The 57,014-nt window shown below is 70.0% G+C and carries 52 protein-coding genes and 1 pseudogene (1 of these 53 cut by a window edge); 26 read left to right on the forward strand and 27 right to left on the reverse strand.

Annotated features, from left to right (window positions below):
• Window positions 1-80: 80 nt before the first annotated feature.
• The 3 genes from KHP12_RS18490 (at window position 81) to KHP12_RS18500 (ending at window position 2,898) form a co-directional block, all read left to right on the forward strand.
• On the forward strand, window positions 81-1,463 hold the full coding sequence (locus tag KHP12_RS18490) for an L-serine ammonia-lyase (protein ID WP_086881469.1): 1,383 nt from the start codon (window positions 81-83) through the stop codon (window positions 1,461-1,463).
• An 89-nt stretch (window positions 1,464-1,552) separates the two neighbouring features.
• Window positions 1,553-2,134: a hemerythrin domain-containing protein gene (locus KHP12_RS18495; protein WP_086881470.1), complete on the forward strand. Its 582-nt coding sequence runs from the start codon at window positions 1,553-1,555 to the stop codon at window positions 2,132-2,134.
• 188 nt (window positions 2,135-2,322) lie between these two features.
• The gene (locus tag KHP12_RS18500; protein WP_086881471.1) at window positions 2,323-2,898 is read left to right on the forward strand and encodes a DsbA family protein; all 576 of its coding nucleotides are present in this window, start codon (window positions 2,323-2,325) and stop codon (window positions 2,896-2,898) included.
• Window positions 2,899-3,062: 164 nt separating this feature from the next.
• Here KHP12_RS18500 and KHP12_RS18505 read toward each other — a convergent pair whose 3' ends face one another.
• Together KHP12_RS18505 and KHP12_RS18510 are read right to left on the reverse strand one after the other, a co-directional pair.
• Entirely contained in the window at window positions 3,063-4,742 is a 1,680-nt protein-coding gene (locus tag KHP12_RS18505; RefSeq protein ID WP_211833181.1) for a DEAD/DEAH box helicase, read from the reverse strand.
• Between the two features lie 14 nt (window positions 4,743-4,756).
• Window positions 4,757-5,134: a DUF2267 domain-containing protein gene (locus tag KHP12_RS18510; protein ID WP_086884152.1), complete on the reverse strand. Its 378-nt coding sequence runs from the start codon at window positions 5,132-5,134 to the stop codon at window positions 4,757-4,759.
• Window positions 5,135-5,452: 318 nt separating this feature from the next.
• On the opposite strand from KHP12_RS18510, the pseudogene KHP12_RS18515 reads away from it, so the two are divergent.
• From KHP12_RS18515 to KHP12_RS18525, 3 genes and pseudogenes are all read left to right on the forward strand, one after another.
• A pseudogene (locus KHP12_RS18515) lies at window positions 5,453-5,858 on the forward strand (L-serine ammonia-lyase, iron-sulfur-dependent, subunit alpha); the annotation flags it as partial.
• 137 nt (window positions 5,859-5,995) lie between these two features.
• On the forward strand, window positions 5,996-6,553 hold the full coding sequence (locus KHP12_RS18520; RefSeq protein WP_086884151.1) for a carboxymuconolactone decarboxylase family protein: 558 nt from the start codon (window positions 5,996-5,998) through the stop codon (window positions 6,551-6,553).
• Entirely contained in the window at window positions 6,550-7,407 is an 858-nt protein-coding gene (locus tag KHP12_RS18525) for an RNA polymerase sigma-70 factor (RefSeq protein WP_086884150.1), read from the forward strand. The genes KHP12_RS18520 and KHP12_RS18525 overlap by 4 nt, the downstream gene beginning before the upstream one ends.
• Here the strand turns inward: KHP12_RS18525 and mca are convergent.
• Entirely contained in the window at window positions 7,349-8,269 is a 921-nt protein-coding gene (gene mca / locus KHP12_RS18530) for a mycothiol conjugate amidase Mca (RefSeq protein WP_246643604.1), read from the reverse strand. The two genes, KHP12_RS18525 and mca, sit on opposite strands and share 59 nt — an antisense overlap.
• Before the next feature lie 135 nt (window positions 8,270-8,404).
• On the opposite strand from mca, the gene KHP12_RS18535 reads away from it, so the two are divergent.
• Complete coding sequence (locus tag KHP12_RS18535) at window positions 8,405-9,031, forward strand: TetR/AcrR family transcriptional regulator (protein ID WP_210609911.1); 627 nt, start codon at window positions 8,405-8,407, stop codon at window positions 9,029-9,031.
• Between the two features lie 4 nt (window positions 9,032-9,035).
• Here KHP12_RS18535 and KHP12_RS18540 read toward each other — a convergent pair whose 3' ends face one another.
• Entirely contained in the window at window positions 9,036-9,602 is a 567-nt protein-coding gene (locus tag KHP12_RS18540) for a Uma2 family endonuclease (protein ID WP_211833183.1), read from the reverse strand.
• A gap of 286 nt (window positions 9,603-9,888) precedes the next feature.
• Here KHP12_RS18540 and KHP12_RS18545 point away from each other — a divergent pair, with 286 nt between their 5' ends.
• Window positions 9,889-15,093: an RHS repeat-associated core domain-containing protein gene (locus KHP12_RS18545; RefSeq protein WP_211833184.1), complete on the forward strand. Its 5,205-nt coding sequence runs from the start codon at window positions 9,889-9,891 to the stop codon at window positions 15,091-15,093.
• A gap of 5 nt (window positions 15,094-15,098) precedes the next feature.
• Window positions 15,099-15,479 (forward strand): hypothetical protein, encoded by a 381-nt coding sequence (locus KHP12_RS18550; protein ID WP_143678431.1) that lies wholly within the window; start codon window positions 15,099-15,101, stop codon window positions 15,477-15,479.
• Window positions 15,480-15,573: 94 nt separating this feature from the next.
• On the opposite strand, the gene KHP12_RS18555 is transcribed toward KHP12_RS18550, so the two are convergent.
• Both KHP12_RS18555 and KHP12_RS18560 read right to left on the reverse strand, forming a co-directional pair.
• Window positions 15,574-15,798 carry a DUF397 domain-containing protein gene (locus KHP12_RS18555; RefSeq protein WP_086885700.1) on the reverse strand — a complete coding sequence of 75 codons (225 nt, stop codon included), beginning with the start codon at window positions 15,796-15,798 and terminating at the stop codon, window positions 15,574-15,576.
• Complete coding sequence (locus KHP12_RS18560; protein WP_086885699.1) at window positions 15,795-16,619, reverse strand: helix-turn-helix domain-containing protein; 825 nt, start codon at window positions 16,617-16,619, stop codon at window positions 15,795-15,797. The genes KHP12_RS18555 and KHP12_RS18560 overlap by 4 nt, the downstream gene beginning before the upstream one ends.
• Before the next feature lie 366 nt (window positions 16,620-16,985).
• Here KHP12_RS18560 and KHP12_RS18565 point away from each other — a divergent pair, with 366 nt between their 5' ends.
• From KHP12_RS18565 to KHP12_RS18590, 6 genes are all read left to right on the forward strand, one after another.
• Window positions 16,986-17,147 carry a hypothetical protein gene (locus tag KHP12_RS18565; protein ID WP_167442768.1) on the forward strand — a complete coding sequence of 54 codons (162 nt, stop codon included), beginning with the start codon at window positions 16,986-16,988 and terminating at the stop codon, window positions 17,145-17,147.
• Complete coding sequence (locus tag KHP12_RS18570) at window positions 17,144-17,434, forward strand: hypothetical protein (RefSeq protein WP_086885698.1); 291 nt, start codon at window positions 17,144-17,146, stop codon at window positions 17,432-17,434. The genes KHP12_RS18565 and KHP12_RS18570 overlap by 4 nt, the downstream gene beginning before the upstream one ends.
• A 137-nt stretch (window positions 17,435-17,571) precedes the next feature.
• Entirely contained in the window at window positions 17,572-19,002 is a 1,431-nt protein-coding gene (locus tag KHP12_RS18575) for a hypothetical protein (protein ID WP_211833185.1), read from the forward strand.
• Window positions 19,003-19,019: 17 nt separating this feature from the next.
• Window positions 19,020-19,865: a YhjD/YihY/BrkB family envelope integrity protein gene (locus KHP12_RS18580; protein WP_086885696.1), complete on the forward strand. Its 846-nt coding sequence runs from the start codon at window positions 19,020-19,022 to the stop codon at window positions 19,863-19,865.
• 176 nt (window positions 19,866-20,041) lie between these two features.
• On the forward strand, window positions 20,042-20,692 hold the full coding sequence (locus tag KHP12_RS18585; RefSeq protein ID WP_246643135.1) for a glycoside hydrolase family 25 protein: 651 nt from the start codon (window positions 20,042-20,044) through the stop codon (window positions 20,690-20,692).
• A 53-nt stretch (window positions 20,693-20,745) separates the two neighbouring features.
• Window positions 20,746-21,054: a hypothetical protein gene (locus KHP12_RS18590; protein WP_020868286.1), complete on the forward strand. Its 309-nt coding sequence runs from the start codon at window positions 20,746-20,748 to the stop codon at window positions 21,052-21,054.
• A gap of 79 nt (window positions 21,055-21,133) precedes the next feature.
• Here KHP12_RS18590 and KHP12_RS18595 read toward each other — a convergent pair whose 3' ends face one another.
• From KHP12_RS18595 to KHP12_RS18615, 5 genes are all read right to left on the reverse strand, one after another.
• Complete coding sequence (locus tag KHP12_RS18595; protein ID WP_037960901.1) at window positions 21,134-21,364, reverse strand: EF-hand domain-containing protein; 231 nt, start codon at window positions 21,362-21,364, stop codon at window positions 21,134-21,136.
• Between the two features lie 106 nt (window positions 21,365-21,470).
• Entirely contained in the window at window positions 21,471-22,118 is a 648-nt protein-coding gene (locus KHP12_RS18600; RefSeq protein WP_086885694.1) for an N-acetylmuramoyl-L-alanine amidase, read from the reverse strand.
• A 445-nt stretch (window positions 22,119-22,563) separates the two neighbouring features.
• Window positions 22,564-23,067, reverse strand: a complete 504-nt coding sequence (locus KHP12_RS18605; protein WP_211833186.1) for an ATP-binding protein — start codon at window positions 23,065-23,067, stop codon at window positions 22,564-22,566.
• Between the two features lie 302 nt (window positions 23,068-23,369).
• The gene (locus tag KHP12_RS18610) at window positions 23,370-24,137 is read right to left on the reverse strand and encodes an enoyl-CoA hydratase/isomerase family protein (protein ID WP_210609907.1); all 768 of its coding nucleotides are present in this window, start codon (window positions 24,135-24,137) and stop codon (window positions 23,370-23,372) included.
• 104 nt (window positions 24,138-24,241) lie between these two features.
• The gene (locus tag KHP12_RS18615) at window positions 24,242-25,459 is read right to left on the reverse strand and encodes a L,D-transpeptidase (RefSeq protein ID WP_211833187.1); all 1,218 of its coding nucleotides are present in this window, start codon (window positions 25,457-25,459) and stop codon (window positions 24,242-24,244) included.
• Between the two features lie 326 nt (window positions 25,460-25,785).
• On the opposite strand from KHP12_RS18615, the gene glgX reads away from it, so the two are divergent.
• From glgX to KHP12_RS18630, 3 genes are read left to right on the forward strand one after another with little or no spacing between them, the layout of a single operon-like run.
• Window positions 25,786-28,134, forward strand: coding sequence for a glycogen debranching protein GlgX (gene glgX / locus KHP12_RS18620; RefSeq protein WP_210609903.1), 2,349 nt, complete (start codon window positions 25,786-25,788; stop codon window positions 28,132-28,134).
• Between the two features lie 34 nt (window positions 28,135-28,168).
• On the forward strand, window positions 28,169-30,025 hold the full coding sequence (locus KHP12_RS18625; RefSeq protein ID WP_086885605.1) for an ABC transporter ATP-binding protein: 1,857 nt from the start codon (window positions 28,169-28,171) through the stop codon (window positions 30,023-30,025).
• Window positions 30,022-31,893 (forward strand): ABC transporter ATP-binding protein, encoded by a 1,872-nt coding sequence (locus KHP12_RS18630; RefSeq protein ID WP_211833188.1) that lies wholly within the window; start codon window positions 30,022-30,024, stop codon window positions 31,891-31,893. Before KHP12_RS18625 ends, KHP12_RS18630 begins: the two co-directional genes overlap by 4 nt.
• Before the next feature lie 98 nt (window positions 31,894-31,991).
• Here KHP12_RS18630 and KHP12_RS18635 read toward each other — a convergent pair whose 3' ends face one another.
• The 4 genes from KHP12_RS18635 to KHP12_RS18650 all read right to left on the reverse strand — a co-directional run bounded on the left by KHP12_RS18635 (window position 31,992) and on the right by KHP12_RS18650 (window position 36,281).
• Window positions 31,992-32,660 (reverse strand): aspartate/glutamate racemase family protein, encoded by a 669-nt coding sequence (locus KHP12_RS18635; protein WP_211833189.1) that lies wholly within the window; start codon window positions 32,658-32,660, stop codon window positions 31,992-31,994.
• 81 nt (window positions 32,661-32,741) lie between these two features.
• A complete protein-coding gene (locus tag KHP12_RS18640) occupies window positions 32,742-33,518 on the reverse strand; it encodes an AroM family protein (RefSeq protein ID WP_246648622.1) in 777 nt (258 codons plus the stop codon).
• Window positions 33,519-33,526: 8 nt separating this feature from the next.
• Window positions 33,527-35,263 carry an OPT/YSL family transporter gene (locus KHP12_RS18645; protein ID WP_211833190.1) on the reverse strand — a complete coding sequence of 579 codons (1,737 nt, stop codon included), beginning with the start codon at window positions 35,261-35,263 and terminating at the stop codon, window positions 33,527-33,529.
• 55 nt (window positions 35,264-35,318) lie between these two features.
• On the reverse strand, window positions 35,319-36,281 hold the full coding sequence (locus KHP12_RS18650; protein ID WP_211833191.1) for a DUF1177 domain-containing protein: 963 nt from the start codon (window positions 36,279-36,281) through the stop codon (window positions 35,319-35,321).
• A 239-nt stretch (window positions 36,282-36,520) separates the two neighbouring features.
• On the opposite strand from KHP12_RS18650, the gene KHP12_RS18655 reads away from it, so the two are divergent.
• The 5 genes from KHP12_RS18655 (at window position 36,521) to KHP12_RS18675 (ending at window position 44,728) form a co-directional block, all read left to right on the forward strand.
• A complete protein-coding gene (locus KHP12_RS18655; protein ID WP_086884301.1) occupies window positions 36,521-37,333 on the forward strand; it encodes an IclR family transcriptional regulator in 813 nt (270 codons plus the stop codon).
• Window positions 37,334-37,471: 138 nt separating this feature from the next.
• Entirely contained in the window at window positions 37,472-38,203 is a 732-nt protein-coding gene (pepE, locus tag KHP12_RS18660; protein ID WP_086884300.1) for a dipeptidase PepE, read from the forward strand.
• A gap of 495 nt (window positions 38,204-38,698) precedes the next feature.
• Entirely contained in the window at window positions 38,699-40,948 is a 2,250-nt protein-coding gene (locus tag KHP12_RS18665; RefSeq protein ID WP_211834873.1) for a M4 family metallopeptidase, read from the forward strand.
• A gap of 326 nt (window positions 40,949-41,274) precedes the next feature.
• Window positions 41,275-42,912, forward strand: a complete 1,638-nt coding sequence (locus tag KHP12_RS18670; RefSeq protein ID WP_037964394.1) for a M4 family metallopeptidase — start codon at window positions 41,275-41,277, stop codon at window positions 42,910-42,912.
• Between the two features lie 145 nt (window positions 42,913-43,057).
• Complete coding sequence (locus KHP12_RS18675; RefSeq protein ID WP_086880937.1) at window positions 43,058-44,728, forward strand: M4 family metallopeptidase; 1,671 nt, start codon at window positions 43,058-43,060, stop codon at window positions 44,726-44,728.
• Between the two features lie 59 nt (window positions 44,729-44,787).
• Here the strand turns inward: KHP12_RS18675 and KHP12_RS18680 are convergent, their stop codons facing one another.
• Window positions 44,788-46,341 (reverse strand): phosphate ABC transporter substrate-binding protein, encoded by a 1,554-nt coding sequence (locus KHP12_RS18680; RefSeq protein WP_086880936.1) that lies wholly within the window; start codon window positions 46,339-46,341, stop codon window positions 44,788-44,790.
• A 192-nt stretch (window positions 46,342-46,533) separates the two neighbouring features.
• Window positions 46,534-46,746, reverse strand: a complete 213-nt coding sequence (locus KHP12_RS18685; RefSeq protein ID WP_086880935.1) for a hypothetical protein — start codon at window positions 46,744-46,746, stop codon at window positions 46,534-46,536.
• Window positions 46,747-46,947: 201 nt separating this feature from the next.
• Between KHP12_RS18685 and KHP12_RS18690 the strand changes: the two genes are divergently transcribed.
• Entirely contained in the window at window positions 46,948-47,478 is a 531-nt protein-coding gene (locus KHP12_RS18690) for a hypothetical protein (RefSeq protein WP_086880934.1), read from the forward strand.
• A gap of 726 nt (window positions 47,479-48,204) precedes the next feature.
• On the opposite strand, the gene KHP12_RS18695 is transcribed toward KHP12_RS18690, so the two are convergent.
• The 7 genes from KHP12_RS18695 to KHP12_RS18725 all read right to left on the reverse strand — a co-directional run bounded on the left by KHP12_RS18695 (window position 48,205) and on the right by KHP12_RS18725 (window position 51,895).
• The gene (locus KHP12_RS18695; protein WP_086880932.1) at window positions 48,205-48,516 is read right to left on the reverse strand and encodes a hypothetical protein; all 312 of its coding nucleotides are present in this window, start codon (window positions 48,514-48,516) and stop codon (window positions 48,205-48,207) included.
• 60 nt (window positions 48,517-48,576) lie between these two features.
• On the reverse strand, window positions 48,577-49,407 hold the full coding sequence (locus KHP12_RS18700) for a helix-turn-helix domain-containing protein (protein ID WP_086880931.1): 831 nt from the start codon (window positions 49,405-49,407) through the stop codon (window positions 48,577-48,579).
• The gene (locus KHP12_RS18705) at window positions 49,404-49,928 is read right to left on the reverse strand and encodes a DUF6879 family protein (protein WP_086880930.1); all 525 of its coding nucleotides are present in this window, start codon (window positions 49,926-49,928) and stop codon (window positions 49,404-49,406) included. The genes KHP12_RS18700 and KHP12_RS18705 overlap by 4 nt, the downstream gene beginning before the upstream one ends.
• Window positions 49,912-50,115, reverse strand: coding sequence for a hypothetical protein (locus KHP12_RS18710; RefSeq protein ID WP_037964362.1), 204 nt, complete (start codon window positions 50,113-50,115; stop codon window positions 49,912-49,914). The genes KHP12_RS18705 and KHP12_RS18710 overlap by 17 nt, the downstream gene beginning before the upstream one ends.
• 117 nt (window positions 50,116-50,232) lie before the next feature.
• On the reverse strand, window positions 50,233-50,748 hold the full coding sequence (locus KHP12_RS18715) for a DUF6879 family protein (RefSeq protein WP_086880929.1): 516 nt from the start codon (window positions 50,746-50,748) through the stop codon (window positions 50,233-50,235).
• Between the two features lie 81 nt (window positions 50,749-50,829).
• Complete coding sequence (locus KHP12_RS18720) at window positions 50,830-51,066, reverse strand: DUF397 domain-containing protein (protein ID WP_308016833.1); 237 nt, start codon at window positions 51,064-51,066, stop codon at window positions 50,830-50,832.
• On the reverse strand, window positions 51,044-51,895 hold the full coding sequence (locus KHP12_RS18725; protein ID WP_086880927.1) for a helix-turn-helix domain-containing protein: 852 nt from the start codon (window positions 51,893-51,895) through the stop codon (window positions 51,044-51,046). The genes KHP12_RS18720 and KHP12_RS18725 overlap by 23 nt, the downstream gene beginning before the upstream one ends.
• A 198-nt stretch (window positions 51,896-52,093) precedes the next feature.
• Between KHP12_RS18725 and KHP12_RS18730 the strand changes: the two genes are divergently transcribed.
• On the forward strand, window positions 52,094-52,423 hold the full coding sequence (locus KHP12_RS18730) for a hypothetical protein (RefSeq protein WP_086880926.1): 330 nt from the start codon (window positions 52,094-52,096) through the stop codon (window positions 52,421-52,423).
• Here the strand turns inward: KHP12_RS18730 and KHP12_RS18735 are convergent.
• The 3 genes from KHP12_RS18735 to glgP form a co-directional block, all read right to left on the reverse strand.
• Window positions 52,420-52,998, reverse strand: a complete 579-nt coding sequence (locus tag KHP12_RS18735) for a histidine phosphatase family protein (protein WP_086880939.1) — start codon at window positions 52,996-52,998, stop codon at window positions 52,420-52,422. The genes KHP12_RS18730 and KHP12_RS18735 overlap by 4 nt on opposite strands.
• A 79-nt stretch (window positions 52,999-53,077) precedes the next feature.
• Window positions 53,078-53,230 carry a hypothetical protein gene (locus KHP12_RS18740; RefSeq protein ID WP_167442434.1) on the reverse strand — a complete coding sequence of 51 codons (153 nt, stop codon included), beginning with the start codon at window positions 53,228-53,230 and terminating at the stop codon, window positions 53,078-53,080.
• A 265-nt stretch (window positions 53,231-53,495) separates the two neighbouring features.
• A complete protein-coding gene (gene glgP / locus KHP12_RS18745) occupies window positions 53,496-56,156 on the reverse strand; it encodes an alpha-glucan family phosphorylase (protein ID WP_210609897.1) in 2,661 nt (886 codons plus the stop codon).
• 139 nt (window positions 56,157-56,295) lie between these two features.
• Here glgP and KHP12_RS18750 point away from each other — a divergent pair, with 139 nt between their 5' ends.
• A protein-coding gene (locus KHP12_RS18750) for a rhamnogalacturonan lyase (RefSeq protein ID WP_372455205.1) crosses the window boundary here: on the forward strand, window positions 56,296-57,014 show its start. The gene runs 1,189 nt beyond the window's last position; 719 of the gene's 1,908 nt are visible here — the first part of the coding sequence; the start codon lies at window positions 56,296-56,298; its stop codon lies beyond the right edge, outside the window.

Genomic DNA, 57,014 nt, shown 5'->3' on the forward strand with positions numbered 1-57,014 from the left:
CCGCACCACCCCACGCACGGCCCGCACGCTTCCCCGGCGGGCACACGCTTCCCCCGGCGTGCAGACGAAGGAGTCCCCCGGTGGCCATTTCCGTATTCGACCTCTTCTCGATCGGCATCGGCCCGTCCAGTTCGCACACGGTCGGCCCGATGCGGGCCGCGCGGATGTTCGTCCGCCGGCTGAAGAACGAGGGTCTGCTGGCCCACACCGCGTCCGTCCGGGCCGAGCTCTTCGGCTCCCTGGGCGCCACCGGTCATGGCCACGGCACCCCGAAGGCCGTGCTGCTGGGCCTCGAGGGCAACTCCCCGCGCACCGTCGACGTCGATGCGGCCGACGGCGAGGTGGAGCGCATCCGCACCACCAAGCGGCTGCGGCTGCTCGGCGCCGAGATCGGTCCCGGCCACGAGATCGACTTCGACGACTCCTCCCAGCTGATCCTGCACCGCCGCCGCTCGCTGCCGTACCACGCCAACGGCATGACGCTGTGCGCGTACGACGCCGAGGGCCATCCGCTGTTGGAGAAGACGTACTACTCGGTCGGCGGCGGCTTCGTGGTGGACGAGGACGCGGTCGGCGAGGACCGCATCAAGCTCGACGACACCGTCCTCACCCACCCCTTCCGCACCGGTGACGAGCTGCTGCGGCTCTCCCAGGAGACGGGCCTGTCCATCTCGGCCCTGATGCTGGAGAACGAGAAGGCGTGGCGCACGGAACCGGAGATCCGCGCCGGGCTGCTGGAGATCTGGCAGGTCATGGAGGCGTGCGTGGCCCGCGGCATGTCCCAGGAGGGCATCCTGCCCGGCGGCCTCAAGGTCCGCCGCCGCGCCGCCACCGCCGCCCGCGCCCTGCGCTCCGAGGGCGACCCGGGCGCCCGCGCCATGGAGTGGATCACCCTCTACGCCATGGCGGTCAACGAGGAGAACGCGGCGGGCGGCCGCGTGGTCACCGCCCCCACCAACGGCGCGGCGGGCATCATCCCCGCCGTTCTGCACTACTACACCCGCTTCGTCCCGGGCGCCGATGAGGAGGGCGTCATCCGCTTCCTCCTCGCCGCGGGCGCCATCGGCATGCTCTTCAAGGAGAACGCCTCGATCTCCGGCGCCGAGGTCGGCTGCCAGGGCGAGGTGGGCTCCGCCTGCTCGATGGCCGCCGGTGGCCTCGCCGAGGTCCTCGGCGGCTCCGCGGAACAGGTGGAGAACGCCGCCGAGATCGGCATGGAGCACAACCTCGGCCTCACCTGCGACCCCGTCGGCGGCCTGGTCCAGATCCCCTGCATCGAGCGCAACGGCATGGCCTCGGTCAAGGCGGTCACCGCCGCGAGGATGGCCCTGCGCGGCGACGGCCGCCACCATGTCTCCCTCGACAAGGTCATCAAGACGATGAAGCAGACGGGCGCGGACATGAAGGTCAAGTACAAGGAGACGGCGCGGGGCGGGCTCGCGGTGAACGTCATCGAGTGCTGAGGAAACCCATCAGGTGGCACACCGGTTTCCGCCGCCCGATTCTGGTCACCCTATGAGCTGACATCCACCGAAATGCGGAGGACAGCGTCATGAGCACTGCGCAGACCGAACGTGCGGAGGCAGCGAAGCTGCCGAAGGGTGATGTGGTGGCCATTCTGCTCGAGCAGCACGCACGCATCCGTGAGCTGTTCTCGGATGTGAAGGGCGCCGAGGGCAAGCACAAGCAGCAGGCCTTTGACGAGTTGCGGGCCCTGCTGGCGGTGCATGAGACCGGCGAGGAGATGATTCTGCGCCCGGTCGCGAAGGAAACAGCCGGTGAGCAGGAGGCCAGCGCCCGCAACAACGAGGAGAAGGAAGCGAGCAAGGTTCTCGTCGAGCTCGAGAAGATGGACGTCTCGACTGCCGAATTCGACAGCAGGCTGGCCGGACTCGAGAAGGCGGTCATCGACCACGCCGAGCACGAGGAGCGGGAGGAGTTCCCCGCGATCCTGCGGGACTGCTCCGAGGACAAGCGCCGGAGCATGGGAACGAAGCTGCAGATGACGGAGAAGATCGCCCCGACGCACCCGCACCCGGGGGCGGCCGGGTCCCCCGCGGCTCAGTGGGTGGTGGGGCCGTTCGCCTCACTCGTCGACCGGACGAAGGACCTCCTGAAGAGCGCCGCCGACTGACCGTGGGCGGTGGACCGCGAGGTCGGCCGCATAACGGGCCGAGGGGCGGGTCGCCCGTCGCGACCCGCTCCGTCACGCCCCTCGGTATCCGTTGCGCGTTATGTACTGAAATGCGGGTACTCCGAGGGCGCTAAAGAGCGGGACATCCGCCGCCCCACCGCCGTTTTCCGGCAGCGAGGAGAACCCGCATGCAGCCGCAGACGCCACTCCCGGCTCGGGTGCCGGCTCACGCGCCCCAGGAAGGCGATGGCATCGCGGTCGGCAACGGCCCAGTGATCATCGACGCGTATATCGACTTCCAGTGCCCCTTCTGCCGGATGTTCGAGAAGTCATCGGGGCCGCTGCTCGATGCCATGGTCACCGAGGGGCAGGTGACGTTGGTCTATCACCCGATGGCCTTCCTGGACGCCATGTCGACCAGCCGGTACTCCACCCGCGCCTCGGCCGCCTCGGGCTGCGCCTCCGACGGCGGGGCATTCATGGAGTACCTCTACACACTCTTCGACAACCAGCCGCCGGAGGGCGGGCCCGGGCTCAGTGATGAGGAGCTGATCGCGCTCGGCCTGCGGGTCGGGCTGAACGACGCCTTCGCCGCGTGCGTGCGCGACGGTGTTCATCTGGACTGGCCTCCGTACGTCACCGCCAGGGCGGCCGAACGCGGGGTGAGCGCCACGCCGACCGTACTCGTCGAGGGTGCCGCCGTAAGGCCCCACCCGGGCCTGATCAGGACCGCGGTGGCGGCCGCCCTCCACCACCCGGCGTGACCGGCGGACAGCGCGTGAGAGATGGTTACGCACGACGGTGAGGCTGAACGACACGGCGTACACCACGCGAAGAGGCTGCCGCGGTGGTCCTGAACCGAGAACGCACCGTACCTCACCAGCGCTTGAGCCCGTCCGAAGGTAACTCCCGGGTGCGGCGCCGCGGGTCAGCCCGCCCGGTCGCGCTCCCGCCGGACGATCGGCTTCCGGCCCTTGAGGGTGGTGCCGCGCAACGCCCGGATCACCTCATTGACCGCGGAGGCGGGGACCTCCACCAGGGAGAAGCGGTCGGCGATCTCGATCGAGCCGATGTCCCGCCCGCTCAGCCGGGACTCCCCGGCGATGGCGCCCACCAGATCCTGTGGCCGGATGCCCGCGCTGCGCCCGGCCCCGATGAACAAGCGCGTCATGCCCTCCGCGGGCGCCCTGGTTCCCCACGGGCCGCGGCCCGGTCCGCCGCGCCCCTCACGGTCCCCGCGTCCGCCGCGGAGGGCGACTTCGGGAATCTCCTCCTCGTCGACCGCCGCGCCCCCTGCCTCATGCGCCAGCTTGACCGCGGCCAGCGCCACATCCATCACGTCGAACTCGTCCGCGAGGGTCTCCACCACCACTCGGAAGCGGTCGAGATCGTCCTCGACGATGGACTCCTGCAGTGCCGCTCGGGTCAGTTCCAGCCGGCGGGCGCGCAGATCGGCGACGGTCGGCACCTTCTCCACGCGGATCTGCCGCCGGGTCGTCCGCTCGATCGCCTTGAGCATCCGATGTTCCCGGGGCTCGGCCAGCGTGATGGCGACGCCCTCCCGCCCGGCCCGCCCGACCCGGCCGATCCGGTGGACATAGGACTCCGGCGCGGAGGGCACGTCGTAGTTGACCACATGGGTGAGCTGCTCGATGTCCAGCCCGCGGGCGGCCACATCGGTGGCGACCAGCAGGTCCGCGGTGCCGCCGCGCACCCGACCCATGACCCGGTCCCGCTGTTCCTGGTTCATTCCGCCGTGCAGTGCCTCGGCGCGGTATCCACGTCCGTTGAGCGTTTCGGTGAGCTGATCGACCTGGTCCCGCGTCCGGCAGAAGACGATGGTGGCCCCCGGCGATTCCACGTCCAGCACCCGACCGAGCGCGGCGGGTTTCTGCGCCCGTGCCACGACGTATGCGGACTGCCGCACCTTGGGCGTCTCACCGAAGGCCGGCTTCTCCCGCTCGATCTGGATGCGTACCGGATCGCGCAGATGGCGCCGGGCCATGGCGTCGATGCGCGTCGGCATCGTCGCGGAGAAGAGCACGGTCTGGCGATCCGCCGGTGTGTCCTCGAGTATCGCGTCGATGTCCTCGGCGAAGCCCATGTCGAGCATTTCGTCGGCCTCGTCCAGCACCAGTGTCTCCAGGCTGTCGAGCCGCAGCGTCCCGCGTCCGATGTGGTCGAGCGCCCGGCCCGGTGTCGCCACGACCACGTCGACGCCGCGCTCCAGGGCGCGCAACTGCCGCCCGATGGGCTGCCCGCCGTAGACGGGCAGGACCCGGGTGCCCAGGTCGTGCCCGTAGCGATGGAGGGCCTCCGACGCCTGCATGGCCAGCTCACGGGTGGGCACCAGGACCAGGGCCGACGGCTTTGCCCCACCGCCGTCCTGGCTGATGCGCTGAAGCACCGGCAGGGCGAACGCGGCGGTTTTCCCGGTTCCCGTGGCGGCCTGGCCCAGCAGATCGCGGCCGTCCAGCAGCGGAGGGATGGCCTCGCGCTGGATCGGGGTCGGCTCCTCGTAGCCCAGCCCCGTGAGTGCCCGCAGCAACTCAGGGCGCAGCCGCAGATCGGCGAAGCCGATCTGTTCGGCGGTCGCGTCTGTTGTCATGGCCGCACGGCGGGTCAGGCCGGAGTGTGGATGAGTTCCTCGAACTCCTTCGGCAACTGCGACAGGACATGACGGAACTCACCGCCGCTGACCGCCTCCCGGACGGTGCTCAGCACCGCTGCCGCGCCTTCCCGGGCGACTTCCGGACTGGTCCGGGCCCGCGTGCTCACCCTGTTGACGAACTCGTCGAGCCCGAAGCCCTCCGCCTCCGGGGTCGGAGACACGAGAGACTCCTTGAGCGCCTTGGGCAGCTCCGAGGCAAGGTCGTCCGCCTCGCCCCTGGTGATCCGTTCGGCCAGGGTCGCCAGGGTGGCGTGGGTAAAGGCCTCCGCCTGCTCGCGCGGGAGGCCGGAGCGCTGGGAGACGGTGCTGATGAACGTCTCGTAGTCCATGAGAGGGCTGCCTCTCTTCGGTATTTCCACTTTCCGGGATTTCTGGTGTCCACCACCAAGGCTCTCCAGCATGGCGACCCCGGCGGCCCGCCGCGTGCGCACGCCAGATCCACATGCGCGCCCTGAGTCGACCCGCCATGCCGAAACGGTCGGCGACAACGGCGCCTTGCCACACGGAGGCACCTCCAGCTCGGTGTGCCCGTGCATCGGCGCGTAGCCGGGGCGGCGGTAGACGGCGGCGCTACCCCCTCGGCCACCGACCAGTACGTGCACGCCGGCGCCGCTGGTGACCGTGGAGACCATTCCTCCACGCCGCGGGCCATCGGCACGCTCTTCAAGGATAACGCGTCGATCTCCGGCGCCGAGGTCGGCTGGTCAGGGCGAGGTCGGCTCCGCCTGCTCCATGGCCGCCGGCGGCCTCGCCGAGGTCCTCGGCGGCTCAACCGAACCGGTGGAGAACGCCGCCGAGATCGGCATGGCACACAACCTCGGCCTCACCTGCGACCCCGTCGGCGGCCTGGTCCAGATCCCCTGCATCGAGCGCAACGGCATGGCCTCGGTCAAGGCGGTCACCGCCGCGAGGATGGCCCTGCGCGGCGACGGCCGCCACCATGTCTCCCTCGACAAGGTCATCAAGACGATGAAGCAGACGGGCGCCGATATGAAGGTCAAGTGCAAGGAGACGGCGTGGGACGGGCTCGCGGTGAACGTCATCGAGTGCTGAGGGCCCGGGAATCCGGCCCTTCGTAGCGCGCGTGCCCGCCGGATGTCACACTCCGGCGGGCTTATCTGTCGCACCTGTGAAAGCCATTGCCACCACAGCCATTGCCACCACAGGTGCGACACGATGGGGAGCCCGCCATGGCCCGTATCCCGCTCACCCCGCCCAGGACCCTGCTCAACCGCATCGGCGCCTGGTACTCCCGGCGCGCCTACGGCAAGGTGCTCGACCCCGGTCTGGCCGCCGGCCACAATCCGCGGGTGTTGCTCACCTACGTCCGGGCCGAGCGCGGCGCCGCCAAGTGGAACCGCCTCGACCCGGGCCTCAAGCACCTCGCGGTCATGGCCGCGACGGCCAGGATCAACTGCTCGTGGTGCATGGACTTCGGCCACTGGGAGGCCGGCAACCTCGGGCTCCCGATGGACAAGATCTCCAAGGTGCCGCGGTGGCGCGACCACCAGGACGCCTTCACCGATGTTGAGTTGCTCGTCCTGGACTACGCCGAGGCGATGACCGAGACCGAGCCCCGCGTGACCGACGAGCTCGCGGCCGCCCTGGTCGAGCGGCTCGGTGAGGCGGCGTTCGTCGAACTCACCGCCATGGTCGGCCTGGAGAACTACCGCTCGCGCGTCAACAGCGCCTTCGGCCTGACCAGCCAGGGCTTCTCGGACACCTGCGAGGTACCGTCGCGGGCGTGATCGACACGACCACCTTCGAAGAGCACCGGCGGATGCTGTTCGGCATCGCCTACCGCATGCTCGGCTCCGTCGCCGACGCCGAGGACGTGGTGCAGGACGCCTGGCTGCGCTGTAGTCAGGTGTCCACGCCGGTGCGCGACCCGGCGGGCTATCTGGTCCGTACGGTCACCAACCTCGCGCTCAACCGGCTCACCTCGGCCGCCGCCACCCGCGAGCAGTACGTCGGCCCCTGGCTGCCCGAGCCGCTGGTCACCCGGCCGGACATCGGCGAGGAGGCGGAGCTGGCCGAGTCGGTCTCGCTCGCCATGCTCGTCGTCCTGGAGAGCCTGTCGCCGCTGGAGCGGGCGGTCTTCGTGCTCAAGGAGGTCTTCGGCTTCTCCTTCCGGGAGATCGCCGGAATGCTGGACCGCGGCGAGGCGGCCGTACGGCAGGTGGGCAGCCGGGCCAGGGCCCATGTCCAGGCCCGCAAGCCGCGTTACGACGCCCCGGCGGAGGTGCGGCGGCAGGTCACCGAGGAGTTCCTGGCCGCGTGCCTCGGCGGCGACCTGAACCGGATGATGGAGCTGCTGGCCCCCGATGTGACGGCGTGGAGCGACGGCGGCGGCAAGGTGAAGGCCGCCCTCCGCCCGCAGCGGGGCGCGGACAAGGTCGCCCGTTTCCTCGCCGCCGTCATCGCCCAGCCGATGGACGACCCCCAGGCGCACGCGGTGGACGTCAACGGCCGGCCAGGGCTGCTGTTCACGGTCGCGGGCCGCCCGGACGCGGTCGTCTGTGCGGAGGTCGAGGACGGGCGCATCACGGAGATCCGCATCGTCCGCAACCCGGAGAAGCTGCGGCACCTGCCGCCGCCGTAGACCGCCGGGGGCGGCGCACACCGGCGAACAGGTCGTCCTCGGGAGTCGCGACATCGATGTCGGCATCGGTATCGACGGCGACGTGGGACCGGGCCAGGTGGTAGTCCTCGGTGGGCCAGACCTCGCGCTCGACGTCACGGTCATGAACCATGAACCCGGTGTCCGGGTCGATCTGCGTGGCATGCGCGAGCAGCGCCCGGTCTCTCGTCGCGAAGTACTCCGCGCACGGCACCCGCGTGGTGATCTCCAGCCCCGCCTCGGGCAGTTCGGCCAGCACCTCCCGCATGCCCGAGTCCATGCCCCGCGCGGTCATGGCGTCGTGCAGGGCCTGGAACCAGGGCCGCGACAAGCCGCCCTGGTAGTACAGCTTCAGCGGCCGCCAGGGCGCGCCCGCCTCGGGATGGCGGCCCGCCTCCCCCGCCGCGTCGAAGGCGGCGACCGTCACCTGGTGGGTCCTGATGTGGTCCGGGTGCGGATAGCCGCCGGTCTCGTCGTACGTGACGACCACATGCGGGCGGAAGCTCCGGATCAGCCCCACCAGCCGCCCGGCCGCCTCCTCCAGCGGCGCGAGCGCGAAGCAGCCCTCGGGCAGCGGCTCGCCCGGCCCCGGGAGCCCCGAGTCGACGAACCCCAGGAAGCGCTGGCGCACCCCCAGGATCCGGCGGGCCTCGGCCATCTCGTCCCGCCGGATCGCGGCGAGGTTCTCCCGCACACCGGGCCGGTCCATGGCGGGGTTGAGCACATCGCCACGCTCCCCTCCGGTGCAGGTGACCACGAGTACCTCCACCCCCTCGGCGGCGTACTTGGCGAGGGTGGCCGCGCCCTTGCTGGACTCGTCGTCGGGGTGGGCGTGCACACTCATCAAACGCAGGTTCAAACGCACTCCTCGGGAGGCTCGTGGCGGCTGAGTGGCCGAGTGGCTGACGAGCCGAAAACTAGTCCGAACCCAAACTTAGGTCAAGCACAATATTAGCCCCGTCCATGCGAGGATGGGGCCATGACAGCAGGACTGCGCGAGCTGAAGAAGCGGCAGACGCGCCAGATGATCTCCGACACCGCGACCCGGCTCTTCATGGAGCGCGGCTTCGAGGCAGTGACCATCGCCGAGATCGCGACGGCCGCCCAGGTGGCCAAGATGACGGTCACGAACTACTTCCCGCGCAAGGAAGACCTGGCCCTCGACTACCACGAGACCATCACCACCGCCCTGGCCCGGACGGTCGAGGACCGCCCGACCGGCGAATCCGCCCTGACCGCGCTGCGCCGCGCCTATCTGGCCGCGGTCGAACGTCACGACCCCGTCGTGGGCTTCTCCAGCCCGGAGTTCGCCCGCATGCTCGCCGACAGCCCCACCCTGACCGCGAGACTCCGCGAACTCCACGACCAACGCGAGGAAGCCCTGGCGGACGCGCTCACCACCGCCACGGCGGCCACCCCCGACGACCCCACCCCCCGAGCCGCCGCCGCCCTCCTCACCGCCGCCCACCGCACCCTGTTCCACCACGTCCAGACCCTCACCCGCGCGGGCCACCCCACCGAGGAAATCGCCACCGCGGCAACTCGCTCAGCCGAGAAGGTCTTCGATCTGCTGGAGCCGTCCCTGGGCGACTACGCGGTGCGCTGACCCGTCAGAGCTGCCCGAGATCGACCCGCACCGGAAACGGAGCCGCGACCTTCACCACACCGGTGAACACGTCTCCCTCCCGGTAGGTCCTGGTCGCGGGGTCGAGGACGTAGGTATAGACGAGCGGGACGCCGGTGGCCGCCTGCTCGATCCGCCAGTAGAAGGCGATGCCCGCCTTGGCGTACTGGTCCACCTTCACAATGCGGTCGGTGGTTTCCGAACCGGGCGACACGACCTCGGCGACCAGCAGCACATGCTCGGGACGGGTGGGCGTGACGTCGATCGTTTCCGCCCGGTACACGACGACGTCCGGACGACGATTGGTGAGCGGCACATCCTGAAGCCGGACATCGGAGTCCGTATCGGCGTTCCAGTCAGGACCCGCGGCGTCTTCCAGGGCGTTGGCCAGGATCCGAGCCAGTCGGTTGTGCCGCTTCGACGCGCTGGGGCTCACCGCGACCATCCCGTCCACGATCTCAATGCCCGCGCACTGCTCCTCGGACCAGGAGTCGTACTGCTCAGCCGTGATCTGCTCGTGCATCCACGCCGGAGCGACCATCTCGGCGGCCATGACTCACCTCCCTGAACCCGCGCGACGGGTGCGGCACGCTGCGCTCAGCGTACCGGGGCAGGCGCCCCCTGCTCGGGACTCACGGCCCCGGCGCAGGGACCCGTCTCGGCTGCGCCACTGGCGCTCATGGCGGCGGTGCTCCACCCGTGAGCGTCGGACGCGCGGACCCGCCGAGGGCCCGCACCGAGCGCGGATCCATGGACGACATGCCCATGAACTCCCTTGTACGTGACCGCTGTTCGACTTAGCGTGACGGATCACCGGCAACGTTGAGGGGGCACGGGGCGTGGCGTTCTGGATGGCTGCGGCGTCGGTATGGGCTGTGGTGCAGCTGCTGTTGCTGTCCTGGCCGGTGCGGACGGTGCGGTGGCCGACGGTGCTGCTCGCCTTCGGGGTGGGCGCTTACGGCTGCGGTGTGCTCTCGATGGTGCTGGAGCTCGTGGTGGCACGGCAGTTGGCCACCGCGCGGGGGACCTCGCTGTCGGCCGTCATGGATGAGGTGTCGTGGACGACGGCTCCGGTGGTGGAGGAGCTGATCAAGATCGCACCGCTCCTGGTCGCGGGGTGGGCGCTGCGCGGGCGGATGCAGTGGGGGCTGGCGGACTTCGTGGTGCTGGGCGGGGCCGCCGGGGCCGGGTTCGGCCTGCTGGAAAAGGCTCTGATGTACGCCGAGTCCGCGGATAAGGCCGTTCCCCTGGATGAGGGCGGCTGGCAGATCGCGAAGGGGCTGATCGACCACCCGTATGTCCCCGGCCTCGGTCAGATCCTCGGCAGCTGGTTTCCCTCACCGACCGGCACCGTCGAGGTCGGAGGGCCGGTACTCCCCTATGAGGCGCACATCTTCACCAGCGCGCTGGCCGGACTGGGGGTGGGCTTGCTGTGGTGCGGTGCCCTCGTGGTGACCCGGGTCGCGGCCCTGGTGCCGCTGGCCGCGGCGGTGGCGATCCACTGGGTGACCAATTACGCCGCGGTCCACCCGGGCGATGACACGGCGATGGAGTGGCGGGAGCGGCTGGCCGGGGAGTGGGGACTGTGGATCATCCTGGGGTGCCTCGCCGCCGCGTGGATCTGGGATCTGCGCCGGTCCCGCCTGGGGCGGCGGCGCGCGCCTGATGTCGTGCTGGCCGCCGAGCGCCAGGGCCGGACCGCCCTCGAAGCTCTCTGCGGGTATGCCCTGCTGCGCCTTCCGGCCACCTGGATCATCGCCCTCGGCTACGCCCGGCAGCGCCGAGCGCTGCTGTACGCCACGGCCCATCCCCGTACCCGCGCGGAGAAGCTGGAGCCGCTGCGCGAGTCGGTCGTCCAGCAGACCCACCGTATGGACGCCACCCACAGCCAGGAGGCATGGCGTGGCGTGACCTTGACGCAGCTGTGGCACCGGGCCCGGGAGCAGCGACCCCGCTGGCCGCGGCACGAGAAGGCGCTTCTGGTGCTCAGCCTGCTGCTGGCCGTCCCCTCCCTGCTGTATCTGGCGGTGGGCTCCTTCCCGTCCACGAGGGATGTACAGGAGTACTTCACCGGGGGCACCGGGCTGCGGATTCTGGTCGGCGCCGCCCTGGCCGGGCTGGCCCTGACCCTGTGGCGCCTGGTCTCCGCCGTACGCGGCTACCGGGCCGCGGGCGCGTCCCCGCTGGGCGAGGCCCTGGCCCTGGTCCAGTTCCGGATCGCCGTCTGCGCGGGCTCGCTCGTCGTCGGCGTCCTGCTGCTGTCCCGCTGGTCGGCCATCGCGGACGGCGAGGCCCCGCTCGCCGGTTACGACATCCTGGGCACCGACCGGTTCCTCCTGGACAAGCTGCTCGAGGTCGGCCTTCCCCTCCTCCTCACCCTCGCCATGTTCGCCATGCCCTACGCGCTGCCGCTGGAGCTCGCCATGGGCGGAGGGCTGGCGGAGACCCTGCTGATGGGCCTCGCCCCGCGCGCCCTGGCCCCGATCGCCTCGCGCGTCGGAGCCAGGCTGGCGGCGCGTGAGGCGACGCAGTGGGCGCGCGGCGCGCTCCGGAGCCGTGCCCGGGGGGCGTTCTCCCGTACCTGGGACCGGGTGCGGCACGGCCGTACCGATCCGGTGGATCTGGCGACCGGGCGGATGTTCCTGCCACAGACGGATGTGGCGCTGCCGGGCGTGCTGCCGCTGGTGTTCTCCCGCCGGGTGGACTCCGGATACCGCGGCGGGCGGTGGTTCGGTCCGACCTGGGCCTCGACGGCCGACCAGCGCCTGGAGTCCGACGAGCAGGGCGTGGTCTTCTTCACCGAGGACGGTCTGCTGCTGGCCTATCCGCATCCGGTGCCGGGCGGCGCCGCGGTCCTGCCCGCGGAGGGCCCGCGGTGGCCGCTGGCACGGACGGCGGACGGGGTTGCGTACACCCTCACCGACCCGGACGCCGGGCTCGTCCGCACCTTCACCCCGCACGACGACGGAGCGGTGGCGCTCCTGCGGGAGATCGCCGACCGCAACGGCAACCGCGTCACCTTCGTCCACGACGCCTCCGGCACACCCCTCGAGATCCTCCACAGCGGTGGCTACCGGCTGCGGCTGACCTCGGAGCACGAGCGGATCACCGGCCTGTACGTGGGGGACGTACGGGTGATGAGCTACGGCTACACCGACGGCCATCTCACCGAGGTCATAGGCTCCTCGGGCCTGCCGCTGCGTTTCGTCTACGACCCGGCCGGGCGGGTCACATCCTGGATCGACACCAACAACCGCTGGTACTCCTACGCCTACGACGAGCAGGACCGGGTCGTCGCCGAGGGCGGCGAGGGCGGCCACTACACCCTCCGGATCGGCTACGACGGGGTGGACCCAAACTTCCCCGGATGGAAGGTCACGACCCTGACCTCACCGGACGGTGCGGTCACCCGCTATCTCATCGACGAGGCGCACCAGGTCGTCGGGGAGATCGACGCGGCCGGCGCGGTCAGCCGCACGACGTACGACCAGGCCGGCCGTACGGTCGCCGAGACCGATCCGCTGGGCCGCACCACCGGCTTCCGCTACGACGAACACGGGCATCTCACGGCCGTCATCCGGCCGGACGGCAGCGAGATCGGCGCGGTGCCCGACGCCCAGGGCAACCCGCTGCGGATCACCGACCCGGGCGGCGCGGTGTGGCACCAGACCTTCGACGCGGCGGGCAACCGAACCACCCTCACCGACCCGCTCGCCGCCACCACCCGCTACCTCTACGACCCGCGCGGGGGTCTGCTCGCCGTCACCGATCCGCTGGGCGCGACCACCCGGGTGCGCTGCGACGGGGCCGGGCTCCCCGTCGAGATCACCGACCCGCTGGGAGCCACGACCTTCTACCAGCGGGACGCGTTCGGCCGCGTCGTGGCCGAGACGGACCCGCTGGGCGCGGTGACCCGCTACGACTGGAGCCCGGAGGGCAAGCTCCTGCGTCGCACCGGGCCGGACGGTTCGGCGGAGTCCTGGACGTACGACGGCGAGGGCAACTGCCTCTCTCACACCGACCCCATCGGTGGTACGACGGTGTACGAGTACACCCACTTCGACCTGCTGTCCGCCCGCACGGGCCCGGACGGGGTCCGCTACGAGTTCGAGCACGACGCGGCGCTGCGGCTGACGAAGGTCACCAACCCGCAGGGGCTGACCTGGCGTTACGCGTACGACCTGGCGGGCCGCCTGGTGACGGAGACGGACTTCGACGACCGGGAAGTGCGATACGCGTACGACGTGGCGGGCCATATCATCTCCCGTACCTCCCCTTTGGGCCGAACCGTCACATACGCGTACGACGTGCTCGGCCGACTGATACGCAAGGCGTCCGACGACCGCACCACAACCTTCACCTACGACCCCGCGGGGCTCCTGGCCTCAGCTGCCGACCCGGACGCGGAGGTCGTCTACCAACGTGACCTCCTGGGCCGGGTGACGTCCGAAATGGTGAACGGCCGCGTCCTGACGCACACCTACGACCCCCTGGGCCGCCGCGTCCGCCGCACCACACCCACCGGTGCCGTCACGACCTACGCCTATGACACGGCGGGCAACCGCACCGCCCTGACCGCAGGGAACCACACCCTCGCCTCGGCACACGACGCGGCGGGCCGCGAGACCACGCGCCGCATCGGCGACGCCCTCACCCTCACCCACGCCTGGGACCCGCTCGGCCGTCTGACCGCGCAGTCGCTGACCGGCGCATCCGGTGGCATCCACCACCGGACGTACGACTATCGAGCCGACGACCACCTCATCGCGGTGGACGACAGCCTGGCGGGCCGACGCACCTTCGAGCTCGACGTCGTGGGCCGGGTCACCGCCGTCCACGCCCACGGCTGGACCGAGAGCTACGCCTACGACGCGGCGGGCAACCAAACGCACGCGGCCTGGCCGAGCACGCAACCCGCCCAGGAGGCGACAGGCCCTCGCACCTATACCGGCACGCGCATCACCGGCGCGGGCTCGGTCCGCTACGAACACGACGAGGCGGGCCGCCTCACCCTCCGCCAAAAGACCCGCCTGTCCCGCAAGCCCGATACCTGGCGCTACACCTGGGACGCCGAAGACCGCCTGATATCGGCCACCACCCCCGACGGCACGGTCTGGCGCTACCTGTACGACCCCTTCGGCCGCCGCACCACCAAACAACGCCTCGCGGCCGACGCCGAAAGCGTCCTGGAGCAGACGGATTTCACCTGGGACGGCCCCACCCTGGTGGAACAAACCACCACTACCCCGGACTTCCCCCACCCGGTCACCCTCACCTGGGACCATGAGGGCCTTCACCCGGTGGCCCAGACCGAGCGCGTCACCGAAGCCACCACCCAACGCGAGATCGACGCCCGCTTCTTCGCGATCGTCACCGACCTGGTCGGCACCCCCACGGAACTCATCGACGATTCGGGCACCATCGCCTGGCACACCCGCTCCACCCTCTGGGGCACCACGACCTGGGCCGCCGACAGCACGGCGTACACCCCGCTCCGCTTCCCCGGCCAATACTTCGACCCGGAAACCGGCCTCCACTACAACCACCACCGCTACTACGACCCGGATTCCGCCCGCTACCTCACCCCCGACCCCCTGGGCCTCGCCCCAGCCCCCAACCCGGCGACCTATGTCCACAACCCCCACACCTGGACAGACCCCCTCGGGCTGGCTCCAAAATGCCTGAACGTACTGGGAAAGGAGGGTAAAGACACCAATGAAAACTTCATATCTGGATCGACGGAAGGACAACACCTAGCCGACGACTTGCGCCACGAATCAGCCACATCTCCCTTCAACGAAAACGGCTGGCTCACCCCGGGGGCAAGAGCGAAGTCGTATCGAATAATTCCCGGCGATCAGATCGGCAATCCCGAGGTGCGCAGGCTCATGACTTCAGACGGCAGCACGCTCAGCGACTGGGGCAAATACACAACCCTCACGCATCAATCACCTTACGGTGATTTCCAGGTTCACTACTATTACAATGCAGTCACGGGACGAATGCTGAACTATGACTACAAGGTCGTCCTGAACAGGAGGTAACCAAGATGCGCGTCAGGTTCACACCATCACGAACCGAAGACACCGTGATACTGCAAGGCATCGACCCCCTCAAAGAGGGAAGAGAATACATCGTCTTTGAAATTTTTACACCCTACGGTAGGAGTGCGCTTTTCCGGATCGAATTCGCGGAGAGCGAGGAGCCGGCGTTGTTCGACAGCAGGGTTTTCACCGTGACCTCAACCGACCTACCACCGACTTGGCGCTACACAAGTTACGAGACAGGGTCGTTCGCCTTGTGCCCAGAACCATGGAGCCGACCAGGGTTCTGGGAGTCCTACTACGATCACGACCCCTCTGCTCTAGAAGTTTACGAGTCAGAAAAGCAAAAAATCATCACCGCCTCACAGACGACCAAGGCGGACTGAACCACGAACCACCCCGAATTGATCCTAAAGAGACAAGCACGAGGATGCGATATAAGGACCGCGAGCAGGCGACGAGGCCACCCGGTGCGGCGCCTTAGTTGGCCGGGAACTCTCCGCTGCGCACGGCACTCGTGAACGAAGTCCACGCCTCCACGGGGAAGACGAGGGCGGGGCCTGCCGGGTGCTTGCTGTCGCGGACGGGGACGACACCGGCGGTGGTGGCTATGGAGGGCGCGAACTCCACGCACTGGCCTTCGTCGCCGCTGCTGTAGCTGGACTTGACCCATTCAGCACCGGACAGGTCGAGGGTGGTGTTCATCGTGTGTAGTCCTCCATCAGTCTGCGGATCACGGCCAGCGAATCGTCCGGCGACAAAGCCGAAGCCCTGATTCGGTCGTACCTGGCAGTCGCGAGCTCCACTTCTGCCGGTGAATCGATCGTCTGGCCTGCCATGGCTGTATCTGCGTACACAATGCTCGGTCCATCGTCGAACGTCAGAAGGGTGAAGCTTCCCGGCACCGGAGGTGCTCCGGCCGAGGACGGCAGCACCTGAAGTGTGATGTGCGGAGACTGTGCTTCGGCTAGGAGGTGGGCGAGTTGGGAGCGCATCACTTCCCTTCCTCCCACCTCAGTGCGTAGACACGCCTCACTCAGGACGCACCACAGCAACGGGGGGACATCCCGTTCCATCACCTCTCGTCGCTGCAATCGTCTGGCCACCCTTGCGTCGATCTGGTCGGCGGTATCCCGAGGATGTGCGGACCGGAACACCGCCCGCCCGTACTCGGGCGTTTGCAGCATGCCCATGATGAGCGTCGCCGAGTAGTCCAGGATGCTGGTCGCCTGCCGCTCCAACTGCACGTACGGCACGAACCAGTCCGGATAGCCGTGCTGGCTGGCCCGCCTCCGCAGGCGCGCGAATGTGCCCGGCGTGCCGAAGACCCGGTCGCACGCGTCGGCGAACTCGGGACTGGCCAAGCGCTCGCCCGCCTCCACCTTGGCCACATATTGCTGCCCGTAGTTGGCCTTCAAGCCCAACTCCCGCTGGCTCAGCTCCGCCTGTAACCGCCAGGTCCGTACCTCGGCTCCGAGGAACGCCGCCCCGCTGGACGGTTCCTGGCCTTCCTTGACCTCGCTCACCTGTGGTTCTCCCCTCACCCCAAGCCTCTTGGTGTGCCCCGATCCCTGTTGCGCGCAGCCCCGCAGGGCAACGCTGGGAGTACACAGAGTGATTAAAGCTCGCAAGACACATCCAGGTCAGGAAGAACCCCCCATGGTGTTTCCCTCCGAACACATCACCGAATCCACCCGACATCGCGTCGCGGACCGGGTCACCCGCGAGATGCGGGAAGTGGCGCGGCGACGTGGCTGGAGTTCGGCGGGCCCGGCCGAGCCACCGGTGGGAGGGACCCCGTACGTCCTCTTCTGCGGGGCGCTCCCCGAAGACCTCGCACGGCGCCAACAGCCGCCCACACCCACACCCGCATCCACACCGGAGAGTGACCGTTGAACGACACCTGCCCCACCTGCCGCCACTACGCGGCACTCCGCGAACAGGCCAAACGAGCCGGTGACCACAGCAAGGCCACCGACTACGAGGTACTGCGCCGACGCCACCCCGCCCACACCGTCCACATCCCCCGCCAGCCCGAAGGACGAGCCGTATGAACCACCAGCTCCAGCAGCCACAGCCCAGCACCCGTCCAGTGCCCGTCCCCGGCCAGATGGCGTACGACCCGGCCAGTGGCCGTACCGGCGTGCTGCAGGCGGTGCACAGCATCGCCGAATTGTGCTTCGACCACCGGATGAGCAGCGATCGCATCGCGTTCCTCCGGCCGGAGCGAGGCGGCGTCGAGTGGACGGCCGACGCCGGGGCCCTCCGTTTCCCGGCGGACGGGGAGGGCGGCGCACAACACCCGCACACCACCACGTCGGCTCCCGGCTCCCGACCGTGAATCGAAACGGCCCGTCGCCGCGTTTCCAGAACCTCGGACCGCGGATCGAGGAGATGCGCCGCCCGCCGGGCTGAGCAGCGCCCTGACGCCGCCACTGCCCGGTGGCGCTTCCCTCCGTCCCGCGCGAGGGAGGACCCATGGATCCGTCCGCCGACGCCTCCGGCCCCGTCGAGCCCCACCCGCTGAGCGGGAGCGAGCGACGGGAGTACGAGCGGCTGCGCGGGGCGGCGGCCGTACGCCACCGGCGGCTTCGCCACGCGGGCGCGTGTGTGCTGCTCGTCCTGGCGGTCCTGCTCTCCCCGCTCGCCGTCGTCGCCACCTGGCTGCACGAAGAGATCACCGACCCCCACCGGTATGTCCAGACCGTCGCCCCGATCGCCAGGAACCCCGGGGTCCAGTCCGCCGTCACCAACCGCCTCACCAAACGCGTGGTCGACCGGGTCGACGTGCCCGCCATCACCGCCCACCTCGCCAGGAACCTCGACAAGACCGGAGCCCCGTCCGTCGTCGTGGACGGCACCCGGATGCTCGGCGGGCCGCTGGAGAGCGCCCTCACCACCGCCGTGCAGCGTGTGGTCCACAAGGCGATCACCAGCGAGCAGTTCCCGTTGGTGTGGGACGCGGCCAACCGCCGCGCCCACGCCGCCGTCGTCAAGGTCCTCACCGGTGAGGGCACCAGCGCGGTCCAGGCCCGCGGGAACGCGATCGTCCTGGACATCGGCACCCTCGTCGACAACGTCAAACAGCGCCTCGTCCGGGCGGGCTACGAGAAGGCCGCCAAGATCCCGCACATCGACCGGCAGTTCACGCTGGTGCGGACGGACAAGCTGGACGAGGCACAAGGCGCGATGCGCCTCCTCGACGTCGTCGGCACCTGGTTGCCCGCCGTGACGATCGTGCTCGCCGCGCTCGCCGTGTGGACCTCCCCCGCACATCGGATCACGCTGCTGGCCGCCGGGGTCGGTACGGCGGTGATGATGATCGCGCTACTGGTCGGCCTGGCCGTGGTGCGCGGCGTCTACCTGGACTCCGTCCCGCCCACGACCCTGCCCCGGGGCCCGGCGGCCTTCATCTTCGACACGCTCGTACGCTTCCTGCGCGAAAGCACCCGCACCCTTCTCGTGGTCGCGATCGTCACCGCGCTCGCCGCGTATCTGTACGGCCCCGGGCGCGGGGCCCGCGTCGTGCGCTCGGCCGCGGCGCGCGGCACCGGCGCCATCGGCCGGGGCCTGGCCCGCGTCGGAGCCCGCACCGGGGGGTTCGGCCGCTGGCTGGACACCCATCGGGCCTGGACCACCGGCGTGGTGATCACGGGCGGCGCGCTGGCCCTGGTGCTGTGGAACCACCCCACTCCGGGCTCCGTCGGGCTCGTCCTCGGCATCGTCGTGGGGGTCCTGGCACTGCTCGGCATCCTCGCCGGGGCGTCCGGGCCTACGGCGAAGGGCCGGGCGGCGTCCGGGCCCACGGCGAGCGGCCCCACGGAGTCAGGCCCCGCAGCGGACGGCCCCGCAGCGAGCGGCCCCGCCCCCGACGGCCCCGCCGCCGGCGGCCGTCCCGGGCATCCCTGACGGCCGGGCGGTATGCCATGAGGGTGCCGCGGACGCTGTGGGAGCGCGTCACGACCGCGATCGGCGGCGGCCCGGCCGCCCGGTTCCTGGAACGGCTGGCGGCGGTGAACGTGCTGGAAGCCGCCACCCGGCTGGCGGCCCAGGCGTTCCTCACCGCCCTCCCCCTGCTGATGGCGGTGGCGGCCTTCGTCCCCGACGCGTTGCAGAACCTCCTGGCCGACTCCCTGCGCTCGGTGGTGGGCGTGCGCGGTGATGTGCTCGACGAGGTACGCCGTACGTTCACCACCCGGGGAACGGCGAAGAACACCTCGGGGGTCGTCGGACTGCTGGTCGCCCTGGTGTCCGCGACGGCGTTCAGCAGGGCGCTCCAGGCGATCTGCGAGCGGTGCTGGGGGCTGCCGAGGGCGGCGGTGCGCGTCACGGCGTGGCGCTGGCTGCTGTGGCTGCTCGTCTGGCTCGCGGTGCTCCTCGTCCAGGCGCCGGTGCGCAGGGGATTCGGCACCGGCATCGTCTCCGGGCTGGCGCTGTCCCTGCTGTCGGCCGTACTGCTGTGGTGGTGGACCCAGCATCTCCTGCTGAGCGGCCGCGTGACCTGGACACATCTGCTGCCGGGCGCCGTGCTCACCGGGGTGGGAACCGTCCTGCTGGGTTACCTCTCCCGGCTGCTCATGCCCGTGGCCATGGCCCGCAGCCTCGCCGACTTCGGCCCGCTCGGCCCCGTTTTCACCCTTCTGACCTGGCTGATCGCCCTCTTCCTCATCGCCGTGGCCGGTCTCGCGGCCGGACCGGCGGTGGCCTCGTCGGCCTGGTACGCACGGACCATCCGCCCGCCGCGGGGACGTCCAGGACGCAAGCGGACCTGACGGCCCGGCCCGGACCGGCCCGCCCCGCTTCGTGGAGCGGTGGTTCACGTCCCGCCCGTCTCCCTCGGTGTGGCGCCGAACGGCTGCGGATCGCGATCCCGTCCCAGTAGGGTCCTGCGTAGGAGAGGGGGAATAACACCCGTGTATTCACCCGTTCTTGACCCGAGGTAGGCGCCATGCTGCACGGCATCGACGTGAGTTCGCACCAGTCCACGTTCGACGCGGACGGGCTGGCCTTCGTCTTCATCAAGGCCACCGAAGGCCGGTCGTACATCAACCCGAAGCAGACCTCGCAGGCGTCCCGGGCGCGCAAGGCGGGATGCGTCGTCGGCTTCTACCACTTCCTGTGGCCGGGGAACATCGCGGCACAGGCGCGCTACTTCGTCGAGAAGTGCGCGTCCCAGAAGCACGATCTGCTCGCCGTGGACTGGGAGACCACCGGTTCCGGCACCCGCGCCGGCAACGCCGAGAAGGACCGGTTCATCCGCGAGGTCAAGAAGCTGCGGCCCACACACCGGGTGATGCTCTACTGCAACCGGAACTTCTGGCTCAACCACGACACCACGTCGTACGCGGGCGACGGCCTGTGGATAGCGGACTACGTGACGGCGGGCAAGCCGCGCATCAAGGCGAAGTGGCGGATCCACCAGTACACCGACCGCCCGATGGACAAGGACGTGGCGAACTTCTCCAGCAAGTCCGCGCTCCAGGCATGGGCCGACCCCAGCCGGGCAGCGCTCACCGCCGATGAGGAGACGGAGGACGTGGCGGACGCGGAGAACGTCGACGCGGCGGAGAACGCGGAGAACGCGGAGAACGGGGCCTGACCGGCCCCGGGCCCCTCGGGGCGTTGTCGGTGGGGGCGCCTACGCTGCCCGGTATGAGTTACGCAGACCTGCGCGAACTCCGCAGCGCGCTCACCACCGCGTCGGACATCGCCTTCTCGCTGGACGCCGCACCCTCCGGGCCGGAGACCGAGCTGCTCACCGACGCCCTGCGGCGGGCGCTCGCCGCGGCGGGATCGCTGACCGCCGAGCACGGTTCCACGGGCTGCCCGGAGCATCCGCGCGGGGCCGTCGATCCGCTGTACGGGGATCCGGACGACCCGCTGCCGCCCGGCTACGGCCGCTGTCTGCTGTGCAACGACCGCAGACGGCGGGCCGGCGCACAGCGGCGCGGCTGGCGCTGAACGCGCCGGCCGCGCCGTCGTCCGTACGGCCCGTGTCGCCGGTCTTCGGGCTGCTCAGCGGGTCCGCTCGCGGCCTGTTTCAGGCGGTCTTCTCTCCGCTCTTGTTCTGGGCCGCCCAGAACTCGTCGAAGGTGAGCAGACCGTCACCGTTGGAGTCGTGGGCGTTGATGACGGCCTGGGCGACGGGCTCCGTGACATACGGGTCCCCCAGCTGCGCCATCACGCTCTTGTACTCGGCCGCGGTGATCTGGCCGTCACCGTTGAGGTCATACCGCTCGAACGCCTTGCGCGCCGCCTCGATGTCCGCCACCTGTTCCGCCCCTTCCGTGCGTTTCCTGACCCGCACAGATTAGCGGTCGGCAGTGGCCGGTTCGTCTCGGCCGTGTCACGGCGCGCTCGGCGTTCGGTTCGCGGCCTCAGGCTCGGCGGTGTACCCGGCTCCCTCCGTTGACCAGCCTCATATAGCGGTCCCAGTCCCACAGCGGACCGGGGTCGGTGTGGTCGGTGCCGGGGACCTCCACATGGCCGATGATGTGGTCGCGGTTCTTGGGGATGCCGTAGCGGTCGCAGACGGCCGCGGTCAGGGCGGCGGACGAGGCGTACATCTCGTCCGTGAACCACTTGGGGTCGTCCACCCAGCCCTCGTGCTCGATGCCGATGCTGCGGTTGTTGTAGTCCTTGTTGCCCGCGTGCCAGGCGACGTCCTTCTCCCGGACGAACTGCCCGATGTAGCCGTCGGCCGAGGCGACCATGTAGTGGGCGGAGACCTGCTTGGCCGGGTCCTGGAAGATCTTCATCGCGTCCGGGAAGGTCTCCTGCGTCACATGGATGACGACGAAGTCGATCGGATACGAGGTCGGGCGGCTGGAGACGCGGTAGTTGGAGGTGGAGGCCGGGATCCAGTGGGTGGGGGGGTAGGCGGCCGCGCGGCGGCGGCGTCTGTCGTCGGCGTGGGCGGTGGTGGCCGTCGCCGCGGTGGCGGCGAGTCCGGTGGCGGCGGTGGCGAGATAGGCGCCCGAGCGGAGCAGGGCGCGCCGGGTGGGGGTGCGGCCGTGCGCTTCCATGGGGGTCTCCCGAATGTCGTAGCGGGGACGGGGTGACGCGTGGGGGTGTGACGCGCGTAGCGCGGTTCCATGGTGAGTCCTCGACAGGGCCATGCCAAGAACCGCCGCGCAAAGAAAGATTTCGTGTCACGGTCTGGACCACTGGAGTTTTGAAAGAATCAGGTCGGCAATAAAGGAGATTTGCCGCTCTACCCGCCATTAACAAGGCAAGTGTTACACCTCACCTTGGATTGGCTTGGAGGTGGTCTACCACCTCTGCGATAGTCGGGGCCGCGACCCCCATTGACCCGAGCGAGGTCGCTTCCCCCGAATGCCACGGCGAACACCCCTTTCGCGCCATGGCCGGGGATGGAAGGGGCCCCGGTGCCGTCGGCGCGCGACGACATCGGGGCCCCTTTCACGCTCTTTCACGCTCCGCGCGTGGTCCGTACCGGCGTACGCACCATCAGTTTTCGGCCACTCGCATCTCGAACCAGGTCGTCTTGCCGCACGGCAGCAGATCGACCCCCCACCGCTGGGAGAGCTGGTCGACCAGCATCAGCCCACGCCCGCTGGTGTCGAGCTCCCCCACCGGCATCAGACACGGCAGCCCCCGGGACGGGTCGCGGACCTCGACCCGGATCCAGCCGCGCCGCCGCAGCATCCGCAGCCCGAAGGTGCGGGCGCCGGTGTGCCGTACGGCGTTGCCGACGAGCTCGGAGACCAGCAGCACCGCGTGCTCGGCGAGCTGATGACCCAGCCCCCAGTCCCGCGCCACCACGAATTCGGCCATCCGGCGGGCGGTCCCCGCGGACTCGGGGCGGGAGGGCAGCCGCACCTCCTCGCACGCGGGGTTCCCGAAGAGGTCAAGCGCCCTGAGGGCCAGATCGTCCTCGACGGACGGCGCCCCCCGCACCGCAGCCGTACCAGTGCGCTGCTGCGGCTGCTCCATTCCCTCCAAGCCCGCCATGCCCCCCATCATGGCCGCCCAAAAGGCCATCCGGGGCGGAACCATGGGATTCCGACCACCGGAGCCCCAGGCTCCATACATCCGATCCGACATATGCCAAGGGCAGTTGGGGAACCGCAACGCCCCCCATCTGACCAGCGATGTCACCGCGCGTACGCGTGATCACCCAGCGTACCGGACCGGGTCAATCAAGGGCCGACCGTTGGCGAAGAAAATTCGCTCGCACGGGGCATACGCGGCTCCACGACCTCGGCCGGGGTGGCTTCACAAACCCGGCCGAGGCGATCGGAACCGGTCGGGTGTCAGCGGAACGTGGCCTTGCCCGGCCCGTCCTCGACAAAGCTGCGCATCCCGATCTCCCGGTCCTCGGTGGCGAACAGCCCGGCGAACCAGTTCCGTTCGATGGCGAGACCGCTGTCGAGGTCCGTCTCCAGCCCCCGGTCCACCGACTCCTTGGCCGCGCGCAGCGCGATCGCCGGGCCCTTGGCCAGCTTCGCCGCCCAGGCGTGGGCCTGCTCATAGACCTCCTCGGCCGGTACCACCCGGTCCACCAGGCCGATGGCGAGCGCCTCGTCGGCCTTGACCTGACGGCCCGTGAAGATGAGGTCCTTGGCCTTGGCCGGGCCGACCAGCCGGGCCAGCCGCTGGGTGCCGCCCGCGCCCGGGATCAGTCCGAGCAGGATCTCGGGCTGGCCGAGCTTGGCGTTCTCCGCGGCGATCCGGAAGTCGGCGCACAGCGCCAGCTCGCAGCCGCCACCGAGGGCGTAGCCGGTGACGGCGGCGACCACGGGCTTGGGGATCCGGGCCACGGCGGTGAAGGACTCCTGGAGGTCACCGGAGCGGGCCACCATCGCGGCGTAATCCATCTCCCGCATCTCCTTGATGTCCGCGCCGGCCGCGAACACCTTCTCACCACCCCAGATGACCACCGCGCGCACATCGTCGCGGCGGGTCACCTCGGCCGCGAGCTCCCGCAGCCGGTCCTGGGTGGCGATGTCGAGCGCGTTCATCGGGGGGCGGTCAAGGCGGAAGGTGGCAACGCCGTCGGCAACCTCGAGGTTCACAGTCATGAGCGCAGGTTAGCGCCCGCTAACACGGGAGCGGAGGGGCGGGGGCGGGTGCCGGGGAAGGGTGCCGGGGCGCCCCCGACCGGGCGCCCGGACACCTGCCGAGGTCACGCCTTCCACTTCTCCCAGGACATGTTCCAGCCATTGAGCCCGTTGTCCGGCTGGACGGTCTCGTCATGGGAGTTCTTCACGATGACCACATCGCCGAGGATCGACTTCCGGAAGAACCAGGCCGCCGGGGTGGAGGGATCCCCTCCGCCGCGCTGGTCGAACAGGCCCACACAGCCGTGGCTGACATTGGACGAACCGAACGTGGGCCGCCCCGCCCAGTAGTTGCCGTGGATGAAGGTGCCCGAGGTCGACAGCCGCATGGCGTGCGGCACGTCCTTGATGTCGTACTCCCCGTCGAAGCCGACCGTGGCGCCGTCCATCCGGGTCACCGGATGCTTCTCGCTGATCACCATCTTGCCGTTGTAGGTCTCATGGCCGGGCGCGCCCGAGGTGATGGGGATGGTCTTGATGGTCTTGCCGTCCCGCTTGACCGTCATCTTCTTGGACTTGGCGTCGACGACGGAGATCTGGCTGCGGCCGATGGTGAACGTCACGGACTTCCGCTGCTCGCCGTACACCCCCGGCCTGCCCTCGATCCCGTCGAGGTCCATGCGGAGCGTCACCTTGGTGCCGGGCTTCCAGTACTCCTCGGGGCGGAAGTCCAGCCGGTCGTTGCCGAACCAGTGGCCCTCGATCGGCACCGACGGCGAGGCGCTGACCTTTATCCCCTTCTCCACGTCCGCCGGGTGGGTGATACCGCGGGTGAAGTGGAGCGAGACCGGCATGCCGACGCCGACCGTCGTGCCGTCCTCCGGGGTGTAGATGCCCACGAAGGTGTTCTTGGGGCGGAGGGTGGTGAAGGTGGCGTGCCTGGCCGTGGTCAGACCGTGGGCGTCCTTGGCGACCGCGTCCACGGTGTAGGTGGTGTCCGAGCGGAGATGGGCGTCGGGCCGCCAGCTCTTCCCGCCCTGGGCGATCTTCCCCTCGACCGGGGTGCCCTTCGCGTCCTTGACCTTGACCGAGGACAGGGTGCCCTTCGCCGAGGTGACCTTCAGCGCGCCGCTGGTGTCCACCCCCTTGGCGCCGTCCTTGGGCGCGATGGTCACCACGGCGCGGGAGGTCCTGGGCCGGTCGCCCTTGCCGTCCTTGCCCTTCTCACCGCCGTCGGAGCCGCCGCCGCACGCGGCCACCGCCATCAGCAACACCCCGAGCAGCAGCGCGAGAAGCCCCTTGCGGCCGCCCCGCACCGCCCCCGGTATCCGCCGCACCGTCACAACAGCTCTCCCCTCCCCCAGGGCCGCGCCCCCGCGGCAACCCCGACACGCACAAGGCGCTCCTGGCGATAGGTAATCACACGCCGCCGACAGTGGGCTCCCCCCGATGGTCACGTTTCAGTCGCAGGCCAGAGGGGTCCCAGGATGATCGTCCGGTGGCGGTAGGGGAAAACGTGCGAGTCGGCGGGATTACGGGCAGAACAGGTGGGAGGGCGCAGGGCGGGCCGTGCGGGACGGGACACCGCGGGCCCACCGCCCGCCATGAGGTGCTGCCCGCCTCCCTCCCACGGGGCGGAGGCGGTTGGCCGCGAGCCGCGGAGGCCGATGTGTCCGGCGCAGCCGAGCAGGAGACGCGTACCGCCCAGTGGGAGACCCGCGACGGAACACCCGCACGACCCTCGGCGACGGCGGTGGGGCACCCCGTCGGCCACCGGCCCACGGCCGTCGCGCCGCGCCGCGGCCGGTCACCCGCCCCCGCGGCGGGCCCCGCCGTCCTGCCGGGCAGCCCGGAGCCGCTCGGCGCCCGCCCGTGCCGGGGCCCTGACGGGGCGTGGGGCACCAACTTCGCGCTGTGGGCGGGCGGTGCCGAGGCCGTCGAGCTCTGCCTGTTCGACGACGACGGACGCGAGCTCCGCTGCCCGCTCACCGAGCTCACCCACGAGGTCTGGCACGGCTTCGTCCCCGGAGTGCTGCCCGGCCGCCGCTACGGCTACCGCGTGCACGGCCGCTGGGACCCCTGGATGGGCGCCCGCTGGAATCCGGCGAAGCTGCTGCTGGATCCGTACGCCCGCGCCGTGGACGGGGACTTCGCGCTGCCCGCGGAGGTCTACGGACATGTGCGGGACTGGCCGCAGCAGCATGTGGCGGACACCGTACGGGACGATCGCGACTCCGCCCCGTACGTCCCCAAGGGCGTGGTCATCGGCGACGACGCGGCGGCCGGCGCGCCCGACGAGTGGACCGAGGACCGACGGCCCAAGACGCCCTGGGCCGAGTCGGTGATCTACGAGCTCCATGTGCGCGGCTTCACCATGCGCCACCCCGGGGTACCGCCCGAGCTGCGCGGCACCTACGCGGGGCTGGCGCATCCGGCGGCGATCGAGCATCTGACCCGGCTCGGAGTCACGGCGGTGGAGCTGCTGCCGGTGCATCAGTTCGCCCATGAGGACCATCTGCTGCGCCGGGGATTGCGCAACTACTGGGGCTACAACTCGATCGGCTACTTCGCGCCGCACGCCGGATACGCGGTCGGCGGCACCCGCGGCCAGCAGGTCGGGGAGTTCCGGCGGATGGTGCGCGCCCTGCACGCCGCCGGGATCGAGGTGATCCTCGACGTGGTCTACAACCACACCGCCGAGGCCAATGAGCTGGGCCCCACGCTCTCGCTGCGCGGTGTCGACAACCGCGGCTACTACCGGCTCCAGCAGGACCCCCGCCGCTACGCCGACTTCACCGGTTGCGGCAACACCCTCAACGTCCTCCAGCCGCAGGTGCTCCGCCTGATCACCGACTCGCTGCGCTACTGGGTCACCGAGATGGGCGTGGACGGCTTCCGCTTCGACCTGGCCAGCGCGCTCGCCCGCGCCGCGCACGGCGTGGACATGCTCTCGCCCTTCCTGGCCGTGATCGCGCAGGATCCCGTGCTGCGCCGGGTCAAGCTGATCGCGGAGCCCTGGGACGTGGGTTCCGGCGGCTATCAGGTGGGCGCCTTCCCGCCGCTGTGGGCGGAGTGGAACGACCGCTACCGCGACGCGGTGCGGGACTTCTGGCGCGGGGCGCTGCCCGACGCCCGCGAGCTGGGCTACCGGCTCTCCGGCTCCAGCGATCTGTACGAGCGCGGTGGCCGCCGCCCGTACGCCTCGGTCAACTTCATCACCGCGCACGACGGTTTCACCCTGCGCGACCTGGTCTCGTACGAGCGCAAGCACAACGAGGCCAACGGGGAGGGCAACCGCGACGGCTCCCCCGACAACCGCGCCTGGAACTGCGGCGCCGAGGGCGAGACCGACGACCCCGGCATCCGCGCGCTGCGCCGCCGTCAGCTGCGCAATCTGCTGGCCACCCTGCTGCTGTCCACCGGGGTGCCGATGCTGGTGGCGGGCGATGAGCTGGGCCGCACCCAGGGCGGCAACAACAACGCGTACTGCCAGGACAACGAGACCGGCTGGCTGGACTGGTCGCTGCTGGAGGACCCCGGCTGGCGCGCCCTCACCGAGCTCACCGCCCGGCTGATACGGCTGCGCCGGGCCCATCCGGTGCTGCGCCGCCCGGCCTTCTTCTCCGGTCTGGCCCGGCCCCCGGAGGGGCTGCGCGACCTGGCGTGGTTCACCCCGCACGGCACCGAGATGACCGAATCCGACTGGTACGCGCCGACGACCGCCCTCGGGGCCTATCTGTCGGGCCGCGAACTGCCGCAGCGCGATCCGCACGGCACCCCGGTCTCCGACGACAGCTTCCTGGCGCTGCTGCACGCGGGACCGCGGCCGGTCTCCTTCACCCTCCCCGGGCCGCCCTGGGCCCGGGGGTACGAGCTCCTGCTGGACACGACCCGCGAGGAGCAGGACGCGCCCCCGGGCACACGCCTCGCGGCGGGCGCGCCCATCGAGCTTCCGGAACGCTCGGTCCTGCTGCTGCGCGCCCTCACCTCCGTGGACCTACGCCAAAAAACCGAGTGAGCACTGTCAGTGGCGGACCGTAGTCTCCCCACTGATGGCTGTGACGAGTGAACCCCGCGCCCAGGAAGGCGGTGCCGCCCCGCGGCACCGCTCCGCCACGCGTTCGCTTCTGCGGCTGTGGCCATACGTGCGCCCGGTGCGGGCGCGGCTGTTCGGCGCGGCCGGGGTGGCGGTCGTCGCCTCCTGTATGGGGCTGGTCATCCCGCTGGTCCTCAAGTGGATGGTGGACGGGCCGGTGGCCCACCGGGACCCGGGCGGGGTCTGGCTGGGCGGTGCGCTGCTGCTCGCGCTCGGTACGGCCGAGGCCGCGCTCTTCGGGCTGCGGCGCTGGCTGGTGGGGCGGCCGCTGGCGTCCGTCGAGGCCGCGATGCGCGCCGATCTCTACCGCCATCTCCAGCGGCTGCCGGTCTCCTTCCACGACCGCTGGGCCTCCGGCCAGCTGCTGTCGCGGGCCACGACCGATCTGATGCTGCTGCGGATGTTCCTGGCCTTCCCGCTCACCTTCCTGGTGGTCAACGGGGTCACCATCCTGGCCGGGTTCGCCATTCTGCTGTCCCAGGAGTGGACGCTGGGCCTGGTCCTGATGGCCCCGGCGGTGCCGCTGATGATCCTCTGCTCGCTCTTCGAGACGCGGTACGCGACGGTGGCCCGTACCGTCCAGGACCAGACCGGCGATCTGACGACGGTCGTGGAGGAGGGCGTGCTGGGCGTCCGGATCGTCAAGGGCTTCGGCCGCCACCGCAGCCAGGCCCGCGCCTTCCGCGCCCTGTCCGAGCGGGTCCGCTCCACCGAGCTGCGCAAGGCGCGGCTGCTGGCCGCGATCTGGGCGCTGATCATGACCCTGCCGGAGCTGGCGATCGGCGCGGCGCTGGTGCTGGGCACGGTGCGGGTGGCCGACGGGGATCTGTCGGCGGGCACGCTGGTCGCCTTCCTCTCCACCGCCCTGACGCTGCGCTGGCCGGTGGAGTCCCTGGGCTTCCTCCTCGCCATGAGCCAGGACGCGGCCACGGCCACCGACCGCTATTTCGACGTCATGGACGCGGAACCGGCCGCGGCCGCCGACGACCGGCTTCGGGCCGCGCCTTCGCGGGAGCGCGACCAGGAACTGCCTGCGCGGGAGCGCGGCCAAGAGGGCGACGGCGGGCTGCGGTTCGAGGGGGTGGAGTTCGCCTACGCGGACGCGCCACCGGAGGAGCCACCCGTGCTGCGCGGGGTCGATCTCCACATCCGGCCCGGCGAGACCATGGCGCTGGTCGGGGCGACCGGTTCCGGGAAGACCACCCTTACCGCCCTCGTCCCCCGGCTCCACGAGGTCACGCGCGGCCGGATCACCCTCGACGGCCGGGACATCACCGCCCTCTCCCGGGATGAGCTGCGCGCCCTGGTGGCCGTCGCGTTCGAGGAGCCCACGCTGTTCTCCGCCACCGCCGGGGAGAACGTCCTCATGGGCGCCGCCGACGCGGGGACGGAGGAGCTGCTGCGGGCCCTGAAGGTGGCGCAGGCCGACTTCGTGCACGCCCTCCCGGAGGGCATCGACACCGAGGTCGGCGAGCAGGGGCTGAGCCTGTCCGGCGGTCAGCGGCAGCGGCTCGCGCTGGCGCGGGCCGTCGTGGGCCGCCCCCGGTTCCTGGTGCTCGACGATCCGCTGTCCGCCCTCGACGTACACACCGAAGCGCTGGTGGAGGCGGCGCTGCGGCGGGTGCTGGCGTCCACGACCGCGCTGGTCGTCGCCCACCGGCCGTCCACCGTGCTGCTCGCCGACCGGGTCGCTCTGCTGTCGGAGGGCCGGATCGCCGCCGTCGGCACCCATCAGCGGCTGCTGCGGGAGAGCGCGGAGTACCGCTCGCTGATGTCCGGGCAGGAAGCCGAGGAGGGGGAGAGAAGCCCATGACCACGGTCGAGGAGGAGCGGGAGAGCACCGACGACTGGGACGACGGGGACGCGGACGGGGGCCGTACGGCGTCGCCCGACGACCCGTTCGACCGCGATGTCCTGCCGGTGCCCAAGGGCGCGTCGCTCGCCCTGCTGCGCTCGCTGCTCTCCCCGCGCCGGGGGCGGGTGTGGCTGGCGACCGTTCTGCTGCTGCTCCAGCAGGCCGCCGTCCAGGCGGGTCCGCTGCTCGTGGCGTACACCATCGACCGCGCCGTGCCCGCCTTCCGGGACGGCGGCCACGGGCCGCTGATCGCGGTCGGCGCGGGCTATCTGGGCTGTGCGCTCGCCTCCGGGGCGCTCCAGTACGCGTTCATCCGCGCCTCCGCGCGGATCAGCCAGGACGTGCTGCTGGATCTGCGCGGCCGGATCTTCCGTCATGCCCAGGCGCTGAGCGTGGACTTCCATGAGCGGTACACCTCCGGCCGGCTGATCTCCCGCGCCACGACGGACGTCGAGTCGCTGCGCGAGCTGCTCATCGAGGGCCTGGAGGAGCTGCTCGGGGTCGCGCTCTCGGTGGTCTACATCTCCATCACGCTGCTGTATCTGGACTGGGGTCTCGGCGGGGCGGCCGTGCTCTCCTTCTGGCCGCTGTATCTGCTGATCCGCTCCTTCCAGCGGCGCTCCATGCGGGTGTACCGCAAGCGGTCGACGGCCATCGCGGCGGTGATCGTGACGTTCACCGAGACCATGAACGGCATCCGCCCCGTGCAGGCGTTCCGCCGCGAGCGCGCCAACGACGCGCGCTTCGGTGAGCAGAACCACCGCCACGAGCGCGCCAACGGGGACGCGATCCTGGAGATGGCCCGCTATGTGGTCAGCTCCCGGCTGGTGGCCAACGCGGCGGTGGCCGTCATCGTGCTCTGGGGCGCGTACCGGGTGGCCTCCGGTTCGCTCGCGCTCGGGGTGCTCGCCGCGGCCGCGCTGTATCTGCGCAGGCTGTACGACCCGATCGACCGGCTGGGGATGTTCCTCAACTCCTACCAGTCGGCGGCCGCCTCACTGGAGAAGATCGCCGGTCTGCTGGCCCAGCGGCCCTCGGTGCCCGAGCCCGCCGACCCCAAGCCGCTGCCGCCGCGCCCGGCGGAGGCCCCCGGCCGGGAGGTGGTCTTCGACGGGGTGCGCTTCGCCTATCGCACCGGCGGCGAGGTGCTCCCCCGCTTCGACCTCACGCTGCCCGCCGGGCAGACGGTCGCGGTGGTCGGGGCCACCGGCGCGGGCAAGTCCACCCTGGCCAAGCTGCTGGCCCGCTTCTACGACCCCAGCGACGGCCGGGTGCTGCTCGACGGGGTGGATCTGCGCGATCTGGCCATGCCCGAACTGCGGCGCGGTGTGGTCATGGTGACGCAGGAGGCGTTCCTGTTCTCCGGCACGGTCGCCGACAACATCGCCATCGGCCGCCCCGACGCCACCCGCGCCGAGATCGAGCAGGCGGCCAAGGCGATCGGCGCGCATGACTTCATCGCCTCGCTGCCCGACGGCTACGACACGGATGTGCGCAAGCGCGGCGGCCGGATCTCCGCCGGTCAGCGCCAACTGGTGGCGTTCGCCCGCGCGTTGCTCGCCGATCCGTCCGTCCTCATCCTCGACGAGGCCACCTCCTCGCTCGACATCCCGGGCGAGCGGGCGGTGCAGCGCGCCATGGACACGGTGCTGCGGGACCGTACGGCGGTCGTCATCGCCCACCGGCTGTCGACGGTCGAGACGGCCGACCGGGTGCTGGTCATGGCCGACGGCCGGATCGTGGAGGACGGCCCGCCGGACCGGCTGATCGCGGGCGAGGGCCGGTTCGCGGCACTGCACCAGGCGTGGCGGGACAGCTTGGTGTGAGGCGGGCGCCGGGTGCGGGCCGGCGATCCGTTGCCGGGCCGCACGGGCCGCGTGCGCGTACGAGGGCGGCTCAAGCCGCGTGCGCGTACGAGGGCCGCTCAGGCCGCGTGCGCGTACGAGGCCAGCAGCCCGGCGGCGAGTACCGGGTCCACGACCGGGACGCCCAGCCGCCGCTCCAACAGGGGCCGGATGCCGATGGTGTTCAGGCCCGTACAGGCGAGGAGCAGCGTGTCCGCGCCCGAGGCGACGAGTCCTGCCGCGGCCTCCAGTACCGCCTCGGGCCCCTCCGGGGCGAGCAGGTCGGTGGTGCGGTGGACGCCGTGGGGGCGGGCGGAGGCGGTGAAGCGGTCGCCGAGCAGGGCGCGTACGGCGGGCGGTGCCTCGTCCCGGATGCCCAGCACCCCGACCCGGCGGCCGAGGCCCAGGGCCACGGCGGCGGCCGCCGACCCCGCGCCGATGACGGGGACGCCGACGGCCTCGCGCGTCTCCTGGAGCGCCGGATCGGCGGCGCAGCTGATGATCAGCGCCCGCGCCCCGGCATCGGCCAACTCCCGGGCGAGCGCCACGATCTTGGGTTCGGCGCGGGCCTCGGACTCGTCGTCATGGATGCCGTACGGCTGGCCGGGGATGCACCGCGAGACGGTCGGCAGACCGTAGCGCTCCTCGATGGCCGTGCCATGGGTGGCGACGGCGGTGGGGTCCTCGCTGATGAGGACGCGGACCACCCCGATGGGCCGGGCCGGGGCTTCGGGCGGGGGCACGGACATGAGGGACCTCCGGTGGATGAGGCGCATCGCGGGTCGGACGAAGGGTGCGGGCGGAGAGTGCGCCAAGGCGCCGCGCGCCCGTTACGCCGAGGCCGCCACCACCTCCGCCGCCATCCGGACGGCGATGGCGCGGGCCAGCAGTACGGGGCGGCCCGCGGCCCGCAGGGCGGCGGTGCGCATCCGCTCGGTGTAGCCGATGCAGTCCAGGACGAGCCAGGAGCTGCCGCGCTCGGCCAGGCCGCGCGCGGCGGCGGCCACGTCGTCCAGGACGCGCTCGGCGGGGCCGTACGGATCGGCGACCGCGGCCTCCACCCGGCCGGGCAGCAGCTCCGCCCAGCGCCGGGAGACGTCCTCCGCCTGGTCCGGATGCGGGCAGACGATGCCCACCGGGTCGGTGCCCACGGCCGCGGCCACGGCCTGCTGCACCAGCGGTTCGGCGAACAGCAGCGGCCGCCCGGCCCGTACCGCCGGGAAGCGGCCGGTGCACAGCAGCAGCGTCGCGGCGGCGCCGTCCCGCTCCGCGCGGCCGACCGCGTCCGCGATGCGCGGGACGATCGCCCCGTGCCCGAGCAGCACCGAACGGCCGTCGCGCAGCCGGGAGACCAACGGTGCCTCGCCGTGCTCGGGGGCCAGCAGCCGACGGGTCGCGGCCTCGGCGTCACCGTCGAACCGGTCGGCGTCGAGCGCGCCGTGTTCGACCAGGCGCACCCCGGGCAGCAGCGGTTCGGCGTCCGGGCGGAGGTCGGCGCGCGGGGCCTGGCCGATGGTGACGAGGCCGAGGGCCGGGCCGCCCGCCGGGTGGTCGCGGTCCACGCTCTCCGTGGTGTCCACAGCCTCGGTGGTGTCCACAGCGTGCATGTCCTTCCTCACAGCGCCTTGGTGAGCTGGCCGACGTCGTTGAGGGAGCTTCCGGCGACGAGTCCCGCGCCGACCAGCGACAGCTCGTTCTCGGCCTGCTCGTCGGACTCCTTGCGCGCCCTCGCGTCGGCGATCCCGCGCCGCCGCCACATGGTGTAGAGCTGACGGATCACCAGGGCGCCGAGGACCATCCATCCGGCCTGGGGCGTGGCCACCAGAAGTCCGGTGGCCAGCAGGACGCCCATCTGCCGGGAGGGTCCGCCGATGAGCTGGACCAGCGCGCCGGGGATCGCCCACAGCAGCATGGTGGTCATGGTGCCGGGCTCGAGGCCGGTCTTGATGGTGGTGACGTAGACCTCGGCGACCGGCGGCACCTTGCCGTCGGAGAAGAACGCCTTCCAGGCGACGGCGACGACGACCAGCGCCACACCGAAGCCGACGAGCTGGGCGAGGTACTGCTGGCGCCGTCCCTCGATCTCGAAGGGCCGCCAGGGCGCCGCGTCCCGGCGCAGCAGCCAGCCCGCCTTGAAGTCGTAGCCGAGGTCGGCGAAGGCGGGGCCGGTGGAGGCCGTGTAGCCGACCAGCAGGGCGAGCGGGACGGTCGGGATGTGCAGCACCAGACCGATGATCAGGAAGATCAGGGTGACCGCGAAGGCCGGGAACCAGCCGGAGTGCATCGCCGCCAGCCCCACGATCAGCTGGTGGACGATGGCGGCGACACCGGCCAGCAGCACCCAGCCGACCAGGGCGGGCAGGGAGAGCCCGCCGCCCACGCCGCCCGCGATGGCGACCACGACCGCGCCGCAGACGAAGAGGCCCATGCCCTCCAGCAGTCCCCGCCGCAGCTGTGGGGCCTGGACCGTACGGCCACCGTCGGCGTCATCGACGCCCGGGCCGCCCTCGGCGTCCGGACCGCCACCCGCGTCCGGGCCGCCGTCGGCGCTCTCCGCCTGATCAGCGCCAGCGCCCCCGCCCCCGCCCCCGCCCTTCCGCGTCCGCATCAGCAGCAGCGCCTGGGTCAGGGCGACCAGCCCGGCGCCGATCATCAGCCCGTGCGGCACATGGTGCGCGCCCAGGTCGAAGCCGAAGTCGGGGGCGTACTGCCCCACGGTCAGCCCGATGCCGAACATGGCGAGCGCCCAGATGTTGCCCAGGAAGCCCACACCCGCGGCGCTGGTGGGCAGCTTGAACAGCGCGCCGACGAAGCCGACCAGGGCGCCCACGCCCAGGATCGCGGCCTTGCGCCCGCCGGTGTCCCCGGCCTTGATCGTCTCGGCCGCCGCGATACCGGCCGGCCAGGAGCCGGTGGCGGGCAGCAGCTTGGAGTCGAACACCCGGTACAGCACCCAGCTGTCGATCGCCAGGCCGATGACGGCCCCGCCGAGCATGGGCCACACCAGGTCGTCGCGCCCGAGGGCGAAGGGCACCGCGATCGGGGTGAGCAGGGAGTTGGCCGCGGCGAAGGTGGAGCCGGAGATCGCCGACTGCACCAGGTTCTGCCGGTGCTTCGAGCGCATCCGGGTCAGGACGCCCACCGGGATACGGCCGATGAGCATCGCCACCAGGGCGCCGATCACCGCCGTATTGGGCGACACCCCGAGCGTGGTGATCAGCACGATGCCGATGAGCGCGCCGAGGACCGACAGCACGATGGTCAGGATGAGGGTGACCGGTTCGAAGGCTCTGGGGTGCGACCGCGGTGGGGCGTCCGCGGCCGCGGCGGTGGCCTGGGGGTTCGGGTTCATGGGGACTCCTGCGGGGTCCGGGGCGGGGACGGGTGGGTCACCCCGGACGGGTCGGTCACCCCGCCGGGGTGAGGGCCTGGAGGTGGGTCATGGGTCCGTACAGCTCGACCAGGCGCGCGAACTCCTCGGCGTCCAGGAAGCGGGCGACGCCGCGGCCGAACTCCTTCGCGGTCTCGACGGCGAACCGGGCGGCGACGGCGATGTCGGTCTCGTGGCTGGCGCCGGTGGCACATCCGGCCACCGCCGAGCCCGCCGTGATCGCGAGGCCGACGACGGGGGCGGTGGTGGCCACGGCGGGCTGGAGGATGGAGTTGAGGTGGTGCACCCCGTTGCCGTACGGGGTGATGTCCTGCGTGGTGATCGGCAGGATCCGCGCCGACTCGCCGGTCACGCTCTCCAGGACGGACACCAGGTCCTCGCTGACCCGCAGGATCCAGCCCTGGCAGACCGTGGGCGACAGGGCGACACCGCGGTGGTTGAGCAGCCGGTTGCCCTTGGTGGTGTCGATGGAGACGACCGCGTCCATCGCGGGCGAGATCTCCTCGCGGTTGCACACCAGGGTGTCCACCGGGGAGTCCATGAAGGGCACGGGGTCGTGCGGCTGGGTGGGGGCCCAGCCGGAGACGTGGGTGGAGAGCGTGACATCGCCGTCCAGGACGTCGCCCCGGGCGTGCATGTCCAGCAGCTTGGCCGCGGCGGACAGCGCCGCGACCGCCCCGTCGGCGTCCGAGACCAGCCCGATCCGCTCCGGGCGGGCGCCGACTCCGCCGAGCCTGCCGAGGATGCCCAGGGTCGGGGCGGCGCCGCCGGACAGCTTGCCGCGGCGGCCGGGAACGGTGACGGAGACGAAGTCCGTGCTGCCCTTGTCGCCCTCGATGGTGCGTACCTCGACCGCGGGCGCCGTCTGGGGGTCGGCTCCGGCCACGGCCTGGACCGCGCGCAGGTGGTCGGCGAGCAGGGCGCCGCTGGTCTGCGGACGGTCGAGGAGTTCGATGATGTCAAGGACGTGTTTGAGCACAGCTGGCCTCTCACGGCGGGTGAAGCGGTGGTCGGGGTGGCGCGGTCGATCGGAATGACGCGGTCGGTGACGGCGATGGCCCGACCGGACCCGAGCGGGGAAGCGGTGCGCGGGGCGGGCACTGCCACCGGGCACCGGCCTGGCCAGGGATCCTCCCGGCATCGGCCTGGCCAGGGTCCGCCCGCTGTCGCGCAGTGCGCAATGTTTTCTCTATATCCGAGAATGTTTACCCTTTCGTCATGGCCGAACAGACGCCCGTAACCGGTGCCCCGCCCCTCCAGACCGCGGACCGCGTGCTGAATGTGCTGCTGTCCTTCGACCGGGAGCGCCCGGAGTGGGGCGTCACCGAGATCGCCGAGGAGTTCGGGCTGGACAAGTCGGTGGCCCAGCGGCTGCTGGCCGCACTGGCCTACCGGGGCTTCCTGGTCTCCGACAAGCGCTCACGCCGCTACCGGCTGGGCCCGGCGGTGTGGCATCTGTCCTGGGTGTGGGAGCGGGGCGGCGGCATGGCCAGCCTGGCCCGGCCCACCCTGGAGGCGCTGGCCGGGGCGGTCGGGGTGAACGCGCTGTTCGCGGTCCCGGACGGGGTCCATATGCGCTGCGTCGCGGCGGTGGACGGGGCCACCGGACCGCTGCGCTACTACGTGCTGGCGGGCGAGCTGTACCCGGCGCACGCCGGGGCCACCTCCCGCGCCTACTTCGGTATGCTCCCGGCCGGTGACCGGGCCGTGCTGCTGTACGGCCGCCCGATGGCGCGCTTCGGCGAGCACACCCTGACCGATCCGGTGCGGCTCGAGGAGCGCTTCGCCGAGGTGCGGCGCGAGGGCTACGCCTACTCCGAGGGCGAGTACGATCCGGACACCGCGGCGCTCGCCGCGCCGGTTCTGGTGGGCAGACGTCCGGTGGGCACCCTGACCCTGGCCGCCACCGCCGAGGTGCTGCGCCGGCGCCGGGAGCAGCTGGTGGCACCGCTGTTGCAGGGCGCCGCCGATCTGGGCCGGGCACTGACGCCCGCCCGGCCCCGGCGCGCCCCGCACCGCGAGCGGCGCTGAACGGCGCGGCGTCGGCCCTGAACGACGCGGCGTCGGCACGGAACGACGCGGCGTCGGCACGGAACGGCGCCGAGCCGTCCGGCGTCCCGCCGCCACCCTTGTGATCCGTCTCGTGACCCGTCTCGGAAAGGCCCCCTCATGCAGTTGCTGCTGCTGTCGAACTCCGCCGCGCCCGGCCGTGGCTATCTGGAACACGCGCGGGAGGAGATCGCCTCGGCGCTGGACGGCGCGCGCCGGCTCGTCTTCGTGCCGTACGCGCTGGCCGACCACGACGGCTACACCGCCCAGGTGGCCTCGGCCCTGGAGCCGCTGGGCGTGGAGGTCACCGGCGCGCACACCGCCGACGACCCGGCCGCGCTGGTGCGCGGGGCGCAGGCGGTGTTCGTCGGCGGCGGCAACAGCTTCCGGCTGCTCAAGGCGTTGCACGAGCGCGATCTGGTCCGGGCGATCCGGGAGCGGGTGACCGCGGGCGCGGTCTACATGGGCTCCAGCGCGGGCACCAACATGGCCTGCCCGACGCTGCGCACCACCAACGACATGCCCATCGTCCAGCCGCCCACCTTCGAGGCGCTCGGCCTGCTGCCGTTCCAGATCAACCCGCACTACCTCGACGCCAAGCCGGACACCGCCCACATGGGCGAGAGCCGGGCCCAGCGGCTCGAGCAGTTCCTCGAGGAGAACGACGTCCCGGTGGTCGGCCTGCGCGAGGGCACCTGGCTCCGCCGGAACGCGGACCGGCTGACCCTGGGCGGCATCGACGCCGGGGCCATCCTCTTCCGCCGCGGCGAGGACCCGGCGGAGCTGCGCCCCGGTGCCGATCTGAGCGCCCTGCTGCGCGAGGAGCCACGCTTCGACTCCACCGCGCGCTGACGGCGGCGCGGATCGGGTTCGCCGGGTTCGGGGGGCGGGACAAGGGGGCGGGACGTGAGGGTGGGACATGGCGGATGATGCTGGGATACGCCACCGACATCGCCCCTTACCGAAATTGACCGTAAATCACCGCCATATGAACACGGCACACCTGTCAACGGACACTTTCCAGACAAGTTTTTGTCGCGATCCTGACAGGTCAAGTCCATTGGTGGCACTCTTCCCTCGGCCGAGGCGCGGCGCTTCCCCCAGCCCGTAGCCGCACCCGAAGCCACAGCCACCACCACCCTTCACACCAGCACGCGTTCTGCCCTGCCCTGCCCGGACGGCGATCCAGCCGCCCGGTCGTCCCGGCCGTGCCACCGCGCGGCCAGCGCAGAAGGAGTCAGCGTGAGATCCCTCCCCCAACGGCACCTCAGACCCAGTAGCCGCAGATCCGGCCGCACCCCGGGCAACCGGGCGATCGCGACCGGTGCGCTGGTCGTCGCGGCGGCGATGATCGGCGTCGGCTTCCAGAGCGGCACCGCCGCCGCCCGCCCGGACGACTCCGCCGCGAACTCCGCGAACGTGGCCGACCGCCCCGCCGCCCGTACGATCTCCGGCGCCCCCGACCCCGGCGCCCTCCCCGTCAAGCTGTCACCGGCCCAGCGCGCCAAGCTGATCCGCGAGGCCGACGCCGCGAAGGGCGAGGCCGCCCAGGACCTCAGGCTCGGGGCCAAGGAGAAGCTGGTCGTCAAGGACATCACCAAGGACGCCGACGGCACGACGCACACCCGCTACGAGCGCACCTACGCCGGACTCCCCGTCCTCGGCGGCGACTTGGTCGTCGACCGGGCGAAGAGCGGCGCGCCGCTGACCGTCGCCAAGGCCACCAAGGCCCGGCTGACCGTCCCGACCACCAGCGCCGCCGTCGCGCCCGCCACCGCCGAGAAGGCCGCCGTGCGGGCGGCGAACGCGCAGGGCTCCGGTAAGACCTCGGCCGACCGGGCACCCCGCAAGGTGATCTGGGCCGCGAAGGGCACCCCGACCCTCGCGTACGAGACGGTCGTCGGCGGCCTCCAGGAGGACGGCACCCCGAACGAGCTGCACGTCGTCACCGACGCGGCCACCGGCAAGAAGCTGTTCGAGTTCCAGGGCGTCAAGACGGGCACCGGGAACAGCCAGTACAGCGGCCAGGTAACCCTCGGCACCTCGGGCAGCTCGGGCTCGTACAACCTCACCGACGCGGGGCGCGGCAACCACAAGACGTACAACCTCAACCGCTCCACCTCGGGCACCGGCACACTCTTCACCGACGCCGACGACGTCTGGGGCAACGGCACCACCTCCGACGCCGCGACCGCCGGGGTGGACGCGCACTACGGCGCCGCCGAGACCTGGGACTACTACAAGAACGTCCACGGCCGCACCGGCATCCGGGGCGACGGCGTCGGCGCGTACTCCCGGGTCCACTACAGCAGCGGTTACGTCAACGCCTTCTGGCAGGACGCCTGCTTCTGCATGACCTACGGCGATGGCTCGGGCAACGCCAAGCCGCTGACCTCCATCGATGTCGCCGCGCACGAGATGAGCCACGGTGTCACCGCGGCCACCGCCAACCTCACCTACAGCGGTGAGTCCGGCGGGCTCAACGAGGGCACCTCCGACATCTTCGCCGCCGCCGTCGAGTTCTACGCCGACAACGCGAACGACCCCGGCGACTACCTCGTCGGCGAGAAGATCGACATCAACGGCGACGGCACCCCGCTGCGCTACATGGACAAGCCCAGCAAGGACGGGGCCTCCAAGGACAGCTGGTACTCCGGGGTCGGCAATGTGGACGTCCACTACTCGTCCGGCATCGCCAACCACTTCTTCTACCTGCTCTCCGAGGGCAGCGGCGCCAAGGTCATCAACGGCGTGAGCTACAACAGCCCGACGTACGACAACCTCCCGGTCACCGGCATCGGCCGGGACAACGCGGAGAAGATCTGGTTCAAGGCGCTGAGCCAGCGCATGACCTCCAACACCAACTACGCGGGCGCCCGCGACGCCACGCTGTGGGCGGCGGGCGAGCTGTTCGGCCAGGGCAGCGCGCAGTACAACGCGGTGGCCAACGCCTGGGCCGGGGTCAACGTCGGCACCCGGATCGCGGACGGCGTCACCGTCACCCCGCCCGGCGACCAGACCAGCATCGTCAACCAGGCCACCAGCCTCCAGATCACCGCGACCAGTTCCAACCCGGGCGCGCTGAGCTACGCGGCCGACGGGCTCCCCGCGGGCCTGGCCATCAACTCCTCCAGCGGTCTGATCTCCGGCACCCCGACCACCGAAGGGTCCAGCCCGGTGACCGTCACGGTGACCGACTCGGCCGGCAAGACCGGTACGGCGTCCTTCACCTGGACGGTCAACACCAGCGGCGGCAATGTCTTCGAGAACACCGCGGACATCACCATCCCGGACGCGGGTGAGCCGGTCACCTCGCCGATCTCGGTGAGCCGGGCGGGCAACGCGCCCAGCAACCTCCAGGTGGGCGTGGACATCGTGCACACCTACCGCGGCGACCTGGTGATCGACCTGGTGGCCCCGGACGGTACGGCCTACCGGCTCAAGGACAGCAGCCTCTTCGACTCGGCGGACGACGTGCGGACCACGTACACCGTGGACGCGTCCTCCGAGACCGCGGTCGGCACCTGGAAGCTGCGGGTGCAGGACATGTACGCCCAGGACACCGGCTACATCAACAGCTGGAAGCTGACGTTCTGAAGGTTCTGACGCTCTGACGTTCTGACGAGCCGTACGGCTCACCCAGGACAGGCGCCGCCAGGGGTCGACCCGACTCCCCCTGGCGGCGCCTCTTTTGGGCCCCGAGTCTTACGCCCACCCGTCCGGAATCCGAAGGTTGATCAGCATTCAACGAACATTTTCCCTTCGACCTGTCGTGAAACCCGTGACATGTCCCGGACTTGTGTGACAGTGTGCCCAACGCATTACGCATCAGTACCTCTTGTTCAGCACCGGGCCGCACTTCCCCGCAGCCCGGCGCTGACCCCCCACAGCAACGAGGAGATCGCGTGCGCAAGACCTTCAGCATGCCCATATCCGGTGCCGGCAAGCGGCGTTCGGCCATCGCGGCCGGTACCGCCGTCGCCGCCGCGGCCCTGCTCGCCTCCGGCCTGAGCGCCGGAACCGCGGGCGCCGCCCCGGCCGACGCCAAGTCCGGCGCCCAGCCCGCGGCGCTCACCGCCTCGGCCCGTGCCGAGCTGCTCCGCGAGGCCAACGCGACCAAGGCGGACACCGCCTCGTCGCTCGGCCTCGGCGCCAAGGAGAAGCTGGTCGTCAAGGACGTCATCAAGGACGCCGACGGCACCACCCACACCCGCTACGACCGCACCTACGACGGCCTGCCCGTCCTCGGCGGCGACCTGATCGTCCACCGCGCCAAGGGCGGTGACGTGAAGAGCGTCACCAAGGCCACCAAGGCCACCGTCAAGGTCGCCTCGACCACGGCCGGGATCGCCCCGAGCGCCGCGGCGAAGTCGGCCGTCAAGCTGGCCAAGGCCGACGACACCGCCAAGGCGGCGGCCGACCAGGCCCCGCGCAAGGTGATCTGGGCCGCCGACGGCAAGCCCGTGCTCGCCTACGAGACCGTCGTCGGCGGGGTGCAGAAGGACGGCACCCCGAACCAGCTGCACGTCATCACCGACGCCGCCACCGGCAAGAAGCTCTACGAATACCAGGGCATCGAGACCGGCAAGGGCGCCAGCGAGTACAGCGGCGAGGTCGAACTCGGCACCAGCAAGGAAGGCAGCGGTTACACCCTGACCGACGCCGACCGCGGCGGCCACAAGACCACCAACCTGGAGAACAAGGAGGACGGCGAGGGCAAGGCGTTCACCGACGACGACGACAACTGGGGCACCGGCAAGCCGGACGACCCCCAGACCGCCGCCGTCGACGCCCACTACGGCGCCGCCGCCACCTGGGACTACTACAAGAACGTGCACAACCGCGACGGCATCGCGGGCGACGGCAAGGGCGCCTACTCCCGCGTGCACTACGGCGACAGCTACGTCAACGCCTTCTGGGACGACAGCTGCTTCTGCATGACCTACGGCGACGGCCAGGGCAACAAGGCCCCGCTGACCGCGCTCGACGTCGCGGGCCACGAGATGAGCCACGGCGTCACCTCCAAGACCGCGGGCCTGGAGTACAGCGGCGAGTCGGGCGGTCTCAACGAGGCCACCTCCGACATCTTCGGCACCGCCGTGGAGTTCAACGCCAAGAACACCACCGACGTCGGTGACTACCTCATCGGCGAGGCGATCGACATCAACGGCGACGGCACCCCGCTGCGCTACATGGACAAGCCCAGCAAGGACGGCCAGTCCGCGGACAACTGGTCCGACGGTGTGGGCGACCAGGACGTGCACTACTCCTCCGGTGTCGCCAACCACTTCTTCTACCTGCTGTCCGAGGGCAGCGGCGCGAAGGAGATCAACGGTGTGAAGTACGACAGCCCCACCGCCGACGGCTCCAAGGTCGAGGGCATCGGGCGGGACAAGGCCGAGAAGATCTGGTACAAGGCCCTGACCACGTACATGACCTCCAACACCGACTACCACGCCGCCCGTGAGGCCACCCAGAAGGCCGCCACGGACCTCTTCGGCGCCGACAGCGCCGAGGCCAAGGGCGTGGACGCCGCCTGGGCCGGGGTCAACGTCAAGTAAAACCATTTGAGTTACCGCACGACACTCTGCCGGTGCCCGGGGCCTCAGGCCCCGGGCACCGGTATGTTTTATCCACGGCAAAGCGACATCTTTGTCGCGTTGGGCGGAAGCTTCGCCCAACTCCCCATCACAACTGGAGATACGCGTGGATTCACGTTCGACGTCGTCCATATCCGGCATATCCCGTCTCAGACGCTCGCGTACCGCCCTCGCCGCCGGAGCGGCGACCCTGGCCGCCTCCCTGCTCGCCGCCGGCGCCACCGCCGGATCCGCGAACGCGGCCCCCTCCTCGGCCGCCCGCTCGGGTGCCACCACCGTCTCGCTCTCCCCCTCGGTCCGCGCCGAGCTGCTGCGGGAGGCGGGCTCCACCGCCGTCTCCACCGCGAAGTCGCTGGGGCTCGGGGCCAAGGAGAAGCTGGTCGTCAGGGACGTCGTCAAGGACGCCGACGGCACCACCCACACCCGCTACGAGCGCACCTACGCCGGACTGCCGGTCCTCGGCGGCGATCTGATCGTCCATGAGTCCGCGAGCGGCGCCTCCCAGGGTGTCGACAAGGCGACCGACGCCGACATCGAGGTCGGCGACACCAGCGCCGCCATCGCCCCCTCCGGTGCCGAGCGGTCCGCCCTCGGCGCCGCGCGGGCCGCGGGCGACAAGAAGGCGGGCTCTGGACACGCGCGCAAGGTGATCTGGGCCGCCACCGGCAAGCCCACCCTGGCGTACGAGACGGTCGTCAGCGGGGTGCAGAAGGACGGTACGCCCAGCAAGCTGCACGTCATCACCGACGCCGACTCCGGCAGGAAGCTCTACGAGTTCCAGGCCATCGAGAACGGCACCGGCACCGGTCAGCACAACGGCAAGGTCACCGTCGGCTCGGTCAAGAGCGGCAGCCAGTGGCTGCTGAAGGACACCGCGCGCGGCGGCCACCAGACGTACAACCTCAAGCACTCGTGGGACGACACCAAGAAGGGGTCGGCGTTCTACGACGCCGACAACGTCTGGGGCAACGGCAAGCCCACCATCGCGCAGACCGCCGCCGTGGACGCCCACTACGGCGCCGCGATGACCTGGGACTACTACAAGAAGGTCCTCGGCCGCAATGGCATCAAGGGCAACGGCAAGGCCGCGTACTCCCGGGTCCACTTCGGCGACGCGTACGTGAACGCCTTCTGGGACGACGCCTGCTTCTGCATGACCTACGGCGACGGCGCGGACAACAAGAAGCCCCTCACCGCGCTCGACGTCGCCGGCCACGAGATGAGCCACGGGCTCACCTCGGCCACCGCCAACCTCGAGTACAGCGGCGAGTCCGGCGGGCTCAACGAGGCCACCTCCGACATCTTCGGCACCGCCGTGGAGTTCTACGCCAAGAACGCCAAGGACCCCGGTGACTACCTCATCGGGGAGAAGCTCGACATCAACGGCGACGGCACCCCGCTGCGCTACATGGACAAGCCCAGCAAGGACGGCCTGTCCTACGACTACTGGAAGAGCGGCGTGGGCAACGACGACCCGCACTTCACCTCCGGTATCGCCAACCACTTCTTCTACCTGCTGTCCGAGGGCAGCGGCAGCAAGGTCATCGGCGGCGTGACCTACAACAGCCCGACCAAGGACGGCCGCACCGTCAAGGGCATCGGCCGCGCCAAGGCCGAGAAGATCTGGTACAAGGCCCTGACCACGTACATGACCTCGACCACCAACTACGCCAAGGCCCGCACCGCGACCCTCAAGGCCGCGAAGGCGCTGTACGGCGCGAGCAGCGCCGAGTACAAGGCGGTCGACAACGCCTGGGGCGGCGTCAACGTCAAGTGACCCCCTCCGGTCGGCCGGGCTTCGGTAATCGCCCGGCCGACCGGTCGCCCCGCTGTCCCCTACCGTCCGCCGGTGGCCAGCTGACACGCCCGCTGGTTCTCCGCGGCCGCGCAGGGCAGATGGCCATGCTTCTCGATGAGGTTCCGCCCGGTGTCCCCGGCCAGATAGTCGAGGAACTTCGAGGTCAGGGAGTTCGGGGGCGGCGCGGTGTAGGTGTACGCGTACTCCGGCTCCCAGAAGGGGTAGATCCGCTTCCGCACCGCGTCGATGGAAGGCTTGCGGTTGTCGAGCGCCACCAGATGGAGAGCCCCCTTCTGGGCACTCTCCTCGGCGGAATGCAATTCGGCGTAGCCGATCGCCCCGGGGGTGTTCGCCACCGTCTTCAACACCTCGCCGGTGCTGTCCAGTTCACAGCGGACGACGGTGTCCCCGGTGAATTTCGGGGTCCGGCAGTTGTCGGACGTCCGCGAGATCTCATTACGGCCCAGCACCCGGCTCTCGAACACCCCGCGCGTCCCCGACTTCGCGTCCCGGCTCACCAGCCGCACCGGCAGATCGGGCCCGCCGGGCAGCTGGTTCCAGTTGGTGATCCGGCCCGAATAGAGCCTGCGGAGATCGTCGAGCGAGAGATCGGTCATCCGTACGTCCTTGTTCACCACCACGCTGAATACGGACAGCGCCACCAGATGCTCCTTGAGCTTGGGGTCCCCGTCCCCCTCCGGCCCGTCGGAAAAGGCGAGATACGACGGGAATCCGCCCTTCGCCGCCTCCCCGACGTCGATCAGCGTCTTCGTACCGCGCCCACTGCCCTGCGCCTCCACGGTGACATGGGCGTCCCGGCAGTCGCCCTGATACGCCGTGCCCGCGTCCTGCGCCACCGGCTTGAACGCGGTCGAGCCGACAATCGTCAGACTTCCCCCGGCGCAGCCGCGCGGCGGCGGATCGTCCCGCCACACCCGCATACCGAACGACTGGAGGATCAGCATCGCCAGCAGACTGCCGATGAGCCCGAGCATCCGGTTACTCGGCCGCCGGAACTTCTCATTGTTCCGGATCCTGCCCTCTTTGATCCGCCCGCCCACATGCGGCGGCTTATCGGTCCCGGCGCCCGTCAGCAGCACCAGCAGCTTGAAGTGATCCCCCTTGTTCAGCGGCACCCGGGGCAGCGAGATCTCATTGCCCGCACAGACCAGCCCGGGATTCTCCGGCGTCCCGCGCTGCGGCAGATGCCGCAGCAGATCCGGATGGCTGGGTTCGGTGACCGCCACGTCCCGCACGATGCGATTGGGAAAGGTCGCGGTGAGCCCACGGTGATTCGTCGCCGGCGCCGTGATGTAGTCGTCGGCGTCAATGCTCCGAAACCCATCATTCTCAATCCGCAACAGGACGAGTGAGGCCCCGGCCAGATCCGGAGTATTCTCCAGCATCCGCAACCGCTGATGAATCGGCCCGTCCTGGGTGCTGTCGTCTATCAACGTGTCCATCTGCACGCGATAACCGATGCGCTTCCGCCCGGGAATCAGCCGCTCATACGAGAGCCCGCCGACCGTCACGACGACGCCGAGCAGCGCCAACAGATTCTCGGGCGCAGTCAACTGCTCCAGCCACTTCATGGTTGCCCCCCGTGCATGCAATGGCTTCAGGGGGGCGAATGTACGCTCCAAGAACGCACATATGGCCGGTATGGCCTACCTCTCATCCAATGTTCGTCCCGCGTTCAACCACGACCTTCGCAGGGGCGCCGGCGGCACGACGCCACCGTGCGGCAAACGCATCTGCCGCACGGCGCGCTGCCTCATGCGCGATCAGAGGTCGTCAGGCAAGCGAAGGGGGCCGTCGAAGGGACGCTTCTGGAATCCAGTGCGCAGATTGCGGCAACCGGGCGCCTTGCACACGAAGAACTCCTCGACCGTCTTCCGAACTGTGCGGTTCTTGAGCCAGGCTTTCTCGTTGGCAGTGAGGCGACGGTGCAGCTCGTCAGTTCCACAGGTGTAGCAGTACATCTTCTGGTCTCGCACAACACCTCCCGAAACGGTCGGACAGCCAACCTGCGAGCCTACGAGTCCCGTTGAGCCACGGAAAGTACACAACCGGACAACTCACCCTCTCCCCCTGCGATGCGCACGGTCCGGGGAGAGGTCCCGAGGCAGGTGCGAAACCATCCCGGCTGGTGGCCGGGGCGTCCCGGCCCTCATGGCCCACGGCGGAGGCGGGATGACATGCGCGACGAGAGCACCTATCGCCATCGGCCCCGCCGAGCCAGCGCCCCCTTGCGGGCGAGCGGGCTCGGCGGGGTCGTGCTGGTCGCCGTGGCCGCCCTGGGCGGTTGCTCGTCGTCACCCCCTGGGCTGGTCGAGAGCGCCGACAAGAAGTGCGACACCATCACCGACCGGTTCACCGGGGACCTGGCCTACGGCAAGACGCTCGGCTCGGAGGACCTGACGAAGGTCCGCAAGCGGAACGCTCTGATCAGGGATCTGCGGAAGGACATCAAAGAGCTGCCCCAACCCGATTCCGCGGCCGCCCGGGCCGCGCTGAACACCTGGCTGGGCAAGCTGGACACGTACGCGAAAGAGCTGTACACGATGCACAGCGTCATCCAGATCCTCAAGCCCGGCAGGGAGCTGCTGCTCGCCATGAGCGCCAACATCGCCAAGGACAGCGCGGAGGAGGCAGGGGCGGCAGCCAAGAAGGCCGGTCTGCGCAGCTGCGCACGCGTCAAGCGGTGGGAGTACCTGGTACCGGATTGATCCTTTCAGCAGTGCCAACGGGGCAGGGAAGCTCGGGGCGCAGACGGTGCGGACTGCACGCGATGAGGCAGACGGACAGGAATCTCTGCCCCGTGAGATACCAGCCGCCGACCACGTCCTCACCGCTCGCCACTCGTTCGCCGGCGCGGGCGACCGCCTCTGAGAGCCGGATGGCGTCCCGTTCACGCTCCGACGCGAACGCCACTGCGGAAGCGCGCACTTGCTGCCCGAACCATTCGGCCGCCTGCCGCGAATCGGTCCAGGTCCCCTGGACGAAGGAGGCCGGTTTGAGCAGCCAGTGGGCACATTCCAAGGGAACGACCTTGCTGGATCCGAACTCCGGGTGCAAGGGACGCCGGGGGCCGTCCTTGAGCAACTCATGTGCGGACCCCAACCAGCTGTAGCCGTGATGGTGCATGCGCTCGCTCTCTCGATGAGAGCGGCCCCCACGCGGAGTGAAGGCCGCCCGTCTGCATCACGCGACTACTGCCGACCGCAGCCATCACCGTCGCCACATCCGCCTTGCTGGCCGCCCTCGGTCGGCCCGTCGTCCTCCGGGTCCTGTCGGACGACGGCCTTGAATCCGCGTAAGCGCATGGAGATGATTCCCTTCGGTGCTGTCGACGCGGGGGCTTTCCTCGCGCCGTCGTGCACATGCACCCGTTCCGCGCTGGGCTCGACCTGCCAGGGCTCCGGTCCAGCCGGGACGGGGGTCTTAGAAACGGCTCACCGAGTGGTGGCCTTCTTGGTCTGCTCCTCCAGAGCGGCGCGCATGAGAATCTCCGCGAGCCGATTCGCGCTGTCGAGCGGGATACGGCCGAGAGCGACCATGGGGTGGCCCGAGACCGTCACCTCGCCCCGCAGGACCGGCCAAAACAGGGCGTCGCCCTTTTCACCGTGCGGCATGGCCACATCCGCGGTGAAGCCGAGACGGCCCAGTGCCTCTCGGAGCAGTTCAGCAATCGCTCTCGCGTCTTCTCCGGCCGCTCGGTAGCGCTCGGAACGCATGGCGTCGATATGTTCTTCAGTGATCTTCATAGGTGACACTCCCCCGCATGTGGCGGCTCGGTTCAACCTATGGGCAGCCGGGAACTACATCTAGCCGATTTCCTGTTCGCGCAAGAAATCGTTCCTTACGTCCTCGATCATTCTCCGCATGCCGTCACCACAAAGGGCAGTGGATGCAAAGCGTTCGAACTTGTCAACGTACTGCGAAACATCTCTCGGATCCGTGACCACCAATTCGGCATGGATGGTTTCAACGGTCACGGTCCTCTTGTCTCGAATGACGAACGCATGGTTCGCTATATCACGCTGCGCCATCGAAAATGGGACAACACGGAGGTCTATATTGGGCAGCCGTGAAACCGAGATGAGTCTGTCCAGTTGTTCCGCCATCCTCGAGGGCGATACAATGCGCCACCGCAGTACGTTCTCAGTGACGACGAACCGGAGGCTCTTGGCATCGTCGTACAGAACCTGTTGCCGCTCAAGACGAGCAGTGGTGGTACGCGTCAAAGTTTCTTCGCTCAGATCATGGCGAGTGAGGACAGCACGAATGTACTCGGGGGTCTGCAGCAAGCCCGGCACAAGGGCTGGTTGGAAAAGTTGCAGCAGCTTCATTCGAGATTCAAGCGCTCTGGTCTGCTGCTGGGCCTTGTGTACTCCCAGCCTGCGTACAAGCCGCCACGCCGTCGTTTCGGTTGTCTCCGCTCGCACCACTTCAAGGTATTTGACCTTGACTTCTTCGGAGACTCCAAGCGCCACCAGGATGCTCTCTACGTCCACAACAGACGGTGCAACCTTGCCCGTTTCAATCTTGCTCAGCTTGCTGGTAGACATGACAGCACTGCGGGCCACGGTCTTGGCTTCCTTACCGGATGCCAACCGAAGCGCCCGCAGCGCTGCTCCGAGCTCCCCTCTGTTCACTCCCCGTGTTTCGCCCACCATTCAGAGAAGGGCTCCGCGTGGGTCAGTGCCGTGTCGCGGTACGCGACGAATTCAGAGGAACGGGCCTCGGGCAAGGTTTCACGCCCGGTGACCGCTCCTGCGTCGTCGTAGTACATGGCGACGGGCGTTCCACTGTCGAACAGCCAGAAGTCCCCTACGCCATCGAGGGGGTTGGCCTTGTCCGTGGTGTCGAGAATGAAAAACTCTTCACCGCCGGCCTGATTCGTTCGATACCCCCAGCCAAGTTCAAACCGAAGGTACGGCGTGAGGGGACGCGAAAGGATGTGCACCCGGTAGATGCGCTTCCCTTTGCTCGTATGGGACCGGAGTTCAGCTACCCATTCGTCGTTGTAGCTCTCCGGGCGCGGCTCTCCTGCGAGGAACCTGCGGTACGCTTCCGTATTACCCGAACCACTGTAGTCGTCCAGCGTCTCAAGTCGGAATGCCTCGCGTTCGAAGCTGTCGAACAGCTCGCCGAGGTTCTTAGACGAGCTTGTCACGAAGCGCCTTCCTGATGAGATCGAAGAGGAGTTGCATCGGAATCTCCACGATGCCTTCGTTCGCAGGAATCTCCAGCCCATGGTCAGTGGGCACCTCACCCTGCACCAGCAGGGTATCCCGGTCCGTGGCGTAGATGGTCGGGCAATCCTTGATGTCGCACGTGCTGACGAGCATCGATACCTTCATCGGTCCCCTCCCTGTCCTGAACTTCCGCGTCGATACTCGCGGGCATCGAAGCCATTGCGCAAGAGATCCACGTTTCCGGAACGGGAAATCGGTACCGCGCTGCCACCACAAGACGGTTCACAGTGGCCAGTACTGCGAGTGGGGCAAGGCACGCTCCCAAACGGATTCGAACGCGGAAGCGGCCAGCCTAGCCGTGTCGGGCTCGTACCGAACCTCCATGTCCGTGGTCGGGTTCCAGTTCCCATCGCCATCGAAGTGGTTGAAGATCACAACCTGTTCGTCGATCAGCCAGAAGTCCGCTCCCGGAAGCGCCAAGTCAGCCGCCCGCCTTCTGGGCAGCCACCGCACCTCCTCCCCTGCGGCGACATTGTGGCGCCCGGTCACGTCGTACTCGAATTTGATGTATTCACTGACGGGCTCGGAAATGATCCGGGCACGCCGCATCCGAACGCCGCGTGAAACTGTCGATACCACGAGGTCGAACCAGCTCCGCCACCGCTCTGCGGGGTCGAAGCGCACCCCGGCACGCCAGTCGGCGATGTCAGGGTCGCCGGGCGTGTAGATATCGCGCATTTCCAGGTGAACCGCTGAACGCCGCGCGTTGATCAATGCCTGACGTACCGCTGTAGCCATCGATCGTGAACCTCTCGGAGTCGTCGCTAAGGGATACGCCAGCCGATGATGCATCGCGGCGCGCCCCGCCGCACAGCCTCGTCAGGGTCCGGCGACATGGTCGAACCGACCGGCCTTGGCGGCGCATATGAAGGTTCTCAGGCGCGCCCGAGTGGTCGAAAGTACGACCTCGGGGTGCTCGCTCTCGCGGAGCATTATCGAGTCGCGCTCACCTGCGGCGACGTTGACGCACGAGGCTGATTCCTGGCAGTAGGAGGACTGCCGCCATGACACCGGGTCCATGTGCTGCTCCTTGTCACAGTTCCTGTATGAGGCCATGGATGAAGTCGCGAGACTCGTCCGGCTCCAGAGCGATGGCCTCCATCTTGCCGATCACCAACCGATACTTCTGCAACTGCGCTTCCGCGTCGAGTAGGAGGGAGCCGTGCGCCTGTTCCAACAGGATCGTGTCGAGTTGGGGTACGGGGCCGTAGAAGTAGTTGATCGACTGCCCGGACCCGGCAAACGTGCCGTTACGGAACGGAACCACCCGGATAGTGATGTGATCCCGTTCGCTCATGTCAATCAAGTGCTTGAGCTGCGCTCGGGACGTTTGTGGCCCGCCGAAGGGCATACGGAGGGCGGCCTCGTGGATCACCGCCTTGCACGGGGTGGGACTTTCGCCATAGAGGATGCGTTGTCGCTTGATGCGGTACGAGACGCGGTCTTCCACATCGGGCGGTGGGAGCGCGGGCACCCCTTCGGCGAAGACCGCACGGGCGTGATCGACGGTCTGAAGCAAGCCGGGGATGTGGAGCACAGTAGCCAGCAACAGTGCCGCCGCATGGTGTTCCAACTCGGCCAGGTCGAGCTGTCCGGGAGATAGCAGCTCCCGGTACTCCTCCCACCAGCCGCGCTTCCGTTTGCCGGTCATGGCGATGAGCGCGGCGATCAGGGCCTCGTCACCGCATGCGTAGTTCCCGGCCAAGGTGCGGATGCTGCGCTCGCTGAGGCCGAAGCGTCCAGTCTCGATGTTGCTGATGCGGGCCTGGTTGGCCCCGATCAGCTCAGCGGCCTCCCGGGTGTTGAGCCCCGCGCGCTCGCGGAGCTTGCGCAGCTCAACTCCGAGGCGTAGCTGACGTGCGGTCGGAGTTGTCCTTGGCGGCATGCAGTCCTCCACGATCGCACAGGTGGTGCAAGAGTCACTGGAACGAAGTCAAGGTTAGAGACTTCTCGATGCATCGTAGAAGTAATTCGACCTTTCGCCCTACGCTGTGATCCAGGCCACCTTCTGATGGCAGTTTCACAGCTGCCGCACGCATGGCCCCCATCCCTCCCAACTCCGCCTTTCAGCAAGGAGACACGCATGGCCACCGTATCCCCCGAACAACCCGCCTCCGAGCCCTTCGACCTCGGCAAAGAACTCCGCGCCCTCGTCCTCGCCACCGCGCCCCGCCTCTTCGCCGTGGCCCGTATCCACCCGTACGAGGACACCGGAGAATCAGACGTGGAGATCGCGGCGTGGGGTATGGCCCATGAGGACGGCCGTACCGAAGTGGTTGGGCCAGGGCAGCGGTTGGTGTTGACCTCGCCCGAGCGGGTGCAGGCGTGGTTCTCTCGGAACGGAGTCACCGCACAGCTCGTGTGGCTCGCCCCTGCCACCGTCGCCTCGCTCGGTCCCGACCTGGCCGCCTAGCGTTCGCCGGGTTCATTGCCTCCGGTGGCCGACCAGTCTGTGGGAAGGGTGTAGTGCCAGCCGTCCTGCCATCTGAACGGCGCGTCGACCAGGTCTTCGATCGAGGCGCCGGTCAGTAGGCAGTCGAGGGCCCATCTGTTGGCGGAGTGGGCGATGACCAGGACGCGGTGTCCGCTCCAGTCGCCAGCGAGGTCATGGAGGAAGTCCCTGGTGGCCGCGATGACCTGGCGGTAGCTCTGGCCACCGGGGAACGGGACGTCGATGTGCCGGGAGCGTTCGGGGGCAAGGATGGTCACGGGGCAGCCGTTGAGCTCGCCGTAATCGCATTCCCGCAGTCGAGGGTCCTGGTGGATGGGGATGGTGGTCCCGGAGAAGGCGATCTGGGCGGTCTCCACCGCCCGGTGGAGGTCGGAGACGAAGACGGCCGCGAAATTGTCGTGGCGGCGGCGGTCGCCGAGTTCGGCGGCGACGCGCCGCCCGGCGGCGGAGAGCCTGCCGGGCAGCCAGCCCGTGGCGATGCCGTTCTCGTTGTCCTCAGTGATCGAATGAGTCTCGTAGACGATGTCGACCGCCATGGCGGCTCCGTTCCGGTCGTGGCCCGGGTTGGCGGCACGCGTTGTGTTGCGGGGGACCGGCCCCATGCCGGTCCTCTCACTAGTCGTCGCCTCCGCGCCAGGTGGTGCGCACCCGGCGCCATGCCTCGATGACGGCCGGGAGCTTGGACAGGAGCTCCGCTGACAGGGTCAGTATCAGTCCGGCGAGGCCGAAGGCCGCGAGGACGAGCAGGGTGACGGTGTCCCAGTCCACCAGTTCTCAACCCTTCGATCGGGGTGGTCGAACCGATGGCCCGGCAGGCTCAGCCCGACCACCTCGTACGGTGGTCAGCTGAGGTCCTGCCGACGTCCAAGATCTCAATACGAACGGCCGGAGAGCGGTGCTCTCCGGGACCGTCGGCAATTCCAGCCACCACGCGGGCGGCGGCCGGCTTTTTTCGTGCACCCCGAGACGTCGGGCATGGGGTGGCACGTTCCCCCGTGCCGAACGGTCCGTCACCAGTTTAGCCGCCGGAGGCTCAGCGCATCAGGACTCCCGCCGCCTCGGATGTGGTCTCCGAGGGGATGGCGATGAGGCCCGGTTCGGCGGGGTGGGAGAGGAGGGGGTGGGTGGGGAGGACGCGGATGGTGTAGCCGAAGGGGCCGGTGCGGTTGAGGGCCAGGGGGGCTTCGTAGAGGCGGCTGCCTTCGAGGTCGGGGCCCGCGGTGGGTTTGAGGGGGACGTGGGTGGCGTCGGTGATGTGGTCGGTGTCGTCCACGCGGCCCGCCACGGCCTGGACTTCGACGTCCGCCGGGTCCAGTGCGCCGAGGCGCACCCGGACGCGGAGGGAGAGCGTCGAGCCGAGTTCGGCGGCGCCGCCCGGGGCGGGTGGGGTGAGCTGGGCCTCGACGTGGTCGACGGCGACGTCCGGCCAGGCGGCGCGGATCCGGGTCTTCCAGGTGGCCAGTTCGGCGGCCGCCTCGAGGTTCAGGGCCCGGTGGGAGCGGGCGGCGGGGGCGTAGAGGCGCTCGACGTATTCGCGGACCATGCGGCCCGCGAGCACCTTGGGGCCGAGGGTGGTGAGGGTGCGGCGGACCATGGCGATCCAGCGGCCGGGGAGGCCGTCCAGGCCGCGGTCGTAGAAGCGCGGGGCGACCCGCTGCTCCAGCAGGTCGTAGAGGGCGGCGGCCTCCAGGTCGTCGCGGCGGGTCTCGTCGATGGCGTCGCCGTCGGCGGTGGGGATGGCCCAGCCGAAGTCCGGCTCGTACCACTCGTCCCACCAGCCGTCGAGGACGGAGAGGTTGAGACAGCCGTTCAGGGCCGCCTTCATCCCGCTGGTGCCGCATGCCTCCAGCGGGCGCAGCGGGTTGTTGAGCCAGACGTCGCAGCCGGGGTAGAGGTTCTGGGCCATGCCCATGCCGTAGTCGGGCAGGAAGACCAGGCGGTGGCGCACCCGGGGGTCGTCGGAGAAGCGGACCAGCTCCTGGACGAGGCGCTTGCCGCCGTCGTCGGCCGGGTGGGCCTTGCCCGCGACCACGATCTGGACCGGCCGCTCGGGGTGGAGCAGCAGCTCCATCAGCCGGTCCTGGTCGCGCAGCATCAGGGTGAGCCGCTTGTAGGAGGGGACGCGGCGGGCGAAGCCGATGGTGAGGACGTCGGGGTCGAGCACCCCGTCGATCCAGCCGAGCTCGGCGGTGCCCGCGCCGCGCTGCCGCCAGGAGGCGTACAACCGCTGCCGGACCTCGGCGACCAGCCGCTTGCGCAGGGTGCGGCGCAGCTCCCACAGCTCGGAGTCGCCGAGGTGGCCGAACTGGCGGGCGCCGAGCCGGGTGACCTCGGGGGCCGTCCAGGTGGGCGCGTGCACCCCGTTGGTGACGGAGGTGATGGGCACCTCCTCGGGGTCGAAGCCCGGCCAGAGCCCGGCGAACATCTCCCGGCTGACGCGGCCGTGCAGGGTGGACACCCCGTTGGCGCGCTGGGCCAGCCGCAGTCCCATCACGGCCATGTTGAAGAGGTTGGGCTCCCCGCCGGGGTAGGTCTCCATGCCGAGCGCGAGGATCCGCTCGACCTCGATCCCGGGCAGCTCGGCGTCGTCGCCGAAGTGGCGGGCGACCAGCTCGCGGTCGAAGCGGTCGATCCCGGCGGGCACGGGGGTGTGGGTGGTGAAGACGGTCCCGGCCCGTACCGCCTCATGGGCGGTGTCGAAGTCGGCCCCGTCGGCGATCAGTTCGCGGATGCGCTCCAGGCCCTGGAATCCGGCGTGGCCCTCGTTGGTGTGGAACACCTCGGGCTCGGGGTGGCCGGTGAGCCGGCAGTACGCGCGCAGGGCGCGGACGCCGCCGATGCCCAGCAGCATCTCCTGGAGCAGCCGGTGCTCGCTGCCGCCGCCGTAGAGCCGGTCGGTGACCTCGCGCTCGCCGTGGCCGTTCTCCTCCACGTCGGAGTCGAGGAGCAGCAGTGGCACCCTGCCCACCTGGGCCTGCCAGACGCGGGCGTGCAGCGGACGGCCGCCGGGCAGGGTGAGCGGGATCCGGACGGGCCGTCCGTCCGTCTCGCACAGCTGGGTGAGCGGGAGCTCATCGGGGTCCAGGACCGGATAGCGCTCCTGCTGCCAGCCGTCGCGGGAGAGCGACTGCCGGAAGTAGCCGTGGCGGTAGAGCAGTCCGACGCCCATCAGGGGGACGCCGAGGTCGCTGGCGGCCTTGAGGTGGTCACCGGCGAGGATGCCGAGGCCGCCGGAGTACTGGGGCAGGGCGGCGGTGATCCCGAATTCCGGCGAGAAGTAGGCGATGGCGGTGGGGAGTCCTGAGGGGGCGGGTGGGACGGAGGGTACGGGCGCGCCTGGGGACACAGCAGGTACGGACTCGACCGGGGTCGGCCCGGCTCTGTCCTCGGCGGCGACCCGGCCCTGATACCACCGGGGCCCGGTCAGATAGTCGTGCAGATCATCAGCGGCCGCCGTGAGACGCCGCAGGAAGGAGCGGTCCTCGGCGAGGTCCGCGAGCCGGGAGAGGGGCACGGCGCCCAGCAGCCGCACCGGGTCGCCGCCCGACTCCCGCCATCCCTCGGGGTCCACGGACTCGAAGAGCTCGCGGGTCTCGGGGTGCCAGGACCAGCGCAGATTGCGCGCCAGCCGGTTGAGCGGTCGCAGGGGCTCCGGAAGGACGGGGCGCACGCTGAATCGACGAATGGCCTTCACCCTTCGACGGTAGCGGCCGACGAGTCCCTGTTTCGACTGTTTCGCCCCGCACCCGAGAAGTCGGCCCGAAGGCGGCAACCTTTCAGGCCAAGGGGACGACTAGGGGTCACACCTTTCCCCCCAAGCCTTGGAGGACCACGTGCGCTCTCGGGACAGTTCGCACACTCCGCCCCCCGCTCATCCGCCCAGATCCACCCCGCGCAGGGGCCGGGCGCTGGCCGCCGTCTGCGCGGCGGGCGCGCTGACCGTCACCTCGCTGGTGAGCGTCTCGGAGGCCGCCGAGGGCAAGGGGCCCACCCCGAAGGCGGCCGCCGCGGCCCAGCTCGAGAAGCTGGACCGGGGGCTGGTGAGCGTGCACACCGGCAATGACAACCTGGTCAGCTGGCGCTGGCTGGCCACCGACCCGGACGGTGTGACGTTCAACCTCTACCGGGGTGGCGTCAAGGTCAACTCCTCCCCCATCACCACCACGAACTACCTCCACAAGGACGCCCCGAACAGCGCCGACTACACCGTGCGGGCTATTCGGGACGGGGCGGAGCAGCCCGCCTCGCCGAGCGCGATCCAGTTCCGCCCGGGGTACTACGATGTGCCGATCTCACCCCCGGCGGGCGGCTCGGACTACACCTATGAGGCGAATGACGCCTCGGTGGGCGACCTCGACGGCGACGGCGACCTGGACTTCGTCCTGAAGTGGCAGCCGACCAACGCCAAGGACAACTCCCAGTCGGGCGTCACCGGCAACACCATCGTCGACGGCTACACCCTCCAGGGGCAGCGGCTGTGGCGGATCGACCTGGGCCGCAACATCCGCTCCGGCGCCCACTACACCCAGTTCCAGGTGTACGACTACGACGG

Source organism: Streptomyces asiaticus (assembly GCF_018138715.1).
In the GTDB taxonomy this organism is placed as follows: Bacteria; Actinomycetota; Actinomycetes; order Streptomycetales; family Streptomycetaceae; genus Streptomyces; species Streptomyces asiaticus.

Bases quoted from the DNA above. Each gene is read 5' to 3' on its own strand.
- KHP12_RS18495 (WP_086881470.1), top strand. From the start codon at position 1,553: ATGAGCACTGCGCAGACCGAACGTGCGGAGGCAGCGAAGCTGCCGAAG.
- KHP12_RS18500 (WP_086881471.1), top strand. From the start codon at position 2,323: ATGCAGCCGCAGACGCCACTCCCGGCTCGGGTGCCGGCTCACGCGCCC.
- KHP12_RS18505 (WP_211833181.1), bottom strand. From the start codon at position 4,742: ATGACAACAGACGCGACCGCCGAACAGATCGGCTTCGCCGATCTGCGG.
- KHP12_RS18510 (WP_086884152.1), bottom strand. From the start codon at position 5,134: ATGGACTACGAGACGTTCATCAGCACCGTCTCCCAGCGCTCCGGCCTC.
- KHP12_RS18520 (WP_086884151.1), top strand. From the start codon at position 5,996: ATGGCCCGTATCCCGCTCACCCCGCCCAGGACCCTGCTCAACCGCATC.
- mca (WP_246643604.1), bottom strand. From the start codon at position 8,269: ATGAGTGTGCACGCCCACCCCGACGACGAGTCCAGCAAGGGCGCGGCC.
- KHP12_RS18535 (WP_210609911.1), top strand. From the start codon at position 8,405: ATGACAGCAGGACTGCGCGAGCTGAAGAAGCGGCAGACGCGCCAGATG.
- KHP12_RS18540 (WP_211833183.1), bottom strand. From the start codon at position 9,602: ATGGCCGCCGAGATGGTCGCTCCGGCGTGGATGCACGAGCAGATCACG.
- KHP12_RS18550 (WP_143678431.1), top strand. From the start codon at position 15,099: ATGCGCGTCAGGTTCACACCATCACGAACCGAAGACACCGTGATACTG.
- KHP12_RS18555 (WP_086885700.1), bottom strand. From the start codon at position 15,798: ATGAACACCACCCTCGACCTGTCCGGTGCTGAATGGGTCAAGTCCAGC.
- KHP12_RS18570 (WP_086885698.1), top strand. From the start codon at position 17,144: ATGAACCACCAGCTCCAGCAGCCACAGCCCAGCACCCGTCCAGTGCCC.
- KHP12_RS18575 (WP_211833185.1), top strand. From the start codon at position 17,572: ATGGATCCGTCCGCCGACGCCTCCGGCCCCGTCGAGCCCCACCCGCTG.
- KHP12_RS18580 (WP_086885696.1), top strand. From the start codon at position 19,020: ATGAGGGTGCCGCGGACGCTGTGGGAGCGCGTCACGACCGCGATCGGC.
- KHP12_RS18585 (WP_246643135.1), top strand. From the start codon at position 20,042: ATGCTGCACGGCATCGACGTGAGTTCGCACCAGTCCACGTTCGACGCG.
- KHP12_RS18590 (WP_020868286.1), top strand. From the start codon at position 20,746: ATGAGTTACGCAGACCTGCGCGAACTCCGCAGCGCGCTCACCACCGCG.
- KHP12_RS18600 (WP_086885694.1), bottom strand. From the start codon at position 22,118: ATGGAAGCGCACGGCCGCACCCCCACCCGGCGCGCCCTGCTCCGCTCG.
- KHP12_RS18605 (WP_211833186.1), bottom strand. From the start codon at position 23,067: ATGGCGGGCTTGGAGGGAATGGAGCAGCCGCAGCAGCGCACTGGTACG.
- KHP12_RS18610 (WP_210609907.1), bottom strand. From the start codon at position 24,137: ATGACTGTGAACCTCGAGGTTGCCGACGGCGTTGCCACCTTCCGCCTT.
- KHP12_RS18625 (WP_086885605.1), top strand. From the start codon at position 28,169: ATGGCTGTGACGAGTGAACCCCGCGCCCAGGAAGGCGGTGCCGCCCCG.
- KHP12_RS18630 (WP_211833188.1), top strand. From the start codon at position 30,022: ATGACCACGGTCGAGGAGGAGCGGGAGAGCACCGACGACTGGGACGAC.
- KHP12_RS18635 (WP_211833189.1), bottom strand. From the start codon at position 32,660: ATGTCCGTGCCCCCGCCCGAAGCCCCGGCCCGGCCCATCGGGGTGGTC.
- KHP12_RS18640 (WP_246648622.1), bottom strand. From the start codon at position 33,518: ATGCACGCTGTGGACACCACCGAGGCTGTGGACACCACGGAGAGCGTG.
- KHP12_RS18645 (WP_211833190.1), bottom strand. From the start codon at position 35,263: ATGAACCCGAACCCCCAGGCCACCGCCGCGGCCGCGGACGCCCCACCG.
- KHP12_RS18655 (WP_086884301.1), top strand. From the start codon at position 36,521: ATGGCCGAACAGACGCCCGTAACCGGTGCCCCGCCCCTCCAGACCGCG.
- pepE (WP_086884300.1), top strand. From the start codon at position 37,472: ATGCAGTTGCTGCTGCTGTCGAACTCCGCCGCGCCCGGCCGTGGCTAT.
- KHP12_RS18665 (WP_211834873.1), top strand. From the start codon at position 38,699: ATGATCGGCGTCGGCTTCCAGAGCGGCACCGCCGCCGCCCGCCCGGAC.
- KHP12_RS18670 (WP_037964394.1), top strand. From the start codon at position 41,275: ATGCCCATATCCGGTGCCGGCAAGCGGCGTTCGGCCATCGCGGCCGGT.
- KHP12_RS18680 (WP_086880936.1), bottom strand. From the start codon at position 46,341: ATGAAGTGGCTGGAGCAGTTGACTGCGCCCGAGAATCTGTTGGCGCTG.
- KHP12_RS18690 (WP_086880934.1), top strand. From the start codon at position 46,948: ATGCGCGACGAGAGCACCTATCGCCATCGGCCCCGCCGAGCCAGCGCC.
- KHP12_RS18695 (WP_086880932.1), bottom strand. From the start codon at position 48,516: ATGAAGATCACTGAAGAACATATCGACGCCATGCGTTCCGAGCGCTAC.
- KHP12_RS18710 (WP_037964362.1), bottom strand. From the start codon at position 50,115: ATGAAGGTATCGATGCTCGTCAGCACGTGCGACATCAAGGATTGCCCG.
- KHP12_RS18715 (WP_086880929.1), bottom strand. From the start codon at position 50,748: ATGGCTACAGCGGTACGTCAGGCATTGATCAACGCGCGGCGTTCAGCG.
- KHP12_RS18720 (WP_308016833.1), bottom strand. From the start codon at position 51,066: ATGGCCTCATACAGGAACTGTGACAAGGAGCAGCACATGGACCCGGTG.
- KHP12_RS18725 (WP_086880927.1), bottom strand. From the start codon at position 51,895: ATGCCGCCAAGGACAACTCCGACCGCACGTCAGCTACGCCTCGGAGTT.
- KHP12_RS18730 (WP_086880926.1), top strand. From the start codon at position 52,094: ATGGCCACCGTATCCCCCGAACAACCCGCCTCCGAGCCCTTCGACCTC.
- KHP12_RS18735 (WP_086880939.1), bottom strand. From the start codon at position 52,998: ATGGCGGTCGACATCGTCTACGAGACTCATTCGATCACTGAGGACAAC.